Source organism: Pseudomonas sp. TTU2014-080ASC, assembly GCF_001446935.1.
Lineage (GTDB): Bacteria > Pseudomonadota > Gammaproteobacteria > Pseudomonadales > Pseudomonadaceae > Aquipseudomonas.
Window position 1 is genome coordinate 1 of sequence record NZ_LKKK01000001.1, and the last position, 57671, is coordinate 57671.

The window sequence follows — 57671 nt, forward strand, 5'->3', positions numbered from 1 at the left end:
TCCAGGAGCAAGCTCCCTTCATCCGCTCGACTTGCATGTGTTAGGCCTGCCGCCAGCGTTCAATCTGAGCCATGATCAAACTCTTCAGTTCAATACTGCTTGGGTTTTGAGAAAACCCTAAACTTGGCTCAGCAATCGCAAAAAACTCTCGAATTCACGAGTGTTACTTGTGATGCTGATAATCATTTGACTAACAGTCTTAACTCACAAGCACCCACACGAATTGCTTGATTCAGTTGTTAAAGAACAGTTGGTTAAGTCTTTCGTCTCAACCGAGGCGCGCATTCTACAGCAGCCTCTTTCTCTGTCAAGAGATTTGTGAAAATTTCTTTTCAACTTCAACCACTTGCGCTTTCGGTCGCTTTTCAGCATCTCGTCAGCGGGAGGCGAATTCTACAGCGTTTAAAAACCCTGTCAACCTGCCTTTTTCACCGCTTTCGATCTACCTGACCGAAGCCACCAACAGGATCAAACCACCACCCTGCCAGCCCGGCGCATTCTACTCAGCTTTCGCTGATTTGCAACCTCTAAATTAACTCAACTTATTGATTTATAGGCAATTTTTCTAGAGGCCCGCGCCGAGGAAGGTGCGCATTATAGGGAGAATAAAGGCAGAGTCAACTCATAATGTCGGTAGCTCGTTAATTCATGCCTTCACACTAATTAACTCACCTACTGACATGAAATATGGGCTATAGGCTGTTTCGGCGAATCATGGCCTTTTCATATATATGCTGTCGTGCAGAGATCATTGGGTCTGCGCTCGCTTTGATTCCATCCGGCAAGCGTGCAGGATTGAAGTTCAGCGCCTGCTGCGTCTCTAGCTGTCTGTCAGGCGGTAGCAATTCTTTCAATGTAAACACGCCAAGAACTACTGATTTGTTGCTTTGCGGCCATGCCACCGAGCCGTCAGCGATATTGTCCCCTGACTCTGCCAGTTGTGCGACCAGTCTGAGATGCAGGTCCCCTTTCGCTAAACGCTGAGCAAGCTCTATCTGTAAATGATCCACCTCCCAGTTGGCTACTTCATCTGCCTGGGCAGGCAACTCAGGTTGTTCAGGCTCAATGCGATAACGAACGGCCTGCTGTTGGCCCAGGTCGTTTTCAAACACAAATGCATTGACGCCATAGTAGGAAAGCCCGACATAGCTGTGTGGCACTGGCTTAGGTGCCTCAAGGAACGACTTAGCTTGCGGATGCCCAGCCAGGAACGCATCAAGAGCTGCAGAGTTTGGGGTCTCACCACCAGAAGCCGCTATTCCTTGCAAAAAAAACAGAAAGTCTTCCGGCGTCGAAACAGGGAATCCATTAAATGAATGGGCAACGATATCGCTCACCCCATTGGGCAATGTGAACCTTATTGCCAAGCCGTACGGGCTGGCCATCGGGTCACCATCTGCGGTAGCCGGCACTCCGCTGAAATTGGAGAAGCGCAAGAGGACCGGAATTGGCTCACCTTGCAAATGAGCCGCCCTACTGTGGCGCTTTGCCTCTGGCGTCGCTGTGAATACACCGCTCACCAACACACCTTTAGCATGGGCCACACGAAACCCTGGATGATTGCCGAACGTGGCATACAGCGCATCCAGCAGCGCGTCATACAACTGTTCTTGCGACATATGTGCATTCCCTGCAGATGGCTGCATGCCATCCGCAGCCTGTGCGGATGCAGCAGCCACAATCCATAGACTTGCCAGCCAGACGCTTGCTAGCCTCCCGGACCTGCTCATGATGATCAGGCCTTAAGGAACGGATAATCGGTGTAGCCTTTAGCATCGCCACCGTAGAAGCCGCTTGGATCCGCCTCAGTCAACGCTGCCCCCTGGGCAAAACGCTCCGGCAAGTCCGGGTTGGAGATGAACGGCTTACCAAATGCGATTGCATCGATCAGACCGGTATCAATCGTTTGCTGCGCAGTTTCCTGTGTATATCCACCACAGACAATGATGGTGCCGTTGAACTTGCTACGCAGTTGCTGGCGGAACTCCGTCGTGTAGGTAACTCCCGGCCATTCGGCGATGTGGATGTAAGCAATATTGCGCTTACTCAATTCCTCGGCCAAGTAGAGTGTTATCTCCCCGGCTTCGCTACTAAAGTCCATGTCATTAACAAACGGTGGGCACCAAGGTGAAAGACGGATACCAACTCGCTGCGGTCCGATTACTGCGGAAACCGCGTCCACCACTTCAAGCGCAAAACGTGCACGGTTAGCAATCGAGCCGCCATAACTATCTGTACGCTTGTTAGTGCTGGCTGACAGAAACTGCTCAATCAGATAGCCATTGGCACCGTGCAACTCAACCAGATCAAAACCTGCAGCATCGGCCCGACGTGCACCTTGGGCAAACTCTGTCACGACTGCGGCAATCTCCTCCTCAGTCAGCGCATGCGGCTCATCGCAGTCAACCATTCCCGGATTGCCCTGAGCATCGAAGGCAAATGTTTTTGCCTGGGCACGGATCGCAGAGGGTGCGACTGGCGGCTGGCCGGCTGGTAGTACGGAGTGATGTGCAATCCGACCGACATGCCATAGCTGAGCTGCAATCAACCCGCCTTTGGTGTGCACGGCGTCGGTAACCAGTTTCCACCCTGCCTCTTGCGCATCAGTAAAAATGCCGGGTGTAAAAGCATAACCTTTGGCACCAGCCGAAACAGGTACGCCCTCTGTGATAATCAGCCCGGCACTGGCGCGCTGCGAATAGTATTCCGCCGTCAGTGCTGTTGGTATGTCGCCGGGTTGCGCTGAGCGTGCGCGAGTCATGGGTGCCATAAACACGCGGTTATTGGCTTTGAACGAAGAAAGATTGAATGGCTGTAATAAAGCGTGCGAGTGACTCATAAAACCTCCGTGTGCCCGCTCTTAGGCGGGCAGTAAATCCATTAGCTCAGACGAAGCCCTGGGTTGAGTGCGATGTGTTTGTACTCAATGAAGTCATCCAGTGCGGCCACACCATTTAAGCGACCTTTACCTGACTGTTTAACACCACCCTCTTCGATCTCGTCATACACCACTGCCCAGTCGTTGATCCAGACAGTCCCTGCCTCCACCTCGCGTGCCACTCGAAGCGAACGATCGACATCGCGCGTCCAGATACTGGCGGCAAGACCATATTCACTATCGTTGGCCAGCGCGATAGCTTCAGCTTCAGTGTCAAAGATTTGTAGGGTCAGGACCGGGCCAAATGTTTCAGCCTGCACAATCGACATTTTCGGATCGCTAACTTGTAGCAGTGTTGGCCTGTAGAACGCACCTTTGGCCAATGGCCCTTCTGTCACCGGGCCGCCGCGTACCAGCACCTTCGCGCCGGCAGCAATAGCTTCTTCGACCACACGGTTTACCCGCTCAACGTTGGGCTTATCAATCAGCGGCCCCATATCACTGCTTGAATCAGAGGCCGGGCCGACTTTCACCGCCTCCAGGCGGGCAGATAAACGCTCGGCCACCACCTGTGCCACTTCACGCTGCACCAGCAGGCGTGACCCAGTCATGCAGAACTGACCGGCAAACACCGTCAGGGCTTTTTCCAACCGAGGAACCACCACATCGATATCCGCGTCGGCAAACACCACCATCGGCGTTTTACCGCCCAATTCCAGTCCGAAGCGCTTGAGATGCTGTGCTCCGGTGGCGGAGATTGCGCGGCCAGTGCCGGTACTGCCGGTGAAGCTGATGGTCGGCACCAGTGGTGACTCAATCAGGTAGCGTGATCCGGCTGAGCCATACTCGCTAAACATGTTGAACACGCCCTTGGGCAGCGACGGTGCTTCTGCAATGACGCGCGCCACCAGATTGGTGATCTGGGCGCTCTGCCCTGGCATTTTCACTACAGCGGTACAACCAGCTGCAAGTGCAGGAGCTAAGGAACGAATCATCAGCACAATTGGCGAATTCCACGGCACGATAATCCCCGCCACCCCCAAAGGCTGACGCAGCAGCAGGGAAATCTTACCTGGCTTTGGCTCTGCCGCTTTGCCGTATTCGGTGCGCGCCAGAGCTGCGTAGTAACGCAGCTTGGAAGGCACCATCCCGACCTCAAAGCCAGCCTCGGCTTTAACTTTGCCGTTTTCCAGGGAGAGGATCTCAATTAACGCCTGCGTGTTGCGCTCAAATGCGTCCGCCAGCTCCAATAAGACTTTCGAACGTAGCGAGGCGTCATCTTTCCAGGGAGTGGTTTCGAAAGCGTGTCTGGCCGCGTTAATTCCGCGCTCAGCTTCCGAACTGCCACCTTCAGCGTAGCGGCCAATGACATTGTAAGTAGCTGGATCAATCGACTCACGGTAGTTCCCGGAATCTACCCACTCTCCATCAATCCAATTCAGTGCAACTGTTGCATTCATGTATATGACTCCATGTCATCAGGCGTAATGAGTAGCAATTTTCTCAGCGACAGCAATAACGGTAATGTTGGTGGCCACTGAGGGCACATCAGGCAGGATTGAGGCATCGACAACACGCAATCCTTGCAGCCCGAGGACTCGTCCCTGTACATCGACTACAGCGTGTGGCTCACCTGGATTCCCCATGGGAGCTGTGGAAGTTGGATGATGATAGGTATCCAGCGTCGCTTTCGCGCTCGCCAGTAACTCCTCATCTGATGTCTGACCTTTACCCGGGTTCAGCTCGGAATCAATCAGCCCGCTCAGTGGCGCAGTTGCGCCGATCTTACGCGCCAGCCGAATGCCATCGAGCAAGCGCTCACGGTCCTTTTCCTCGCCAAGAAAGTTCAAGTCGATCTTCGGCGCACTGTAAGGATCACGGTCAGCCAACGTAACCTTGCCCCGTGACACAGGATGCGTCAGCGCTACGGCGAGAACAAAACCGACCTTGGTCGGGCTTTGATCATGGGGGAACAAGTGAGTAGCGGTGATATGGATATCCAGATCACCATTTTCAGCACTCTTACTGTGCGTCCAGATTTTTGCGCCGATCACCGGCGACTGCGCACCAATTTTTTCTGGCAGCGCCGCATAGGCGTTGTAATAGAACGGATGGTCCTGAAGGTTCTGCCCAACCGGCAGATCTACCACCAGCGGAATCTGCAAAGCGTTCAGATCAGCCTTTGGCCCAATACCGGAACGCAGCAGGATAGAGGCACTGCCATAAGTGCCAGCGGACAGGATGACTTCATCTGCCATGATTTTATCGCCGTTGGCCAGCTGCACGCCGATGGCGCGGCGGTTATTAACCAGCACCTTGTCGACCAATGAATCCGGTTTGATATCCAGGTTCGGGCGGGCGCGCACCGTGTCAGTCAAATAAGCGATACCTGTGTTTACACGGATACCTTTGACGATGTTCATCGGATACGGACCAACACCGTTGGCATCTTCACCATCAAAGTCAGCCACAACCTTGTAGCCGTTGCTAACAGTAGCGTCGATAAATGCACGCTGCATTGGAGTAACTTCGTCCCTCGATAGCTGATGCACCGGCAATGGCCCATTGTGGCCATGCAATTCACTCTTGCCACCGCTGTGGGTTTCGAGCTTTTTGAAGTACGGGAGAACCTCCTCGTAGCTCCAACCCGGTAGATTCCAGCGCTTGAAGTCGGTTGGACGCGAACGGATAGCCACCGCACCATTTATCGCTGAACTACCACCAATCACCTTGCCCCGAATGGCGCCGATGGGATGGTCAATGTAGCCAGCCTGCGACTTGTAGCCCCACTCAAACTCAGGGTTGAGGTTAGCACCAACCACATCACTGCTGGCCAAGATGTGCGGATAGCTTGCCGGTTTGAAGCTGTGCCCCGCCTCCAGCAACAGGACGCGGCGCTTGGAGTTTTCAGTCAGCCGACGGGCCAGAACAGCACCAGCCGAACCGCCGCCCACGACAATCACGTCATACGATGTGTGCTCCGAGCTATTTTGAGTCTGGCCTGATGTGGATTGCGCTGCTTGCGCCAACCGACTGCCTGCTGCCAGAGCGGCTACAGCTGTCACGCCACCTGCGAGGACTGAGCGACGCGTTGGGTGGCTGGAATCTCGGTCATTACTAGCCATATCTATCTCCCTATAGGCTGACTATGAAATGCGGTCAGTCGATAGGCTAGCTCGCAAGCACTAACTAATCAGTAATAAAAATCAGCAAGACTTTTTCGAAAAATCAGGAGCATTGACGAACTTAGGAAACGTCTGATAGCGCACTTCAGAACAACTGAAATCCCTAAAACGGCTAGCACAACGTGATGACGATGGCAGCTGTAGAGACCTGAATTGCATGCAATTAAACCGTTTCTCGCCATATAGAGAGAAAAGATCCGGGGAGCAAAGACAGCTTACCGTTCACACCAAAAGATTCGAATAGGCATTGTTTCAGCCCTTACTAAGCCTGCTGCAACGCGGAGCATGCACAACCAAAGACTATTGCTCCATATATTAAAAATATGAACGGATGCGGACTATTTTCGGAACGAAGCTGCGTCTGTGCTGTACGCCTTAACGAACTCTGCTGCAAAACGCTCTGCCAGCGCGACAATTGTCAAACTTGGATTGACCCCGACATTGGCAGCTATCGCGCTGCCATCTACAACATAAAGCCCCGGATAACCGAACACCTGATGATTTTTATCGATCACACCTGCCCCCGGCGTTTGCGCCATAACTGCCCCACCCAAGGGATGCGCCGTAACAGAAAGGCCACCCAGACTTTCCAAAAGCACGTTATGTGCAACCCCGCCACTGACTTCGGCGAATGCCCTGGCCGCCTGATTGGCTTGTGGCAAAAACGAAGGCGCACGCTGAGCTGCTGCTACACGAGACCTCAATGCGCGCCTACCGCCACGAAGCAGCGTACGCCCATAGGTAAATGCCAGTTGATTGTCGGCCTGCTGCATAACAGTCAGCACCGAGACACGGCGGTACCACTGCGAAGTACGCCACGCTTGAGTAGATCGCAGCGGGTGAAGTAGGAAATCCTTGAGAACGCGGGCCCGGCGCAGCCAGGGTTTATCGCCATCAATCAAAGGCCCCATGTACCAACGCATGAAGTTGTAACTCGGTGGGAATCGGTTTTGGGTGATATGAGTGTGCTGATCGGCATGAAAGTGCGTGGAGATGGTAGTCCCCGCCGTCACGTCGATAGATGGATCTCTCGCCAGAATGCTCACTACAGCTTCGCTGTTGGTGCGAACATGCTGCCCAAGCGCCGCAGAAAGTCCCGGCAAGGTACGGTAGTGATCACGGGAGGCAAACAGGATCTCCAGCGTCCCGGTCACACCGGCGGCCAGAATCACTTGGCGGGCCGTGAGCGCCGACTGTTTGCCCTTACGCCCAGGATGCTGGCGCAACACCCGATAACCGTCGTCTAGCGGTTCGATGTGAGTAACCTGCGATTCAGCTATCACATCGACACCTAGCGCCTCAGCCAGATACAGGTAGTTTTTATCCAGACTGTTTTTTGCCCCATGGGCGCAGCCGGTGATGCACTGCCCGCACTTGTTACAGCCCTTGCGCAGAGGCCCTCGCCCGGCAAAGAACGGATCGACCGGTTCGGTGCTGTCGCCGAAATAGATACCTTGCGGCACACCGCCAAAAGACTGCTCAGCCCCTAAACGCTCTGCAGTTTGCTGCAGCCAATGATCCTGAATACCCCGATGCGGGTTCTCATTCACACCCAGCATCTGCCTCGCGGTGGCGTAATACGGTGCAAGTTCGGCGGCCCAATCCGAGCTCAGCTCCTTCCAGGCCGGATCGTTATAAAAACCTGCGCCCGGCTCCAGCAGAACAGCGGCATATACCAAGCTGCCGCCGCCCACACCGATGCCACGCACTACGCCCAGATGCTGATAAACATCCTGCGCGAGGAAACCATAACGTCCCAGTGCAGGCATCCAAGTAAGCGCTTTGGCATCATGTGCTGCGCGGGCCATGTCCTGCGCGGTGACGCGCCTCCCCTGCTCTAGAACCGCCACACTCAGCCCCTGCTCAGCCAAGCGTAATGCGCTGACACTACCGCCAAAGCCCGAACCGACAATGATCACATCGTAATCAAAAGCCATACTTCAAGCCTCGCGCTGTAATACAAACGGCAGAGCGAGCCCGCGCAATATCGGCACATCGACAACCGTCATCGCCAACCAAGTGTTGTCATCCAGCATCCGTAGCTCATCTCGAATCCAGCGCCATGGCAGTGGTGCGTCGGCACCATAGATCAAGGCAACCCCCATTCGCCCGTCCACTGCCGACACGCTTTCCTGACAGCTCATGCGCAGCTTTTCCTCCACACCATGGCGGCGTTGCAGCACATTGGTCGCGGTATTTGCGTCAATAAAGCGTTTGCCCTGCCAGCCTGGCAGACCACCTAGTACCAGCCCCGGACCTGCGCTGGCCCGCAACCACCAAGGGCCGACAAAAGAAGCGCGGAAAAAACCCTGCCGAGCACCAGCCGGCACGGGCTCCAACTCGTTAAATACGGTCTTGATTTCGCCCAGGGACGCGCTAGTCAAACCTTCAAGTGTCATTGCCGAGCTCCATCGGGTTGAGGTCAATTGTCAAAGCCTTGGCGATCGGCACTGCCGACGCCCAATCCTGTTCGTTACCCAGCAAACCCACCACTAGGCGCAGCATGGCATTACGGGTCTGCTGCCAGCTGCTGGCATCCTGCGGGGTTTGCAGGTGGTAGCGATACACAAGAAATTCGATGCTGGTGATAAATACATCCACCAGCACTGCTGCCGGTCGTGGTCGACCAAGGGACTCGATCAATTGACACAGGCGCTGCGCGAGGACTGCCAGAGTCTGGGTGCGATGGCTGGATGCAGGCGAGTGAACATCATGCAACTCAGCGAACAGTGGTCTGAGCATCGGGCCCTGTTCGGCGCCCCAGTTGCGCCAGTAATCAAGGGCCGCCTCAAGCTTGCCTTGGACGCCATGAGCGGCATCTGTGACGCGGGTCATGCCTTCAACCAGCGCCTCGTTCAGCTCTCGCAGAACCTGATCGATCGCCTCATCGGCACTTGAAAAATATTTATAGAAGGTAGGCCGCGAGAGTCCTGCGGCCGCAACAATTAGCTCCACGCTCAGACCGTGATAGCCCCGCTGAATAAACACATCACGAGTGGCCGCAAGTATCTGTCGGCGCTTTACATCCTGCTGTTCAGCCCCATGTACAGGACGGCCTCGCGAGCGCTTGCCAGGTACTTTGGTGGTCATAGGCATGCCGCAATAAATAAGTTAACAGCACTGTAAAGCTATTATTTATCGAGGAACACACGTACCAACAAAATGCCATCGAGTAAGTCAGAAGAGGCTTCATAAATAAAAAGCGCGCGTAATACGCGCGCTTGGTAATGCAGGCCAATCGATCAGAGGATGTAATCCGTACTGATAAATACAGAATGCCGATTGGTGATGATTTCATTCAGCAATGCTTTACTCTGCGGCGTGCCGCGGCTGGCCACCAACGTCCTGATGGAGAACACACGCAGCGCATCGTGCACAGACAAAGTGCCCTCTGCCGAATTTTTGCGCCCGTTGAACGGATAACTGTCAGGCCCGCGCTGGCACTGAGCGTTGATGTTGATCCGGCCGACTTGATTGACAAATGCATCCACCAGACGACCAACTTCCGCTGGGTTATCGCCAAAAATACTGAGCTGCTGGCCATAGTCGGACTGTTGTACGTAATCGATCACTTCCTGCACATCGCGGTATGGCACTACCGGCACCAGCGGCCCGAACTGCTCTTCGTGATACAGACGCATATCCGCTGAAACCGGGCTCAGCAATGCCGGATAGAAGAAGCTGTGGCGGTGCTCGCCGCCACCTTCATTGACCACCTTCGCGCCTTTGCTTAGCGCATCCTCAAGCAACGCATTGAGGTAATCGACCTTGCCCGGCTCTGGCAACGGCGTCAGTGCTGCATTGGTATCCCAAGGCATGCCTGGCTTGAGCGAAGCCAGTTTGGCGCTGAACTTCTCGAGAAAGCTGCCCAATACATTTTCATGCACAAAGAGAATCTTCAGAGCTGTGCAGCGCTGACCATTGAATGACAGCGCACCGGTAATCGCCTCGTTGACAGCGTTATCCAGATCAACCTCCGGCAGCACAATACCGGGGTTCTTGGCATCCAACCCCAATGCTGCGCGTAGGCGATGCGGGCGTGGATGCAGACGCTTAAGATCACTGGCACCTTTGTGCGTACCGATAAAGGCGAACACATCGATCTTGCCACTGGCCATCAGCGCGCTCACCGTCTCCCGGCCACGGCCATAAATAACGTTGATAACGCCTGGCGGGAAACTGTCGCGGAAGGCTTCCAACAACGGGCGGATCAGCAACACGCCAAACTTGGCGGGTTTGAACACCACCGTATTACCCATGATCAAGGCCGGAATGAGCGTGGTAAAGGTCTCGTTAAGAGGATAGTTGTAGGGCCCCATGCACAGAGCAACGCCCAGCGGCACCCGGCGGATTTGGCCGATAGTGCCCTGCACCTGCTGAAAACGACTGGATTGACGATCCAGTTCTTTCAGCGACTCAATCGTGTCAACGATGTAATCGCAGGTTCTGTCGAACTCTTTCTCGGAATCTTTCAGGCTCTTGCCAATTTCCCACATCAGCAGGCGCACGACGGTATCGCGCTGCTCGCGCATTTTCGCCAGAAAGGTTTCGACATGCTGAATACGTTCAGCCACCCGCAAGTTTGGCCATAAGCCCTGACCGTGATCATAGGCATCGACCGCTGCATTGAGGGCTGCCATTGCAGCCTCAGCATCAAGCAGCGGTGTACTTCCCAGAATGACTTGCTCATCACCGGCATCGCCAGTCAGATACACCGGGCTGCGCACCGTAGCCAGAGGGCCGTCCCAGCGCAGCAACTCACCGTTGACCAGATACTCACGCTGTTCGACGGGCGAACCCACACGGAATGCTTCAGGGATTTCTTCCAGTCGCGGAAAAACCTTATCCAACTTACCTGTGCTCATCTAGTTACCTGCCTTGAACGTATCCATACCCGTCATGGTTGTGCGAACTCAGTCGAACAGACGTAAAGCCTCTTCGCTTGCAGAGCGGATTCGGGACCAATCACCGCTGCAAATCCACTCGCGGTTAATCATCCAGGTCCCGCCTACACACATGACATTTTTCAGCTCGGCGTAGTGCCTGAGGTTGTCTGGAGTAACCCCGCCTGTCGGGCAAAAGCGCACATTAGCAAAGGGCCCGCCCAGCGCTTTCAGGGCTGCAACACCGCCGCACAGCTCAGCCGGAAACAGTTTGAAACGCCGATAACCCAAGGCATAACCAATCATCACTTCAGACGCGGAGCTGACCCCGGGTAGCAACGGTAACGGACTGTAGACACCGGCACGCAGCAGTTCACTGGTACTCCCTGGCGTCACGATGAATTCAGCTCCGGCGGCCTCCGCCTCAGCCAGCATCCGCTCATCCAGAACTGTCCCAGCCCCCACACACAGTTCAGGTCGCTGCTCACGCAGGATGCGAATTGCACTCAGGCCAAACTCTGAACGCAGGGTAACTTCCAGGGTATCCAAGCCACCGGCCGCTAGGGCGTCCGCCAAGGGCAGGATGTCCTCTTCACGCTCAATGGTAATGACCGGCAGAATCTTGGCCCGACTGCACAGGGCATCGATCAGCTCAATTTTCGCGTCCATATTCGGCACTGCATCGCGCGCGCCACGGTGTTTAGCCACAGTATTCATATCGGTGCTCCTTGTGCTCATGGGCACCAGTAGAGATCGCAGGGAGAAGACAGAATGGCGCGTACCGGCATCCGTGCTGCGTCGGTATCGGCCAGGGCCTGGCGCAAGGTGTCGACTTTCGACTTGCCTTGCAGCAGCAGGAAGGTGGAACACGCACGCCCGAGAACTGCGTAAGTCAGTGTCAACCGCTGGCGGGGCACGCTTGGTGCGAGCATCGGCAGGCAGCGCATTGCTCCCGTTGCCGACAGCGCCTGCTGCAAATTGACTGAATCAGGGAACAGTGACGCGGTGTGGCCATCCTCGCCCATACCCAGCACCAGTACGCTGATTGGCTGAGGCAACGCGGCCAAGGCTGTTTCCGCCTGGATGGCAGCGCGCTCAACGCTGTCTGCAGCGTGATACAGGCCAATAAACCTCGCCTTGGCCGCCTCACCTTTAAGCAGATGGCTACGGACCAAGCCTTCGTTGCTATCCGCATGCGCCACAGGAACCCAGCGCTCATCGGCAAGGCTAACCACCACTCGCGACCAATCCAGCGGTTGCTGTGACAGGTGGTTAAAGAAGCTCAGTGGAGACTTGCCGCCCGATACCACCAGGCTGGCAATGCCCTGCTCAGCAATTGCGCCCTGCAGGACTTCCGCGACCTGTACCGCGAGTTGCTGCGCTTGCTTTTCCGCGTTGGGAAAGCTGTGCACCTGAACGTGTTCAGGAAATTTCAGGTCAGTAATCGCCATACCAGTCCTTACCATCTCGAGATATCAATCCAATCGAGGCTAACGGCCCCCACGTTCCTGCCGCATATGGCTTAGGCGCGGCCCCCTGACGCCGCCAACCGGCCATCAGTTGATCACACCACTGCCAGGCGTACTCGATTTCATCCTTGCGGACAAACAGGTTCTGATTGCCCTTCATAATTTCCAGCAACAAGCGCTCATAGGCATCCGGCACCCGCGAGTTGCCGTAGGTGTCCGAGAAATCCAGCTGCAACGGACAACTGCGTAACTGCATGCCTTTATCCAACCCCTGCTCTTTAGTCATGACATGCAGGGTGATGCCCTCATCAGGCTGCAAACGGATTACTAAGCGGTTGCTAATCAGAGGCCGCTGCTCAGGCGCAAAAATATGGTGAGCCGGGTCTTTGAAGTGAATGATGATGTGCGAAACCTTTTGCGGCATGCGTTTTCCGGTGCGCAGATAAAATGGCACTCCCGCCCAACGCCAGTTACGGATTTCTGCACGCAGCGCAACAAAGGTTTCCGTGTCACTTTTGCTGTTGCTGTTCTCTTCATCCAAATAGCCCGGTACCGGGCGACCATCAATGCTGCCTGACACATATTGGCCACGCACCAACTGCTGTCCGAGCTGCTCACCACTGATCGGTGCAAGCGCTTTAAGCACCTTTACTTTCTCATTGCGAATGCTGTCTGCAGACAAATCAGAAGGCGGATCCATCGCCACCAGACACAAAAGCTGGAGCAGATGGTTTTGCACCATATCTCGCAATTGCCCGGCTTGGTCAAAATAGCCCCAACGCCCTTCAATCCCGACCTTTTCTGCAACGGTGATCTCAACGTGAGAGATGTGGTTCTGATTCCACTGAGTCTCCAACAGGTTATTGGCAAAACGCAGGGCAATCAGGTTCTGCACTGTCTCTTTGCCCAGGTAGTGGTCGATCCGGTAAATCCGCTCTTCGGGAAAGTAGCGGGCTACCTCTTCGTTGACCGCGCGGGATGACTGCAAGTCATGGCCAATTGGCTTCTCCAGCACCACGCGAGTCCGTTCAGCCAAGCCCACAACCGCCAAGCCCGAACAGATGGAGGCATAAACTTTGGCAGGCGTTGCGAAGTAGGCGATCAGCGAATCGCTCTGTCCGATACGCTTCGCCAGCACTTGATAAGCCTGGGCATCCTGAAAATCCATGTACAGCCAGTCCAGCCGACTGAGGAAGCGATCAAGTACTGCCTGATCCAGTTCGTCACTGGGGACAAAATCGCGTAACGCCTCCATCACCAACGTCAGCGGTGGCTCTTCGGCAGCCATCTCACGCCCTAGCGCCAGCACCTGGGTCTGAGGCGGCAACAACCCGGCGCGGTCCAACTGGAACAGCGCCGGAAACAATTTACGTAACGCAAGATCACCAAAAGCACCAAACAAGGCGATCGTGCACGGCTCGATAGCTTCACTGCTCATTTGTAGGCTTCCATAACATCATCCACTATAAGTACACCCGGATTTGGCAATTTACAAGATTAATGTAGTAATAAAACTACATTTCACAGCAAGGTATTCAAATACAACGAAGCGTGCGGTAGTCGGCCACACAACAGCCTTGTACGATAGGGCCACTTTTCGCTTGCCTGGAGCACACATGAATCGCCTCAGCAACCTTCTTGAAGACATTCAAAACCGCGTCACCGAGCTCAATAAAGCCGAGCGCAAGGTTGCAGAAGTGATTCTGCAAGCCCCACAGCAAGCCACCCGCTACAGCATTGCCGCCCTCGCCCAGGCAGCCAAAGTCAGTGAGCCAACGGTCAACCGCTTCTGTCGCTCTTTTGGTGTCAGCGGTTACCCGGAATTGAAAATGCAGTTGGCGCAGAGCCTGGCCAGCGGCGCGGCTTATGTCAGCCGCGCTGTAGAAGCCACCGACTCGCCAGAGGCGTACACCCAAAAGATATTTGGCAGCACCATCAACTCGCTGGATAGCGCGCTCAAACAGCTTGACCCGCAACTGATCAGCCAGGCCGTCGACCTGATCATTCAGGCCCGGCAGATTCACTTCTTTGGCCTTGGCGCATCTGCCTCTGTGGCATTGGATGCTCAACACAAATTCTTCCGATTCAATCTGGCCGTGAGCGCTCATTCGGATGTTCTGATGCAGCGCATGCTGGCTTCCGTAGCTCACACAGGCGACCTGTTCGTGATCATTTCCTACACCGGTAGAACCCGCGAGCTGGTTGAGATTGCCCGCCAGGTCCGGCACAACGGTGCATCTGTGCTCGGCATGACAGCTGCCAACTCGCCGCTGGCACAAGCCTGCACCTTGAGCCTGAACATTCCGTTACCGGAGGACACCGACATTTATATGCCGATGACCTCTCGCATCGTCCAGCTCACGGTATTGGATGTCTTGGCCACTGGCGTTACGTTGCGTCGTGGTGCGGACTTTCAACCGCACCTGCGCAAGATCAAAGAAAGCCTAAACGCGACCCGCTACCCACTGGAGGACTAGGCCGCGTCAGACCTCACTCAGAACCTCGACTGAATCTTCAGCCCTGCCACCAGAGCGTTGTCCACCTCATCCACACCGCCGGGGCTTTTGATGTACTGCAAGTTGGGGCGCACAGTCAGCCAATTGGTCACGTGGATGCCGTAATACAGCTCAGCGTTGTACTCACTTCGCTGCAAAGGCACATAGCCCGGATTGTCGAAGTCGCTGATGCCTGTTTGCGTGTTTATTTGCTCGGCACGCTTTTTCACATCGTCATTGACATGAATGCGAGCCACCGCCAGACCAATGTCATCTTTAGGACGGGCATTGAACGCACCTTTGTATACCATCCCGACTTGCTGATAGTTGTCGATGCTGTTGGTCGCCTGATCATGCACCGTCAGGTTGGCGAACAGACTCAGACCACGACTGCTGTCACCGTCATGGGCAGTCACCTGCTGCTGAGCAACAACCCACCAGCCATGCTTGCTCGAGCGCGACTTGAAGGCGTCACCGGTGAGCCCCTGTGGCTGACCGTTCACATCATCATAGACATCATCGGCCTTAGCGCTGCTGTAGTAGTAACCCAGTCGATACTCACCAGGCAGACCATTGACCTTCGGTGACCAGACCATTTCCACTGGAATCAGCGCACCTTTTGTGCCACTACCGCTCAGCTTGAAGCCATTGCCGGTTTCAAGATTGGACGGGTTTTGTTCATAGGCACCAATCTGCACAAAAAACTCGGGGCTAATGTTGTATTTAACCCGCATCGCCCACTGACTGACAGGCCAGTTGTACCAGATGCCACCGGCCCAGTTACCGACTTGCGAGCCACAGAAGGCCAGGTTCTGGAAATCACAGGGGAAGCTGTTGAAGTCTTCTCCCTCACCGAACCGCCCCACTTTTACATCCAGCGTCCCATCGAAATATTTCTGTTTGACCCACATTTGAGTCAATCGCCAGGTTTGCCCGCGCCCCCAGACTTCCTGAGCAGCACTGAGCTGGCCCGTACGCGGATCGGCAATACGATCATTAGAGAGATTACGACCACTTCGCTCAGTAATGGCTAATTTGAATTCGGCATCCTGCCAACCGAAGATTTTCTGCAAGTCCAGGTGGACACCCAGACCAAACTGGTCGCTGTAGCGGGCGGTTTTGTCATCGTTATAGCCACCGTGAAGGTTTGCGGCCGCTTCACCCACATAATCCAGGGTAAAGTCGTACCCCTTCTCCAGTAACTCGGTTCGTAACCCACCCCAATCTCCTGTCATCCATTGCGACTCAGAAGAAAAGGCATCAGCAGCCAACGAGGTGCTGCTACAGGCCATGGCTAACAGACTGAGGGCACCAGCAGCCAATACTCGATCACGACATTCCATATCTTCACATCCTCTTATTGTCATTGTTTCGGTCAAAGATTCGGTTACGGCAAACCTTGTGTTCGTTATCCATTCACCTGCGCCGCCAAGGTGATGGACGCACTCTCATCTACCTGCGCACGTGTTTCAGCCATGAACAGCCGCTCTCCCGTCGCCGCGTTGAACAGCAGCAAGCGCGACGGATCGAACTGCAGATTGAGAATTTCACCCGCCGCAGGCACACGCTCCGGAGCCAGCCGGCAGCACACATGCGTGTTATTGAGGCTGACAAACGCAAGCGTGTCCGGCCCGGTAGGCTCCGTGACGGCGACTGCTGCAGGCAGCCCTGGTAGGGATGAATCATCCCCGGTACGAATCTGTTCAGGCCGCACACCCAGCAGCACACCATGCTCCTGCAGTCCCGCCTGCCACTGTCCTAAAGGCAACTCACAGCGCCCCTGCACCGACTCCACAACGCCCCACGCCTGCGCGCCTCGCTGCTGCACGGCTAACGGAATGAAATTCATCGGTGGGGAGCCAATAAAACTGGCTACAAAATGATTGGCCGGATCGTTATAGATCTGCTGCGGCGTCCCGAACTGCTGGATGATGCCGTCCTTCATGACTGCAACTTTGTCACCTAAGGTCATGGCCTCAATCTGGTCGTGGGTGACATACACCGTGGTGGTTTTTAGGCGCTGATGCATCAGCTTGATCTCAGTGCGCATTTCCACCCGCAGCTTGGCATCCAGGTTTGATAGTGGCTCATCGAACAAATAGATCTTCGGCCTTCGTGCCAACGCTCGCCCCATTGCTACCCGTTGCTGCTGACCACCCGAAAGCTGGGCAGGTTTACGCGTTAGCAGATGTTCGATCTGTAACAGCTTGGCGACGCGCTCTACCTCTGCATTGATGGTTTCGACAGGCAGCTTGCGGATTTTGAGACCGAAGGCGATGTTCTCTCTGACCGACATCGTCGGGTACAGCGCATAGGACTGAAACACCATGGCGATGTCCCGTTCCTTGGGTGACTGCTGACTGATATCCACACCATCGACCAGGATTGAACCGCCACTGATGGTTTCCAGCCCAGCGATGCAATTCATCAGGGTGGATTTACCGCAGCCAGATGGCCCGACCAATATCAGAAACTCGCCCGACTCAATCGACAGTTCAATCTGCCTGAGCGTATCAGCCAGACCTTGGCCATATGATTTGTGTACGTTTCGCAGTTCCAACGTTGCCATTGCCTTTCTCCACAGTTGTCCGCGTTATCTGCATGCTCAATGACGGGCTCAGCCTTTGACGGCTCCAGCCGTAAGCCCACGCAGGAAGTACTTGCCCGCGAACACATAAACCAACAACGTCGGCAGCCCGGCGATCATTGCGGCGGCCATATCGACGTTGTATTCCTTAACCCCGGTGCTGGTGTTGACCAGGTTATTGAGTGCGACTGTGATGGGCTGGGTCTCGCCGCTGGCGAACACCACCCCAAACAGGAAGTCGTTCCAGATTTGGGTGAACTGCCAGATCAGGCAGACCATGATGGTCGGCACCGACATCGGCAGCAGAATCCGCCCGAAGATGGTGAAGAAACCGGCACCATCCAGGCGCGCAGCACGCACCAGAGCATCCGGCACGCTCACATAGAAATTGCGGAAGAACAGTGTGGTAAAAGCCAGACCGTAGACCACATGCACCAACACCAGCCCCGCTGTGGTATTGGCCAAGCCCAAGTTGCCAAGGGTGAACGACGCGGGCAGCAAGACCACCTGAAACGGCAGAAAACACCCCAAGAGCAACATGCCAAAGAACAGCTGCGAACCCCTAAAGCGCCACATAGACAGTACATAACCATTGAGCGCACCCAGAGCAGTCGAAATCAGCACTGCCGGAATGGCGATCTTCACCGAGTTCCAGAAGTAGCCATCGACCACAGCCCAGGCCTTGACCCAACCGATCACGGTAAACACATCCGGCAGACTGAGGAGGTTACCGGTGCGGATTGCATCTGGGGTTTTAAAACTGGTCAGCAACATCACCAGCAACGGCACCAGATACACCGCACAAGCCAGCAGGAGCAGCGAGTAAATAACAATCCGATTAAGGGACTTAGTCATGGCGCTTGTTCCTCAGCTCCGAGTACAGATACGGCACAATCACCGCCAGCACCGCCCCCAGCATCAGCATGGCGCTGGCGGCTCCAAGCCCCATCTGGCCACGGGTAAAGGTGTGGGCGTACATAAACATCGCGGGGAGATCGGAGGCATAACCCGGCCCGCCAGCTGTCATCGCAGCGACCAGATCAAAGCTCTTGATAGCGATGTGCGCGAGGATCATCAAGGCACTGAAAAACACCGGGCGCAGGCTCGGCAGCACAATGCGCAGATAGATCGTTGCAGGGCTCGCACCGTCGACCTGTGCAGCGCGAATGATCGACTGATCCACCCCGCGCAGGCCTGCCAGAAACAACGCCATGACAAAACCTGAGGATTGCCACACAGCCGCGATGACCAGGGTATAAACCACACGATCAGGGTCGACGATCCAGTCAAAGCGGAAACCTTCCCAGCCCCAGTCACGCAGCAGTTTGTCCAAACCTAGCCCGGGATTGAGCAACCACTTCCAAGCCGTACCGGTGACGATCATCGATAACGCCATCGGGTACAAATAAATCGTACGGATAAAGCCCTCGCGGCGAATGCGCTGATCCAGCAACACCGCCAGCAGCACGCCAATCACCAAGCTGATTACGATGAACAAGCCACCGAACACCACAAGATTCTTGCTCGCCACCCACCAACGCTCGTTATTCCACAAGCGCTCGTACTGTAGTAGCCCGGCCCAGCTGTAGCTCGGCATAAATCTCGAGTTGGTGAAACTCAGGACAAACGTCCAGAGGATGTATCCATAAAACCCCACCAGCACCACCAGCATGCTCGGTGCCAGCACCAGCTTGGGCAGCCAGCGCTGGAGGACATCAAACGGAGAAGCTCTTACCGAAAGCGCACTCGAACCCATGGTTCACTCCCTGTCGCACAACCAAAATCCACGCACGCACCGCCCGGACCGGTGCCCAGCGGTCAACGTGGTATCTGGGAAATGAGGCGAATCTCCGCCTCTGCTAAGCGTCTACAGCCTGAGCGACCGACGTGGCTATTGAACGGCCTGAACTGCGGCGGCCAGCTGCTTCGCGGCCTTTTCTGCAGACATGTCAGGGCTGTTGAAGAAGTTGGTCACCACATCAAACACAGCCCCCTGCACATAGCTGGAAGCGGCCATATCGTGGGACAGGCTCGGCTGCAATCCGCCATTGCCCGCGGCCTGTTTAAAGTCGGCCATGGACTGCTGCGCACAGCTGTCGAAGCTGGCCATGCTCAAGTCCTGTCGCACGGGGATCGAACCTTTGTTCTGGTTAAAGAACTCCTGAAATTTCGGCTCCATTACCGTGCGCGCCAAGTCTTCCTGAGCCTGGCGGTTCGCCTCATTGCTCAGCTTGAACATGACCAGCGAATCCATGTTGTAGGCAAAGCTGCCCTGGGTGCCGGGGAACGGTACGCACGCGTAATCCTTACCAGCGATCTTGTTGGCGGCCGTCCATTCACTCTTGGCCCAGTCGCCCATGATCTGCATACCGGCTTTGCCATTGATCAGCAGGCCGGTGGCGACATTCCAGTCACGCCCGGCAGCATCCGCATCGATATAGCTGCGAAGTTTGCGCAGCGTGGTGAACGCCTCCACCATCTTCGGCCCGGACAAAGTGGCCTGATCCAACTCAACAAACGCCTTGTGGTAATCCTGCGGCCCCAGGATCGACAGGACGAAATTTTCGAATACCGTACCGTCCTGCCAAGGCTGACCACCGTGGGCAAACGGGATAAATCCGGCAGCCTTAAGCTTATCGGCGGCGGCAAACAGCTCGTCCAGCGTAGTCGGCACAGTAGCTCCAGCCTGCTGCATCACATCCGGGTTGATCCACAGCCAGTTAACCCGGTGCACGTTCAACGGGACCGCTACGTAGTGACCGTCATACTTGACCACATCAGCCAGTTCAGCAGGCAGGAGCTGATCCCACTTTCCCTCATTAGCAACATCAGTAAGGTTAGCGAGCAGACCAAGCTGACCCCATTCCTGGATGTTGGGGCCTTTAATCTGCGCGGCGGCGGGTGGATTACCAGAAACGGCGCGGGTTTTGAGCACAGTCATGGCTGCTTCGCCACCGCCACCGGCTACGGCGAAGTCTTTCCAGACGTGACCTTTTTCTTCAACGAGATTCTGCAGGGTTTCTGCTGAGCGCTTCTCGCCACCGGAGGTCCACCAATGCAAAACCTCAACCTCTCCCGCAGTTGCAGCGAGCGGCAGGACAGAAACGAAAGACATGACTAAAGCCAGGCGTGAAATAGTGTGCATAGCGCTACCTTTTTCTTGTTATACGGCTGCAAGCTCTGCTGCTTGCCTGGTTATTGAGTCTATCCAGATGATTTTCGTGCTAAGTAACAAAGGGACGCTGGATTGTCACAAGGCCGTTACAAAAACCATTAACGCCAGCGCGGCAGCCACAATGTAACGCGCAATCCCCCGTCACGCAGGTTCTGCAAGGTCACCTCACCGCCGTGGCTGTGGGCCAGACTGCGGGCAATACCAAGTCCTAGTCCATAACCCTGCTGGTGACCGGCCAGACGGAAATGCGGCTCAAATATCTGCTCCAGCTGCCGCTCGGGCACGCCAGGCCCTTCATCATCGACGTGCAGGACAAACGCATCGCTACTATCAGCCACCCGCAGGTGTGCACGATTTCCGTACTTCAGAGCGTTATCGAGCAGGTTTCCAATGCAGCGACGCAGAGCCAGCGCCTTGCCGGGATAGCTAGCCTGAGCCTGCCCTTCCAGCGTGACGCGCCCATCGGCCAGATACGGCTCGATCAGACCGTGTAGCAAATGATTGAGATTGATCTGCTCTATATTTTCGTGAATATCCGTGTCTTTCACACACTGCAATGCGCCTTTGACCAGCAGTTCTAGCTCGTCCAAATCACGATTGAATTTACCCCTGAGCTGTTCGTCATCCAGCAACTCGGCACGCAGTCGCAGACGCGTAATCGGCGTACGCAGATCATGGGAAATTGCACTGAAAAGCTGGCTGCGCTCACTCAAATAACGGCTAATGCGCTGGCGCATGCTGTTGAACGCCTTACCCACATCCATTACCTCGCGCCCGCCTTCTTCCGCAACTGGCTCGGCCACTGGGTCCAACGACCACTCCCTGGCAGCCTGAGCCAAGCGCTTCAATGGCTGGGTCTGCCAGCGCACCAGCAGGCCGATAAACAGCAATAGAAAACAGCTTGTGAGAGCAATAAACAGCACCTGGTGCTCAGTTACTTCCCCGCGGTCAATGTTGCTATACGGCTCGGGCAACAAGGAGGCCAGGTACAGCCATTCTTCAGGACCAATACGTATTTGCGTGACTAACACAGGCGGGTTTAGCGGCTCGAGCGTCAGGGAATAATTGGCCCAGGATTTCGGCAGCTCGTCCAATTTCAACGCGCCGTTAAACACCCGCAGATCATCCGGCCGGACAAACTGTACGGAAAACTCAAGATCATTACCGAGACGCTCCTTGAGCACCTGGGTGATGGTGTTCAGCACCACATCAGATCGCTCCGTAACCGGCAGCACCTGCATCGACAGTGGGCGGTTGTTTAGCGATACAAAAAAACGCGAGCCGCCCATGCTACGCAGTTGCTCAAGCACCATTGGCCGAAACCCCAACGGCAGCGAGCGGAAATAGCTGACACTGGCGGCAATCGAGTGCGCCATGCTACGGGCACTACCCTGCAAGCCCTCCATCTGAGTGGCTCGGAATTGTGAAACCCAGATCAGACTGGACAAGCCTTGCGCCAACAACACCGCCAATAGCGTCAGCAACAACATGCGCCCGAGCATAGAGCGCGGCACCGGTAGCCAGCGCCTAAATACCAACATGCCGTTGCCTTGTGACATTAACCGCCAGTAGATACCCTGCACCGCGAACGGTACGGATAAGCTGGGGTGATTTACCGGTATCGCGCAAGCGCTGACGCAGGCGGCTGACACCCATATCGACAATACGCTCAAGCGGCATGACATCACGGCCACGGGTGAGATTGGCGATCGTGTCCCGATCAAGAATCTGTTGCGGGTGATCCAAAAACAACTTCAGCAGGGCAAAGTCGGCACCAGACAAAATGACTTCGCCACCGTCACGGTGAAACAGGCGATGGCTCACCGTATTGAGCTGCCAGTCAGCAAATACCAGCACCTCGCCGACAGCGCTCTGTTCGGAAAAACCAGCGCGGCGCAACAGGGCTTTAATCCGCGCTTGCAGCTCGCGGGGGCTAAAGGGTTTGCCGATGTAATCATCGGCCCCTAACTCCAAACCGATGACCCGGTCCACCTCATCCGAGCTGGCGGTTAGCATGATCACAGGTACTTGGGCACAGCGCGGGTGCTCACGTACCCAACGGCACAAGCTGAAACCATCCTCATCCGGCAGCATGACATCTAGGATCGCCAGATCAGCGCCCTGCTCATCCATAACCGCACGAAAGCCACCACCGTCGGCCACCGCCAGCACGGTAAAACCTGCGCGACTTAAGTAGGTCTGCAGCAGGTCGCGAATATCTTCGTCATCATCAACCAGCAGAATGGTTTTACCGTTTGTCATCTCAGTTGCGATCCCTGCTCAGAGTCCCACTATCCTGCCGCTAGAGTTGCTCCAAGGCTACCCCCGCCCCTTCCAGCCCCGGATACTCCGCTGTCACCAGCCACACCGGAATGTCAGCAAAATAACGGCTCATGCAGCCCTTTTCAGCAAATGCACGGTTGAACCCGCTGTGCTGAAAAAACTCAGCAAAGCGCGGCACAACACCACCGACAAGGTACACACCGCCACGGCCGCCGACCGTTAAAACATTGTTACCGGCAACCCGTCCGAGCCATATGCAGAACTGCTCGAGGGCTTGTTCGGCGAGGGAGTTCCCACTGAGTGCGACTGAAGTCACCGCCGCCGGAGTCTTCAGCTCAGGCTCAACGCCACCAACAGCGCAGACTGCATTGTACAAATTAACCAACCCGGCACCGCTGAGCACATCCTCAGCCCGAACATGCCCGAGCAGTGCCTGCAGCTTCAGCCACAACTCCGCTTCGCTGGTGTTGGCTATCGGCAGATCCACATGCCCGCCCTCGCCTGGTAGCACCATCCAGCGGCCATCCGCCAATGGCTGCAAAGTGCTGACACCCAGCCCAGTACCTGGTCCGATTACCACTGCAGGCGCACCAGCCTCTGCCTTACCAGGGCGAATCTGAATGAGCTGATCGGGCTTAAGGTGAGTCATGCCCAGTGCCATCGCCGTGAAGTCATTCACCAACAGCAAGCGCTCAATTTTGAGCGAAGCACAGAAACTACTGCGTGATAGCTCCCAGTGGTTGTTGGTGAAGCGGAACTGATCTCCACTCACCGGACCGGCCACCGCCAGACAGACTGAGGCAATGTTGCCGGGCAACAGATTACGCCCCGACAAATACTGCAGCACAGCTTGCTCAGGGGTGGCAAAAGCTGCAGTTGAAAGCACCTGAACAGCGCTTAACTGGCCGTCCTGCCACAGCCCAAAACGCGCATTGGTCCCTCCAATATCTCCGACCAGTGAAAGACTCACTTCAAACGCTCCAGGCTGGCGGTAAAGGCACTGGCGCCCTGCTCTGCGGTGCTCATGGCGGCGCGCATAAAGGCAAACAACTCCCGACCACAGCCAACGGCCTGCCCGGAGGGACTAGGAGCCGCCGAACGGGATGCAAGTTCACTAGAATCCACCAACAATTGCAGCGTGCCAGTAGTGCCATCTACCCGAATCCGATCGCCTTCCTGCACTTTGGCCAGAGGCCCGCCGTCACTGGCCTCAGGGCACACATGGATCGCCGCCGGAATCTTCCCGGAAGCCCCGGACATTCGCCCGTCCGTCACCAGCGCCACTTTAAAGCCACGATCCTGCAGTACCGACAAATAAGGGGTCATCTTGTGCAGTTCTGGCATGCCATTAAAACGTGGCCCCTGAAAACGCATTACGGCGACAAAGTCGCACTCCAGCTCACCGGCCTTAAACGCATCAGCAAGCGCCTGCTGGTCATGGAAAACCTTAGCTGGGGCCTCAACCACCTGATGTTCGGGAGCCACAGCCGAAACCTTCATCACACCACGGCCAAGGTTACCGCTCATAAGACGCAGCCCGCCTTCTGTAGAAAACGGCTCTGATACCGGACGCAGAATGTTCGGATCAAGACTTGCAAGGCCGCCCTCTCGCCACACCAATTTGCCGTCCTCCAGGAAAGGCTCCTGGGTGTAACGGCGCAGCCCACGCCCCATTACCGTATTCACATCTTCGTGGAGCAAACCCGCATCCAGCAGTTCACGCACCATGTAGGCCACCCCACCTGCAGCATGGAAATGGTTCACGTCAGCCTTTCCATTGGGATATACCTTGGCCAGTGTCGGTACCACTTCGGACAAGTCCGCCATATCCTGCCAGGTCAGTTGAATACCGGAAGCCAGGGCAATAGCAGGCATGTGCAGGGTGTGGTTGGTCGATCCTCCAGTGGCATGCAGGGCAACAATGGAATTGATCAGCACACGCTCATCCAGCAACTCACCCAGCGGCATAAATTCGCCGCCCTGCTTGGTCAGTCGAACCACCTGGCGCGCGGCCTCTTGGGTTAGCGCATCGCGCAGCGGGGTATTGGGATTGACGAACGACGAGCCTGGCAGGTGCAGACCCATCATTTCCATCAGCATCTGATTGGTATTGGCCGTGCCGTAAAAGGTGCAGGTACCCGGCGCGTGATAGGCCTTCATTTCTGACTCAAGCAGCTCATCGCGACTGGCCTTGCCCTCGGAATAACGCTCGCGTACATCGGCCTTTTCCTTATTGGAAATCCCCGATGGCATTGGACCAGCTGGAATAAACAGTGACGGTAAGTGGCCAAAGCGCAAAGCGCCCATCAGCAAGCCTGGGATGATTTTGTCGCAGACGCCGAGAAATACAGCGGCATCAAACATGTTGTGTGACAGCGCCACCGCCGTCGACATAGCGATCACTTCGCGGCTGGCCAGACCAATCTCCATGCCCGGCTCGCCCTGCGTCACGCCATCACACATTGCGGGTACGCCACCGGCCACTTGGCCAACGGAACCGATATCGCGCAAAGCCTGGCGAATCTGCTCCGGGTAGGTTTCGTAGGGCTGATGGGCGGACAGCATATCGTTGTACGCGGTGACAATGGCGACGTTGGCTGAGTCCATCAGACGCAAGCGCTGCTTGTCGCTGCCGCCACAGCCTGCCACACCGTGAGCAAAGTTGGCACACTGCAACTTGCCCCGCGCCGGTCCCTCACTGGCGGCAGCCCGTATCATCCTGAGGTAAGCCGAACGCGTCTCCCTACTGCGTTCAATCAACCGCTCAGTAACCTCTAAAATCCGTGGGTGCATGATGGGCTCCTGCCAGATGTAGTAATTACGCAAACATTTTACAAAATAATCGCCAAAATAAAAGAATTCAGCGTCAACTTGTAGTATTTATTACAATCAAAGACCAAATCCCAGACAGCTATTGGCGCCTCATCCTAGACCGCCGCCTGCACAACCGCTTGCAGAAAATGACACAAACTCGGTTCGCAGCGCCTTAACTGTTAAGATTCCCTGCTTGTTCAAGGCGTCGAGCCTTTTCACCTGAGAGAAATGCCGTGGAACTGTTCAAAGAATTCATGTTTGAGGCCGCACACCGGCTGCCTCACGTACCAGCCGGTCACAAATGCGGGCGTTTGCACGGCCACTCCTTCAAGGTAGCCATCTATATTGAGGGTGAGGTCGATCCGTATACAGGCTGGATTCGCGACTTTTCCGAGATCAAGGCCATCTTCAAGCCGATCTATGAGCAACTCGACCACAACTACCTGAATGAAATCCCAGGGTTGGAAAACCCCACCAGCGAAGTGCTCGCCAAGTGGATTTGGCAACAACTCAAACCCTTGCTGCCGGAGTTGTCCCGCGTGCGCATTCATGAAACCTGCACCAGCGGCTGCGAATATCGCGGCGACTAAGAGCTTTTACGGCCTGCGCAGCCCTTAACTGCGCAGGCCTTGCATCAAAGCCCGTAATCTTTCAGAGCCTGCAGGAACTGCTCTTCATCCAACACCTTTAAGCCAAGCTCATTGGCCTTGACCAATTTCGAACCCGCTCCCGGCCCTGCTACTACACAGCTAGTCTTGGCCGAAACGGAACCTGCCACCTTGGCACCGAGGCTTTCCAGCTTATCCTTGGCCACATCACGACTCATCGCCTCCAGCGTGCCGGTCAACACCCAAGTCTGCCCCGCAAGCGGCAAGCCTTGCACAACCTTCTTCTCACTCTGCCAGTGCATGCCAAAGTCACGCAATTGCGCTTCTATGGCCTGCGCCTTCTGCAGATTGTCATCCGTGGAAAAGAACTCACGTACGGCGTTGGCCTGTTTTTCCGGCAATGTCTGACGCATATCCAGCCAATCAGCGCTAGCAAGCGCCTCAAGACTCTGGAAGCGCTCTGCGAGCTTTTGCGCGCCGCTAGGACCCACAAAAGGAATATTGAGCTTATCCAGCAGCCCAGCCAAAGTTGTACAGGCGCTGAACTCAGCCCCCAACTCGGCCTCATCTTGTAACTCCAGACCGCATTCACCTAGCAGGCTCGCGATGACCTGCTGGTTATGGTCATCTTCAAAGAAGCTGTGAATTTCGTGAGCCACTTCCAGCCCGATATCCGGCAGGTAGGTCAGGACTTCCGGCAAAGCCTGCTGAATACGCTGCAGCGAGCCCAGTGAGCGCGCCAAAACCTTCGCGGTTTCTTCACCCACATCTGGTATACCCAGCGCATAAATGAAACGGGCCAACGCAGGTTTCTTGCTACTCTGAATGGCTTGCAGGAGCTTATTGCTGGAGACCTCGGCAAAGCCTTCCAGGCCGATAATCTGCGCGTACTGCAGCCGGTACAGATCGGCCGGAGAGGTAATTAGCTGCTCATCCACCAACTGCTCGATAGTTTTATCGCCCAAACCTTCAATATCCATGGCGCGACGCGAGACAAAGTGGATGATCGCCTGCTTGAGCTGCGCTTGACAGCTGAGACGACCGACACAGCGATACACTGCGCCCTCGCTGACGGTCTCCTTACCCTTGCTACGCTTAACCAACTGCGTGCGCTCAACATGGGAGCCGCACACCGGACACTGCTCAGGAATATGCACCACACGGGCATCATCCGGACGCCTGTCTAACACTACTTGCACCACCTGAGGAATCACATCACCTGCGCGACGGATGATGACGGTATCGCCGATCATCAGGCCCAAGCGCTCAACTTCATCCATGTTATGCAGCGTGGCATTGGAAACAGTGACACCGGCGACCTTGACGGGCTTCAAGCGTGCAACTGGCGTGACAGCCCCGGTGCGACCAACCTGGAACTCAACATCAAGCAGCTCGGTCATTTCCTCCATCGCAGGAAACTTGTGAGCGATCGCCCAGCGCGGCTCACGGGCACGGAAACCCAACTCTCGCTGGTACGCCAGACTGTTGACCTTGAACACTACACCGTCGATTTCATACGCCAACGACGCACGACGCTCGCCAATATCCCGGTAGTAGGCCAGACACTCGTCAGCCCCCTTCGCCAACTTCAGCTCACGACTGATGGGCATGCCCCACTGCTTCAACGCTTCGAGAATGCCGACATGTGTCACAGGCAGATCGCCCTCCACCATGCCGATACCGTAGCAGCAAAACTCCAAAGGTCGGCTCGCGGTAATTTTTGAATCCAGCTGGCGCAAGCTGCCAGCCGCCGCATTGCGCGGGTTGGCAAAGGTCTTCCCACCCAGCTCCAACTGCCGCGCGTTGAGCGCCTCAAACCCGGCCTTGGCCATAAAGACCTCGCCGCGGACTTCCAATACCGCAGGCCAGCCCTCGCCTTGGAGCTTCAGCGGTATATTACGGATCGTACGCACGTTGGCACTGATATCCTCGCCCGTGCTGCCATCACCACGGGTTGCGCCGCGCACCAACAAGCCATCCTGGTACAGCAGGCTTACGGCCAGACCATCCAGCTTAGGCTCACAGCTATACTCCACCTCTGCTCCACCACCAAAGAGATCACCTGGCGGCAGATCCAGCCCATCCCGCACACGGCGGTCAAAGTCTAGGAAATCCGACTCTTCAAAGGCGTTACCAAGACTCAGCATCGGGACTTCATGTTTGACCTGACCGAATGCACTGAGCGCCATGCTGCCCACCCGCTGGGTCGGTGAATCAGGCGCAATAAGGTCAGGAAACTTAGCCTCCAGCGCCTTCAGCTCGTGGTAGAGGCGGTCATACTCCGCGTCCGGGATGCTGGGCTCGTCGAGCACGTGGTATCGGTAGTTGTGCTCGTTCAGTTCGCTGCGCAGTTGCAGAATGCGCTGTTCAGCTACAGAAGCGTCGGTCATTACAGTTCTCTCAAACGAAAAGAGCAGCCTTGGCTGCTCTTTTTTATTACAGGTCTATCAACGTTTAGTAGTGAGCTGCTTGCGCTCGTATTCCACGATGCGCTGGCGGTAATGTTCGATGGTCTGGGCCGTCAACACACTACGCTGGTCATCCTTAAGCTCACCGTTGAGCTCATGGGCCAGTTTACGGGCAGCGGCAACCATCACATCAAATGCCTGCTTGGGATGACGCGGTCCGGGTAATCCCAAGAAGAAGCTGACAGCACGTGTACTGAAACCTTCGATATCATCCAAGTCAAATGTGCCCGGCTTGAGCGCATTAGCCATGGAAAACAGCACTTCTCCATTACCGGCCATGCTTTCATGACGATGGAAGATATCCATCTCACCAAAACGCAGACCGCTTTCCAAAATATTCTGCAGCAGTGCCGGGCCTTTGAATCCAGCCTCATCGCGCGCAACCACATTGATCACTAGGACTTCTTCAACCGGCGGCAGCTCTTTGCTCTCCTCTTTTTTTGAGGACTTGGAGTCGGAGGCCGACTTAGCTGGTTTTTCATCATCAACCGGGTTGAGCAAGGTCGGGACCGGTTCATCCAGATCAAGATTCAAATCACCCTGCTGCGGTTCACCACCACGACGACGATTGAGCTCGCGAGCACTCAGCGATGGCAAGTCCTCTTCATCCAGAACCGGCTCCTTATTGCGATCCACCACACGTGGTGGGCTTAAGAGATTCGGGTCGTCTTCATCCGGTAAATTGGCGAAACTACGATCAAGTTTGAACTTGAGCTTCCCTTTACCGCCCCGCATACGGCGCCAGCCGTCAAAAAGAATGCCTGCAATTACAATGATGCCGATGACAATTAGCCACTCGCGCAGACCAAATTCCATGAAATATCCTGACCCCTGAAAAATGAAAATGAAGTGAAAAAGGGTTTGAAACGTATTTTGCTAATTCTTTTACCTGACGCCAACCCTGTGGATCGACAATTAATGCCAAAACAAAACAGTCGGCCCAATAATAGTGCACATAAAACTAGCACGACGACGGCAAACTTTACACCGCTTGTCACATTATGCCTCAACCAGCGCTAGCGCCTCCTCTACATCAACCGCCACAAGGCGTGAGCAACCCGGCTCGTGCATGGTAACGCCCATCAGTTGATCCGCCATTTCCATGGCGATCTTGTTGTGGGTGATATAAATGAACTGAACACTCTCTGACATTTCTTTAACCAACTTGGCGTAACGCCCGACGTTGGCATCATCAAGCGGGGCATCCACTTCATCCAGCATACAAAATGGTGCGGGATTAAGTTTGAAGATGGCAAAAACCAGCGCCAACGCCGTAAGCGCCTTCTCCCCCCCTGAAAGCAGATGAATTGTACTGTTCTTCTTGCCAGGCGGCCGCGCCATAATGGTTACGCCCGTGTCTAACAAATCCTCTCCGGTCAGCTCCAGATAAGCATTACCACCGCCGAATACTTTCGGGAACAGCGCCTGCAATCCGCCATTGATCTGATCAAAGGTCTCTTTGAAACGGTTGCGCGTTTCCTTATCAATCTTGCGAATGACGTTTTCGAGGGTCTCCAGCGCATCTTCAAGGTCAGCATTCTGCGCATCCAGATAGCGCTTTCGCTCAGATTGCTGCTGATACTCATCAATGGCCGCCAGGTTGATCGGGCCAAGACGCTGAATCCTGGCCGCCAGACGCTCAAGCTCCTCCTCCCAGGCTACCTCAGACGCTTCCGCCGGCAGGGTTTCGAGTACACCATGCAGGTCGTAGTTGTCTTCCTGCAGTTGCTCATGCAAGGTTTTGCGCCGAACCGTCAGCGATTGCCATTCCATGCGCTGCTGCTCAAGCTGCGTGCGCAACATCTGCGCCTGCTGCTCAGCCTGTGTGCGGCGCTTCTCGGCTTCACGCAGTTCGCGGTCTGCATCCTCCATCGCAACACGGGCCAGGCGCAGCTCATCGTCGACAGCCATGCGTTTCTCAAGCTGCTCTTCCAGCTTCAGGCGTAGCTCCTCAAGCGGTGCTTCCCCTTCTTCAAGGTTGAGACTGAGCTGCTCACGCCGCTCATGCAGGCGCTCGGCCTGTAACTTAAGACGCTCAAGCGCCTGCGCAGTGGAATCATGCTGAGCCTTGAGAGAACCCAAGCGCACAGCTAACTGATGGGCGTGGTCCTTGTGCTGACGAGCCTCTTGCCGCAACCGGTCGAGACCTTCACGAATCTGATCGCGACGGGCCAGCAGCTCTTCTCGCTGTTCGTTATCTGCCGCCATGCCGTCCAGAGCGTCTTGGAGTACCAGTCGGGACTCGCCGAGTTGCTCGACTTCCAGCTCACGCTGTTCGGCCAGCTCCTGTAACTCGTGGTCAAGCCGCGTGCGGCGTAGCATCAGCTGCTCCACCTTGGCTTGCCCAGCGGAAAGCTGCGCTTTCAGCTCAGCCACACGCCGCGCCTGATCCTGTGCCTGACGGCGTAGCTGCTCACGCTGCTCTTCAACCTCATGCTGCTGATCGCGCAGTTGTAGCAAACGCTCATCGAGCACGGCCAGATTGGCTTCACGCTCCTCGCATTCAAGCCCCAGCCGCTCGATTTCCTGACCACGCGCCAGCACACCGCTCTCTGCCTCGCTGGCGCGACGCACCCGCAAGAAGTTCCGGCCAACCCAGTAGCCATCGCGACTGACCAGGCTTTCACCATCAGCCAGCGAAGCCCGAGCCTGCAGCGCTGCATCAAGACTCTCGACAGGTTTCACTCGCCCGAGCCAAGGCGCCAGATCAGCGGCAGCCTCGACCTTATCCATCAAACTGCCAGCAATCCGCACGCCACTGCCCGCCGTACAGGCAAGACGCAGCTCACCCTGCTCAAACCGGCTGAAATCGAGGCCATTGAAGTCATCCAACACAACTGCTTGAAGATCGGCACCCAGAACAGTCTCAACGGCCAGCTCCCAACCGCTTTCCACGCGCAAGCCTTCTGCCAGTCTCGACCGTGCCGCCAAGCCTTGGTCTTGCAGCCATTGGCCAGCCCCCTTGCCAGGATCCAGAGCTGCTTGTTGCAACGCCTCCAAGGATGCCAGACGACCGCTCAGACGTTGCAGATCGCCCTGGGCCTGCTGTTGCGACTGCGTACTCGACTGGAGGTCAGCGCGAATTTGCTCAATACGCTCAGCGAACTGCTGATCTTCAATTTGCAGTTCTTCGAGGGCGATCTCACCCGCAGCGATCTGCTCACCGAGCTCAATGATCGCGGCATCTTCCGGGTCAGCAGCAAGTTGCTGCAGCTCGTCACTTAGGCGGCGCTGGCGCTCGCTCAGACGCTCCAGACTTTGCTCAAGCTGAGCGATGCGAGACTGCTGAACTTCTGCCTGGCGACGCGGCTCCGCGCTGCGCTGATTGAAGCTGTCCCACTGCTCCTGCCATCCCTGCATGGCACCTTCGGATTCTTCCAATGCCGCAGCCGACTCTTCAGCAGCGGCATTGCTCAGTTCAAGCTCTGGCTCCAGCATGGCAAGCTCTTCACCCAGCGTTGCCAACAACGTGGTGTCGTGCCCCAGATGCGACTCAGTTTCCTGCCGGGCTCGCTCTGCTTCACGCAGGTCATCCTGTAGCTGGCGCAGTCGCTGCTGACCATGCTGGATGCTCTGCTCAATACGAGCGATATCTGCGCCAACTGAGTAAAAGCGTCCCTGCACCAGATTGAAGCGCTCACTCAGCTCATGATGGCCATCGCGTAAGCGCTCGATGCTGGCATCTGCGCTGCGTTGCTCAGCGACCAAGGCCTCAAAACTGACCTCTTGGTTGCCGATAATAGCTTCGCGCTGTCCGACCTGCTCGTTAAGAGCCTGCCAGCGCAACGCAGTCAGCTGAGCCTTGAGCTGACGCTCTTCGGCTTTAAATTCCTGGTACTTCTCGGCAGCCTGCGCCTGACGATGCAAACGCTCCAGCTGGCGCTCCAGCTCTTCGCGCAGGTCAGTCAGTCGCGCCAGGTTTTCTTGGGTGCGGCGAATACGGCTTTCGGTTTCACGCCGACGTTCCTTATATTTGGAAATACCTGCCGCCTCTTCGATGAAGTTGCGCAAGTCTTCCGGCTTGGCCTCGATGAGCTTGGAAATCATCCCCTGCTCAATAATCGAATAACTACGCGGGCCAAGGCCTGTACCCAAAAAGATATCGGTAATATCGCGGCGGCGGCACTTGGTGCCATTTAGGAAGTAAGTATTCTGGCCATCGCGTGTCACGCGACGGCGAATGGAAATTTCGTTATAGCCCGCATACTCGCCCGTAAGCGTGGCATCCGAGTTGTCGAATACCAGCTCAATTGAGGCTTGCGTTACGGGCTTACGGGTGTTGGATCCGTTGAAGATGACATCGGTCATCGACTCGCCGCGCAGATTTTTCGCCGAACTTTCGCCCATAACCCAGCGAACGGCATCGATAATGTTCGATTTGCCGCAGCCATTTGGACCAACAACCGCCGCCATGTTACTGGGGAAAGTTACTGTTGTAGGGTCAACGAAAGATTTGAAACCGGCCAGCTTAATGCACTTGAGCCGCATGTACCGCCTTCCTTAGGAATCCTCCAGGGCTGCCAAAACCAGCTGGCAATTATGTTCAGCATAACTCAGGAGCAACTGGCGAATGGCCTGTTTATCACGGCTAACCATCGCCTGCAGCAGGGAGTCGAATGTAGCAAAAAACTTATGCATCTCGCCTTTACGTTTTTCCAGCGACAGATAATAAGTTCGCGTTACAGCCGGCACCAGATCTTCAATAATCTGTTGCAGATATGGATTGCGAGCAAATGGGAACGTCGCACGCAGTATATTGAAACTGCCACTAATAAAGTCCCTGATATCGTCCCTTTCAAGCGCAGAGCGTAATTGTGCCTTGTGCATCTCAAAAGGTTTCAGTTCGGCTTCGCTTTCCCAGTTATCGACCACTGCTGAAGCGAGCAGTATGTAAAGCTCAACGCCGATCGCGTACAGGCTTCTTACTTTCTCAGGAGTCAGTTCAGCAACATGTGCGCCACGGCGCGGCAGGATCACAACCAGATGTCTGCGCTCCAGAATCAGGAGAGCTTCACGAACCGAGCCACGACTGACATCAAGAGCCTGGGTTACTTTCTGCTCTTGAATCCTCTCCTTGGCTTTTAACTCTCCATAAATAATGCGTTCAGCGATGTGGCTTGCGATTTGTTCGGCGAGACTGTCCGGTGCCTTAAACATACGGATATTCCTCAGGCCTGTGCGCCTGACTAAAAGAGATAAACGGGAGGGGGCATACATCCTGGATAAGCCACCGCAATCCTTGGCGAAAGCTTGGTAATGCAGAAGCCCAGTGTAACACAGGGCATTTAAAGGCCATAGGTCACGAGCTCATGCAGACAGTGATGCACCGCCCCCAACCTGACCTATCAATAAGCTCAAAACCAAGGACGACCCATAACTCACAGCCATGCGCTCAAAAAATCTGGTACATAGCCTATAAAGGCTGATACCCAAACCACCTTCAAGTTGGTCGCCTATGAACTGGGATACTTGGTGCTTATTCAGCGGTGCCGCGCTGATAGTAATTCTGATACCCGGCCCACTATCACTGCTGATGGTTAGCAATAGCCTGAACTATGGTCTGAGGCGCTCCATACCCGCATTCGCTGGTGGCGTCAGTGCATCTATTGGCCTGCTTACAGCCTCAGCACTCGGCCTAGGCGCACTTTTAGCGGCCTCCGAACAGCTGTTTAGTCTGTTAAAAGTATTGGGGGCACTTTATCTGTTCTACTTGGGATGGCAGAGCTGGGTAGCCGCAAAAGCGCAACGCCACCCCACTGCCGACCAGACCCCGCTCAACCCGAGCGCCAGCAGCCTGTTCGCCAAAGCATTTGCGCTAGGAGCCAGCAACCCAAAGGATCTCCTCTTTTTTGCAGCATTTCTTCCACAATTTATTAACCCCGGCACTCCAATTCATCTGCAACTGATGACAATGATTGCGACTTGGGCCGTGCTGGACCTGTGCTGCAAACTGTTCTACGGCGTGGGTGCACAGAAACTGGCCAAACACCTGCGCTCAGAACGTGGCCATGTATGGTTCAACCGCATCAGCGCAGGCCTTTTCGGCGGAGCCGGTGCCCTATCCTTACTCAGCAGCCGCTCAATCTGACAACCCTGCAGCGGCTAAGCTCAGGAACTCGGAAGACTCTACTGCGTAGAGCAGATGCCGCGATAGCGGGCTGTTTGACGGAAAATCAGGATGATCAAAACGCGCACGAAAGCGCATACCCAGGCGCTTCATGACAGCTTCAGATCGGCTATTGCGCTCAGCAGTAAATGCTACAACCTCGGTTAGGCCGAGATCTTCAATTGCAAACGCAAGACAAGCACGCGCAGCCTCTGAGGCATAACCCAAGCCCCAAAAACTACGCCGCAGACGCCAGCCAATTTCAGTACAAGGGGAAAAGGAAAATTTGACAGGCTGATGATGCAAGCCGGGGAACCCGACAAAACGGCCCGATTGGCGCTCTTGCAAAGCCCAGAAAACCCACCCCTGAGCCGCTATAAAACCTTGGCAGCGCTGGGCAAGTGCATCACTCTATTCACGCGTCAGGCATGCGGAAAAATAGCGCATCACCTCAGGGTCTGCATTCAACTCAGCAAATCCATCAAGATCGGCTTGCTGCCATGGCCTGATAATCAGGCGCGGTGTTTTCAGCTCCATAGAAGCCTCTGACAGTTTGACGCCCAGACTGCCGCTAGCCTTTTTCTGACGACACCGTACTCAACTCAAATGGACTGCTGCTGCGCCGATGGTTGCGATCCTCGCGCGGCGTTGCACCAAAGAAGTTACGGTAAGCACTGGAGAAATGTGGTCCGGATGAAAAGCCACACGATAGCCCGATCTGAATGATCGACTTACTGGTCTGCATCAGCAACTGGCGCGCTTTGTTGAGGCGCAACTCCAAGTAGTACTGACTGGGTACGCGATTAAGGTATTGCTTGAAAATACGCTCCAACTGACGACGGGAAACGCAGACATGCTGGGCAATCTCGTCAGTGGTAAGCGGCTCTTCAATATTGGCCTCCATGAGCAAGACAGCCTGGGTCAGCTTAGGATGGCTTGAGCCCAAACGGTTCTGCAGCGGAATGCGCTGACGCTCACCGCCTTCGCGGATGCGCTCTACCACTAACTCTTCTGAGACAGCACCAGCCAGCTCCGAACCATAATCCCGAGCCAGAATAGCCAGCAACAGGTCAAGTACGGCGAGGCCACCGCACGCGGTCAGACGATCACGATCCCAGTCAAACAGGTGGTTAGTGGCAATCACCTTGGGGAAGCGCTCGCTGAAATCATCCTGCCAGCGCCAATGCACAGCAGCACGATAACCATCCAGCAAGCCCATTTGCGCCATTGGATAGACCCCGGCAGAAATACCAGCCAGCACACACCCCGACCGCACCAACTGCTTAAGCGCCGAACTCAGGGCAGCAGGCATTTGAGTTGGTGCTTCGTCGGCCAGCAGAAACAGCCTCTCCAAGCCTTCAAGTTTTCCAGCCCAATGCTCACCCGGTAGAACCCAAGCGCCTGGCTCGGTCGTTTCAACCTGCAGAAAACGCAGCTCATAGACGACCTCAGGATGCACCCGATGCGCCACCTGCAAAGCTTCTTCAGCTAGCGCCAAGGTCAGCGGACGGGTTCCCGGCCAAATCAGAAAGCCAACACGATGTACATTCATGCTGGCAGTCTAGGTGTTGGGGGCCAAATGGGCATTGCTTCAATCCTTAAAGCCAGGACGAGGATTACTTCAAACTGCCAGACAGGAACTGCTGAAGACGCTCAGAGCTGGGGTTAGCCAACACCTCTCGCGGGCAGCCGGTCTCTTCAACCAAACCTTTATGCAGGAACACCAACTGGTTAGATACCTCACGGGCAAAGCCCATTTCGTGAGTCACCACCACCATCGTACGACCTTCCTGAGCGAGATCCTGCATTACTTTGAGGACTTCACCCACCAACTCAGGATCCAGTGCTGAAGTTGGCTCGTCAAACAGCATGACCTCAGGCTCCATAGCCAGCGCACGAGCAATCGCCACCCGCTGCTGCTCGCCACCGCTCATATGGGCCGGATATGCATGCTTGCGATGCGCCACCCCAACTTTACTCAGGTAATACTCAGCTTTTTCCACGGCTTCGCGCTTATTCATGCCCAGCACCTGAACGGGCGCTTCGATGACGTTATCCAGCACATTCATGTGCGACCACAGGTTGAAGTGCTGAAACACCATCGACAGACGCGAGCGCATCTTTTGCAGCTGCTTGTCATCTGCAGCGCGCAGCGAGCCGTCCTTGCTAGGACGCAGTTTCAGCTCTTCGTTATTAAGCAGAATGCGGCCACTGTGGGGCTGCTCCAGCAAATTGATGCAGCGAAGGAAGGTGCTTTTGCCCGACCCGCTTGAGCCAATGATGCTGATGACATCTCCGGCCTTGGCAGCCAGAGACACGCCCTTCAATACCTCATGATCGCCGTAGCGCTTGTGCAGATCCTGTACTTCGAGTTTGTACATGGGGCTTTACTCTGTTGAATCAGTCGCCCGGCAGACGACTTGGACAAAAATGTTCGGTCGTAACCGGCCTCAGGATTTACGTGGCGCTAAATAGGACAGCCAACGGCGCTCGGCAAGCTTAAACAGCCTGACCAAAATAAAGGTCAATACCAGATAAAACAGGCCAGCCGTGATAAACGCCTCAAATGGCAGGTAATACTGAGAGCTCACCGTTCGCGCCGCTCCAGTGATATCGATCAGGGTGACGATCGACGCCAAGCTGGTGCTATGCAGCATCATGATCACTTCATTGCTGTACTGCGGCAGCGCCCTACGCAGCGCCGATGGCAGCAAAATGCGCCTATACAACTTGCCACGCGACATGCCCATCGCCTTGGCGGCCTCAATCTCACCGTGCGGCGTGACCTTCAGACTGCCAGCCAGAATTTCGGCCGTGTAGGCACTGGTGTTGATTGCAAACGCTAGGCACGCGCAAAAGGTCGCACTGGAGAAATACGGCCACAGGCTGCTTTCGCGCACCCAATCAAACTGGGCAAGTCCGTAATAGATCAGAAACAACTGCACCAACATCGGAGTGCCACGAATCACATAGGTGTAGAGCCAGGCGGGAAAGTTCACCCACGCCGACTTCGACACCCGCATCAGTGCCAGCGGGACCGCAGCCGCTAAGCCTAAGGCCAAGGAAATCACCAACAGCTTCAGGGTAACGACCAGACCTTCAAAATAAAGCGGTAGGTTTTCCCAGATCACATTCACATCAAAAATCATCGCTGCGCCCTCTCTTACAGCTCAGCGGCTTTGATGCCGACCGAATAGCGTTTTTCCAGGTAACGCAGGGCCAGCAGGGACACACTGGTAATCACCAGATACAAGCCTGCCACTGCCAGGTAAAACGTGAATGGCTCACGGGTAGCGTCCGCTGCACTTTTGGCCTTGAACATCATGTCTTGCAAGCCAACCACCGAAATAAGCGCAGTAGCCTTGGCCAACACCAGCCAGTTATTGGTAAACCCCGGGATCGCGAAGCGGATCATCTGCGGAACCAGAATCCGGAAAAATACCTGACGGTTACTCAAGCCATAGGCCAGACCTGCTTCAGCCTGACCCTTAGGGATCGCCATAAAGGCTCCACGGAACGTCTCTGACAGGTATGCCCCGAAGATAAAGCCCATCGTGAATACACCGGCAACAAACGGATTAATGTCGATGTAATCGTCATAACCAACCATGGGGGCCAAGCGATTCACCATATCCTGACCTCCATAGAAGATCAGCAGGATCAAAACCAGATCAGGGATACCGCGAATGACGGTGGAGTATGTCTCACCCAGAATAGACAGCCACTTCACCGGAGACAGCCGGCAAGCCGCCCCCAGCAGCCCGAGAACAATCGCAACCGCCATCGACGTCAGCGCAAGCGCCAGAGTGACCCAAGCCCCTTCAAGGATGGTTAAGCCGTAGCCGTTAAGCATGCACCGCCTACCTCATACAAACGCAGAGCGCCTGAAACAGAATGAAAAAAGTGGCGCAAACCCTTAATCACGGTTTACGCCACTTTCTAAAACCTCAGAGAGCTGGACGTATCAGTTGCCGTATACGTCAAAGCCGAAGTATTTGTCCTGTACTTCCTTGTACTTACCATTGGCACGGATCGCCAGAATGGCCGCACTGATCTTCTCAGCGAGCACTTTGTCACCTTTACGCACAGCAATGCCCTGACCTTCACCAAAGTACTTCACATCCGTGAAATCCGGCCCCACAAAGGCGAAGCCCTTACCAGCGTCAGTCTTCAGGAAGCCATCCTCGATGTTCACCGAGTCAGCCAGCGTTGCATCCAGACGCCCAGCAGTGAGATCCAGGAAAACCTCATTCTGCGAGGTGTAACGGACAATTTCAGCACCATCTTTGGCCAAAACATCAGTGGCGTAACGGTCGTAAACGGAAGAACGCTGCACACCGATCTTTTTACCTTTCAGATCAGTTTTCACATCATTCAGCACCGCACCCTCTTTCATCGCCAGCTTGGCGGGCGTGGCGTAGTACTTGCCGGTGAAATCAACTGAACGCTTGCGGTCTTCAGTGATGGACATCGAAGACAGCACAGCGTCGAACTTACGGACTTTCAGCGCCGGGATGAGGCCATCGAACTCCTGCTCGATCCATTTGCACTCAACCTTCATTTCCTCGCACAGCGCTACACCGATGTCGTAATCAAAACCACTGATCTTTCCATCCGGAGTTTTAAACGCAAACGGCGGATAGGCCGCCTCAATACCGATGCGCAGAGGCTTGGCTTCATCTGCAATAACCAGCGGAGACAGCATAGACAGCGCCAGCGCGCCGAGCAGTGCAATCTTCTTCATTAATTAACTCCTTGGATGGGCTCGCCTACCCGCATGAGCAGGATGGATGACCGATAACCATGCATGAATTGTAGTGGGGCGCCAGCCTGAATGCGCACAGCGCAAGCGGCATCAGACGAGTGAGCGGCATTCTATCTACGACGACAAAGTCGATATTTCTCGAATGCGACAAGTAATTACAAAAGCCCAAGAGGCCCAAGGCAGGCATATTGACACAGAATGCCGAACATGCTTGAGAGATTTTTATCAAACCTAGCGTAAAAGCAATATACGCGCCAAGCCCAAGAAACCACTAATTTCAGGGCTGCTCGGGCCAACGCCACCCAATGCGGCATACACAATGAGTAAATTCTGCACCTGAATGTGTCACAACGACCCAATCTGGTTCGCGCAATGAAAACGCCCCGCACAGCTTATGGCCATGCAGGGCGTTCATACTATCGAGCAGCCGGATCAGGCAACACTCATCTCACGGTGTGTATCAATCAAATGTTGCACCACACCAGGATCAGCCAGCGTGGAGATATCACCCAGGCTGTCGTACTCAGCCGTTGCAATCTTGCGCAGGATTCGGCGCATAATTTTGCCCGAGCGGGTTTTCGGCAGCCCCGGCGCCCACTGAATCACATCAGGCGTGGCAATTGGACCAATCTCCCTGCGTACCCAGTTTCTCAGCTCCATACGCAGCTGCTCTGAAGCTTCCTCGCCACCATTGAGGGTGACGTAGACATAGATGCCCTGCCCTTTAATGTCATGCGGAACACCCACAACAGCAGCCTCGGCCACTTTCGGGTGAGCCACCATCGCACTCTCAATCTCGGCGGTGCCCATACGGTGACCGGAGACGTTGAGCACGTCATCAACACGGCCGGTGATCCAGTAGTAGCCGTCTTCGTCACGACGCGCGCCGTCACCAGTGAAGTACATACCCTTAAAGGTCTTAAAGTAGGTATCCACGAAGCGGTCGTGATCGCCGTACAACGTACGCGCCTGTCCCGGCCAGGAATCGATGATGACCAGATTGCCTTCGGTGGCACCGTCCAGCAGATTACCCAGATTGTCGACCAGCGCAGGCTGAACACCAAAGAACGGACGGGTTGCCGAACCCGGTTTAAGCGCAGTTGCGCCAGGCAACGGACTGATCAGAATGCCGCCGGTCTCGGTCTGCCACCACGTATCAACAATCGGGCAGCGCTCCTGACCTACAGTCTTGTAGTACCAACTCCACGCTTCCGGGTTAATCGGCTCGCCCACCGAACCTAGCAGACGCAAGCTGGAACCATCAGCACCCTGAACTGCAGCCGAACCCTCTGCCATCATTGCGCGGATTGCAGTCGGTGCGGTGTAGAGGATGTTCACCTTGTGCTTGTCGATAATCTTCGATACGCGGGTGATGTCCGGATAGTTAGGAATACCTTCAAACAGCAGCGTCGTCGCACCGTTCGCCAGCGGGCCGTAAACAATATAGCTGTGGCCCGTGACCCAACCCACATCCGCGGTGCACCAATAAACCTCGCCCGGGCGGTAATCAAACACACGCTCATGGGTCATCGATGCATACACCAGATAACCACCAGTGGTGTGCAGAACACCTTTCGGCTTGCCGGTCGAACCCGAGGTATAAAGGATGAACAGCGCCTCTTCTGCACCCATTTCTTTCGGCGCACAGTGATTGGAGGCAACTGCCATCAGGTCTTCAAACCAGATATCACGGTGCTGATTCCACTTGATGTTGCCGCCGGTGCGCTTGCAGACAATCACCTTCTGCACGCTGTGGGTCTCAGGATTGGTCAAAGCATCGTCGACGTTGGCTTTCAGCGGGGTTTTCTTGCCACCACGCACGCCTTCATCTGCGGTAATGACCACCTTGGATTTGCAGTCGATGATCCGCCCGGCAAGCGCCTCAGGCGAGAAGCCTCCAAACACCACCGAGTGAATGGCACCGATACGTGCACAAGCCAGCATGGCGACGACCGCTTGCGGAATCATCGGCATGTAGATGGTGACCACATCACCACGGTGCACATCCTGGCCGCGCAATGCGTTGGCAAACTTGCAGACTTGCTCGTGCAGCTGACGGTATGTGATTTCCTGATGCTCGGAAGGGTCGTCACCTTCCCAGATAATTGCTACCTGGTCGCCACGCTCTTCAAGATGACGGTCCAAGCAGTTGTAAGAAACGTTCAGGGTGCCGTCAGCAAACCATTTGATATCGACGTGGTGATCATCAAAAGATGTTTGCTTGACCTTAGTGAAGGGCTTGATCCAGTCGATCCGCTTGGCCTGCTCACGCCAGAAACCATCCGGGTTGATAATCGACTGCTGATACATAGCTTTATAGGTCGCCTCATCAGTCAGCGACGCAGCAGCCACCTCAGGGCGCACGGGATACAAGGACGCAGCACTCATTGAAAATACCTCGGTGGGCAGTTGTTGTTCTGACTGTAATTGTGGAGTCAGAGCCCTATCCACGGGCATTCGACCATGGTCTTAGCGCGCTGCGACGATAGTCTAAGCAGATTTGTCAGACAAAAAAATGGCGACCTAAAGGTCGCCACAGGAGATCCATTCCGGGGTAGGACTGGACAAATGTTCACCCACAGATCACGCAGACACTGGGAGCTCCGCAAGTCTGGAGAAGACGCCTCAACACGCCAATTCAACGAAGGTCGTACAACTACTCACTGCGCCAAACGCTGAGCACTCAACAACCAGGGTTCCAGGCGACTTCCCCAGGCAATACTGGCGGTAAAGGCTCTTTCGCCCTGCTGCCCGCTCACCCAAGCGTCATCAGTGAAGATGTGACGGTAGTTTCGTGGAACAGATATTCGCTGAACAACTGGCCTGGCATAGGCGTAATAACTGCATTCCTGTTCACCGTTATATGAGGCAGCAACTCCCAGCCTGAACTGCGCCCCAATCACCGCATAACGCGATGTATCAGAATACTGTGCTCGCAGCGCCTGGCGATCCAATCCCAAATCAACAGCAAACAGACGGCTAGCTACATTGAGCTCATGCGAAAGGGCTTTGTCAGCCTCTTTGAGCGCCTTCTGCAGCGCTTCCGATTGGGGCTTAGCTCTCAATTGGGCAGCAGCCTGTCGTTGGACAGCACGCGCTTCGTCCAAGCTCCGTCGATACGCCATCCCGTTCATTTCCAACACCAGAAACCCCGTTCTGACCTGCCGCCGCTGGCTATCCATTAGTTCACAACCACCTTGCCCCGGATCAACCGCAAATCCTAAGTCCGGCAAGTGCTCAGCCGGAATACGCGACTCCTGCGCACTCTGCCCAAACCAACGGTAACCGAGCCACAGATTAACCGTGCGGGTAGATAGACCCGCCTGGCTTCTCAGGGAAGATCCCAACTCCCTGTTTGACAAGGTCAGTACACTGTCGGCGGGCTGCTCTCGATTACTGTAAGCCCCAACCAAGACCGCAGCATTAACCCCCACTACGAGCGCCAACCCCATCAGTAGCGCATTACGACTACGACGCGCCATCACACACCTCCATTGCGAAAGCCGTTGCGATAGCGCAGGCGGCGCAACACCAACAAAACCGCCACTGCGAATGCCCCCACCATGAGGAAGAACAGGTAGCTGGGCAGATAATCCCAGAACCAATCCACCATCTTCATAAACAGGAACAACACGAAATAACCCACACTGAGGTTGATCACCTCTGGCCAGTCACGGCGAATGCCCAGGTAAATCAAGACAACAGCCAAGGCAAATCCAATAAATTGGTACAGCACCTCGACCGTATCGGCAGACAACGGCAGAACGCTGCCCTGCCCCCAATACGACAAGCACAGCACTGGAATCAGAACCCCTAGCATGCCAATGGCTCTGTAGACTTCGGCGAAGCCATCAAACTGGCGCTGCCGCAACACAAATGACAGGGCAAAAATCACAACACCTGGCAGCATGAAACTCTCAGGCAGCTCTGCTAAATCATCCCATGCCACCCCGCCAAGTGTAGCCAGCCAAGATGCGGCAAAAATCCCTGCGCAACCCACCCCCAAAATCAGCAATAACCGCGAATTACAGCCATACGCAAGCAAAAGCCCGTACGCCGCCCATGGCAAAAACGCCTCAGCAGAAGGCTCGATATTGAAAATGTCCCCCAGCAAAACCAGATTCAGGACAAAACTGGTAAACGCCACCAACGCCGCCAACTTGCTGAAATAGCCCGTCCCATCCAGACGCTGCAACACAAAGGTCAGGCAGCAGGTCGCCAAACTCGTCGCAACCAGCACAACCACTTGCGTGGTTGGCGTAAAGTCAGCCCAAAACTGCTGAAACAGGAAGAACACACTCGCCGCCAAGGCCAAGGCCCCGAGCAATGAAGCGATACGCATACCCAAAGAAAGCTGGCGCGTCTGCCGATCACGGTCGATATCAAACGCTTCCAGATAACGGTTGAGCAATTGCTCCTGATAACGATGCAGATTGCTGCGCTGCTGGTCCGATAAATGCAGCACACCCTCACCTTCAAGCCGGCCTAATTCACGGTTGAAAATACCTATTTCATCTGCGCGTTTTTGTGCATCGCTGCGGCTAACAGTCGCCATATCGATCCTTGTAGCGGTCCATTTGTTGGTTGAATGTACTTCACTATGACGAATGAACGTAAATTCCAGACACGCCACTAGCATGTTCTTCACACGCCCAGACATGGCCCCATTCCCAGCAAACCGAACCCACCCTAAATTTCCGGGTAGTCTTTAACGCAACCGTTTGCCTGCATGAGCCCTAGACAGACTCATCGACCGTTCGTACAAATGCCCGTGCAATGTATTGACCGTCATAGGCATTCTGAAACGTGCCACGCACAACCAATTACGCCAAATCAATCGCCATGGTCACCTCAGCCCAGCAACGCCTGCTTTATCATCCCCCATGGAACTGGCAACAGTTTCACGACCATTACGCCCTACGCGCCTTGCCTGGGGTTGAGCACCTGGCCGAGCGTGCCTATAGCCGAAGTGTCCAGCTAAATGGTGTCAGCGGCTGGTTTCGAGTTGAGGCACTTAGCGATCAACCCGCCATTCAATTAACAGTCAGCTCCAGCCTGCATGAGTCCTGGTCAGATCTGATCCCCCGTGTGCGGCGTATGTTTGATCTGGATTGCCAGCCGACAGTTATTGCACAGCACCTCTCCCGCGACCCTTTGCTGAGCCAACTGGTCGCCCGTCACCCCGGCCTGCGCTTGCCCACTGCTTGGGATCCGTTTGAACAAGCTGTGCGGGCAATCGTTGGGCAGCAAGTGACGGTCAAAGCCGCCGTCACCATCACCAACCGTTTGATCGCACGGCTTGGTCGCGACTTGATCGCAACTGAGGCACCCCATTTGCTGCGCCTCTTTCCCAGCGCCGTAGCCATTGCAGATGCGGATTTAACTGGAATCGGTATGCCTACACGTCGCGTGAATTGCCTGCAGCACTTCGCCACACAGGTGGCGTCCGGCGTCCTGACTTTAGATGTCCGACAAGGCCATACGGCCTTTGTTGAAAAGCTATGCTGCCTACCGGGAATTGGCCCGTGGACAGCTGAATACATTGCCCTGCGCGCATTTGGCGAGGCCGATGCGTTCCCAGCCAGTGACTTAGGTCTGCTTAAGGCACCGATTTGGGGAGCATCCGGCATCAGCGCCAAACAGCTACAGGCCCGGGCAGAAGACTGGCGCCCCTGGCGGGCCTATGCGGCGGCATATTTGTGGCAGGACTATTCGGCAAACTAAGTCCTGCCGTTCCTTTACAACTTGACCGTGCCCTTGGGGCCCAGCAGTGCCCAGATAATCAGGCCAACCACTGGCAGCAGCACGATCAAGATGATCCACAACACCTTAATCCCGACTTCGGCATTGCTTTTGATGACGCTGATGATCGCCCAGATATCCAGCGCCAAAATCACCAAGCCCAACAGCCCGCTAAATGTAGAGCCCATACGTGTCACTCCTGTTTAAAAGGTTTACCTCTTCAGGATAGACACTCTGTTGAGTAATGCTGAACGCCTGTCAGAACTGATCAAAGCGGAAAAAGCGCCCGGCGAAATCCCCTTCTACCACCTCAAATGCAGGCACCTGCTCCGTCTCAAACAGGCGTGCCAGAGCGAAACGCGGGTTTTCGCCGCCATCCAGCCAGAAAGGAGTATTGGCAGGCACCACTACTAAACCCTGCTTCTCCAGCACCACACCGTAAATATACTCACCCAGGTTGAGCATCAACTGGCAGCGCCCAGCCAGCGCATACACCACCTGTCTCGCTGCACAGCGTTGTTCGACACGCAAGCTATCGGCCAGCGGACTGCCCTCAGCACGCTCATCACACACACTCAGCACCTGAGCGCTGGCCATACCATGGGCTGCCTGCAGCTGCTCAAGCTGCGCCTGACTGGACGCTAGCAGAGCCTCTTCCGGCTCACCGGGGCTCACCCGTTTCTGTACTGGAACTTCGGCAAATGTGATGCCAGCCGCAGCGAGCGTGCTGGTAATGTCTTCCACATGGGTCAGCAGCTTGTTTGGCACCTGCGGGGTGGATTGGTGAAAAACGATCAGGCTGCTCATATCAAATACTCTTCAAAAAATGGAATTTGGATCAGGCAGCGTCAACCCGCTGATTACCCACATAGCGGACGGTAATCACTGCGGCCGCCACTGCAAACACGCTGGCGATGCTGAAGGTCCAGGCAGCGCCCAGCCCATGCCAGCTATAACCGGAGTACAAAGCCCCCAGTGCTCCACCAACACCCGCCAGCGCAGCGTACAACGCTTGCCCCTGCCCTTGCAGGCGCTCAGGAAAACTGCGCTGAACAAAATGCATGGCCGCCGCGTGAAAACTGCCAAAGGTGGCTGCGTGCATCACCTGCGCGAACAACAGCACAGTCACATGATCAGCCAGATTGCCCAGCAACAGCCAGCGCACTGCGGTAATCAAAAAGCTCGCTGTCAGCACCGTGCTCAACGAAAACCGAGCAAGAATTCGCGCCATAAAGATAAACATCACAATCTCAGCCATCACTCCCAGCGCCCAAAGCTGACCAATGGTACTGCGGGCATAGCCGAGGCTCTCCAGATGCAGGCTGAGGAAGGTGTAATACGGCCCATTACTCAGTTGCATCAACCCAGCGCAAAGATAGAACGCTCGAATCTGCGGCTGCCACAGCAACTTGAGAAATCCACCATGGTGCCCGCTACTGCGTGCCTGCGCTTGCACCCTGGGTACCCACAAGCTGGCCAGCACAATGCCGGCCATAATCAGCACCAGTGCCCACGGATAAGCATCCAAGCTGACCTGCTCAAAGAGCCAGCCGAGGCCTGCCACTGCGACGATAAAACCAATGCTGCCCCACAGCCGAATCTGGCTGTAACGCTCAGCCTTATCGCGCAAATGAGCAAAGGTAATCACCTCAAACTGCGGCAATACGGCGTGCCAGAAGAACGCATGCAGGGCCATGATCAGCGCCAGCCAGGCATAACTCTGGCTGAAGAATATCCCGGCGAAACTCAGTAACGTGCAGATCGCACCAAAACGCACAATCGCCAGGCGCCGCCCGGTGTAATCCCCCAACCAACCCCAGATATTCGGCGCAAAACAGCGCATCAACATGGGAATGGCCACCAGCTCGCCAATGCGCGCAGCGGAAAAACCCAGATGATCGAAATACAGCGACAGAAACGGCGCTGTAGCTCCAAGCAGGGAGAAATAGAAGAAGTAGAAACCGGAGAGACGCCAATAAGGCAGTTCAGTTTTCATGTCAGAGGCTCAACGGCCATCCGCAGCCCAAACAGGAAAGGCCGGGACTTGCCCGGCCTGGATTACAGATCAAAGTTGCGGCAAAACCGGGGTGCTCACCCGTACATCAGCGTTCTGCGCGCGGTGGCGCAGCTGGTGATCCATCAGTACGATGGCCATCATCGCCTCAGCAATAGGTGTGGCACGAATGCCAACACATGGATCGTGGCGACCTTTGGTGATCAGATCCTGTGGGTTGCCATTGATATCAATGGTTCGGCCCGGAGTGGTGATGCTGGAAGTCGGCTTCAACGCCAGATGGGCAACAATCGGCTGGCCACTGGAAATGCCGCCGAGGATGCCGCCCGCGTTGTTGGACAGGAAACCTTCAGGGGTCAGCTCATCACGGTGCTCAGTGCCACGCTGGGCCACTGACGCGAAACCTGCACCGATCTCTACACCTTTAACCGCGTTGATGCTCATCAGGGCGTGGGCCAGCTCTGCGTCCAAACGGTCGAAAATCGGCTCGCCCAAACCGGGTTTGACGCCTTCAGCGACGACTGTGATCTTCGCCCCGACCGAGTCCTGATCGCGACGCAGTTGGTCCATGTAGGCTTCCAGCTCCGGCACCTTGTCCGGGTCCGGGCAGAAGAAGGCATTCTGCTCAACGCTGTCCCAGGTTTTGAACGGAATCTCGATCGGCCCGAGTTGGCTCATATAACCGCGTACCACAATGCCCTGAGTGGCCAGGTACTTCTTGGCAATCGCACCGGCGGCCACACGCATGGCGGTTTCACGAGCCGAACTGCGGCCACCGCCACGGTAATCACGGATACCGTATTTGTGGTGATAGGTGTAATCCGCATGGGCTGGGCGGAAGGAATCTTTGATCGCGGAGTAGTCTTTAGACTTCTGGTCGGTGTTGCGGATCAGCAAACCGATGGAGCAGCCGGTGGTTTTGCCTTCAAAAACGCCGGAGAGAATCTCAACCAGGTCATCTTCCTGACGCTGGGTGGTGTGGCGACTAGTACCCGGCTTGCGGCGATCCAGATCACGCTGCATGTCTTCAATGCTCAGCTCCAGCCCCGGCGGGCAGCCATCAACAATGGCGACCAGCGCCGGGCCATGGCTTTCGCCAGCGGTGGTGACAGTAAACAGCTTGCCGTAGGTATTGCCGGACATGTGCAAAACGCTCCGCGAAAATCAGCCCAGAGCCCGCGCGCAGGACGCGGCACTCCACTAAAGTATAGCGTGCGAGTATAACCGCGGTGCCGATTCAGTTCACGCCGAACCTTAGGCCGAGTTGTGCATCCAAGTAACTCCTCCCGGTAGTCATTCACTATGTTGCGAGCACTTCTCTTGTCTCTCCTCCTCGGCAGCGCTCTGGCTCAGGCCAGTCCTCAGACCAGCACCCAACTGCCCATGCGCCTGCAAACCGAACAGGGCACCTTGTTCGGCACCCTGTTAAAGCCCGCTGGCGAACCGCCACATACCGTCGCCCTGCTCATCGCAGGCAGCGGTCCGACTGATCGCGATGGCAATAACCCCGAAGGTGGCATGAACGACAGCCTCAAACGTCTGGCGCAAAGCTTGGCCAAACAAGGCATTGCCAGCCTGCGCTATGACAAACGTGGCGTTGCCGCCAGCCGCGCCGCTACACCCAACGAGCAAGACCTGAGCGTGGAGGCCTACGTCAATGATGCGATTGCCTGGGGCCACCTACTCAGGCAGGACCCGGACTTCAGCAACTTGGTGTTAATCGGCCACAGCGAAGGCGCGCTGATTGCCAGCCTGGCAGCCCCAGAAGCGCAAGCCTCAGCCGTGGTCTCTCTGGCCGGGACTGGGCGACCGATTGATCAAGTACTGCGCGAGCAAATTGCCACCCGCCTGCCGCCCGCATTACGTGCGCAGAGCAACACCATTCTTGACCAGCTACTTGCAGGCCAGACCACCGAGCAAATCCCTGAGCAGTTGCAAGTGCTATTCAGACCCAGCGTGCAACCCTATCTGATCTCCCTGCTGCGCCAGAATCCGGCAGAAGCCTTTGCCCGCCTACGCATTCCTGCCCTGATTGTGCAAGGCAGTCACGATATTCAGGTCAGTATTGAAGATGCCCTGGCTCTCAGCGCTGCAAAGCCTGACGCCGAGCAGATATTGGTTTCCGGTATGAACCATGTCCTGCGCATCACCAAGGCCGATCTGCAGTCGCAAATTGCCAGTTACAACAATCCAAAACTACCGCTGGCAGCGGGTTTGGGTGAAACTATCGGGCAATTTATTAAGCGCAATAGCAATGAGCCACCCTCTAGTTAGTACCAAAATGGCCGATAAGCGCAGAAACCAGGCGATCAATCAGTAAGATCGCGTATAGGACAGCCGTTTATGACCGACACAACCGCGCCAGAAGCAGACGCTTCTGCTGAAAATCAAGAATTCGAAGAGGCGCATCCTTGGGCTGAGTTGCCACCTGAGGAGTTTCGCCTACTGCGTTTGGCTCCACTGCCAGTAGACAAAGTCACCGGCCCGCGCCCGCTGCGCTTTATCCAATTGGGCCGCGTTGAGCGAAGTGACAAGTTCGACAGCCTTCTGCGTCTGACCCTGCACCTGCCTGACCAGCACGTACATAAAGAACAGAATGTTGTGGAAGTCTGGGCCAATCATGAGGAAAAGATCATCCGTTTCGGCCCCGACAAAGGCCTATCTACCGTGCCTGAAAACCGTGGCCTTGGCCGTTTTATGCTGGCCCAGTGCGCAGCGTGGGCACGTCGAAACTACGCCCACTACCAAGTAGCACCAATAGTCCTGCCCAGTAAGGATGCCTTCAGTGAAGACGCTCGCACCCGCCGCGACCATGCCCTGATGGCACAAGGATTTACCATTGAGTACCCGGACCCGTTGCAGATGAAGGCCCAATGCACAGCCCAACGGGTAAGTTCACTGCATCCCGACTGGAATAAAGAGAAGGTACAGATCCTGAGCCTAGTCGATGCGGCCAGCATGCTTGAGCAAGCCGACCACAACCTACATGAGCAAGACAATAAAATCCGCAAGCTGGAAGAGCGCATTGCCACATACAAACGTGAAGACGGCGGCCTGCGCTTCACCATCGCTTGTCTGGTGGTTTTCAGCGTCTTCCAGGCATCCTTATTAATCTGGATCGCAACTAACTGAATACCTCAGCTATTGAAGCGCTGCTCCAGCTGGCGCTTCACCGCTGGCCACTCTTCGTCGGTAATGCTGAACATAACCGTGTCATCCAAACGGCCATCGGCCAGACGACGATGATTACGCAACACCCCTTCACGGCGTGCACCAAGCTTCTCAATCGCCCGCTGTGAACGCACATTACTGGCGGCGGTTTTCAGTTGCACACGAACCATGTTCCAGCCTTCGAAAGCGTGCCTGAGCATCAGATATTTGAGCATGCTGTTGAGGCCCGTACCGTGCTGCTTCTGATCCAGCCATGTCCAACCGATTTCGGCACTGGGCAAACTGTTGTTGAAGTCGGCAAAGCGCGTCGTACCAACGATTTCATTACCAAGGCGCACCACAAACACAATCGCAAGACCATCCCGCTGATTCGCAAGTGCCTCGCGGTACCAGTCCAGGCGGAGCGTCCCGCTCATGTAGCGGTGTTCCTGGCGATTGCTTTCCGCCAACGTGACCAGCGCCGGAATATCGGCTTCGGCCAGCGGCTCAATCCGTAGCGCTCCACGCTGAAGGGTGACCAGTTGTGGCTTAAACATGATGTTGCCTCGGCGCTTAACAAAATGAATACGTATGTGAATGCGGGTGTCTGCTAGTAGGCTTTTGTGCAAAGATATTGCACAAAAGTTCAGCTATGGACCTGAAGTACGATGCTTGTATCCCTATTCGAGTGGTTCATGATCAACCCTGCCCGTTTTATGGTGGCAATCTCAGTTTGTTTCAGCTTCATCATCATCAAGGCCGAGTATGAAGGACGCCGCTCAGGTGGTTCAGGCTGGCTGGTCTTGTTCAGAATGGTAGTGGGCAGCATCTTCATGCTCTTAACTGCTGTAGTTGCAGCATTTTTTGGCGGAATTGGTGCCTTCTTTGGCTATCTTTTTCTGCAGCTAATGGTCTGCATCGTAATTCCTGCTCTTGTTGTTGAAGCCATCTGACGCCTGCTCAGCGGAAGCAGACTCGACCTTAGTCGCCCCATCAATAGGCACACTGAGAAACGTCTTCGCCTGAATTTGCAGTATTCTCACTGCCTTTCAGGCGTCAAACTGGTTGTTAAACCGTCGTTCTCTTCAGGAGTGTGCATGACCCTCTCCAGCGGGCTGATTGCCGTTGTTGCCCTGCTCTACATGGCAGTGTTGTTTGCCATCGCCTTCTATGGCGATCGCCGGGCCAAACCCTTGCCGCCCAAACTGCGCGCTTGGGTCTACAGCTTATCGCTTGCGGTGTACTGCACCAGCTGGACCTTTTTCGGCTCGGTTGGCCAGGCTGCGGAGCAAGTCTGGCAGTTCCTACCGATCTACCTTGGGCCAATCATCATTATGGTTTTTGCACCTTGGGTGCTGAAAAAAATGGTGATGATCAGCAAACAGGAAAACATCACCTCAATCGCCGACTTTATTGCCGCGCGCTATGGAAAATCGCAGACCCTTGCCGTTGTGGTGGCGCTGGTCTGCCTGGTTGGTGTCCTGCCTTACATTGCCTTGCAGCTCAAAGGCATTGTGCTCGGTGTCAACCTGCTGATTGGTGAAGACGCCCAGGTGATCGGCACCAACGCTCAGGACACCGCGCTAGTGGTTTCGCTGATCCTAGCGCTTTTCACCATCTTGTTCGGCACGCGTAACCTGGATGTGACCGAACACCATCGCGGCATGGTATTGGCGGTAGCCTTTGAGTCACTGGTCAAGCTGCTGGCCTTTCTCGCCGTAGGTGCCTTTGTGACCTACGGCATGTACGACGGCTTTGATGACCTGATCAAGCAGGCCAAAGCCACCAATGAATTGCAGGGGTACTGGCAGGAAAGCGTGAATTGGCCAGCCATGTTGGTACAGACCGGACTGGCCATGATCGCCATTGTCTGCCTGCCCCGGCAATTTCACGTTACGGTAGTTGAAAACACTGAGCCAAAAGACCTTAACCTCGCCCGCTGGGTGTTCCCGGCTTACCTAATTCTGGCTGCACTGTTTGTGCTGCCCATCGCCCTGGCCGGAAAAATGCTGTTCCACAGCGGCATCAGCCCAGACTCGTTCGTAATCAGCCTGCCCCTGGCCCAGTCACACCCAACCCTGGCGCTATTGGCCTTTATCGGCGGTGCTTCAGCCGCAACCGGCATGGTGATTGTTGCCTCGGTGGCGCTCTCGACCATGATCTCCAACGACATGCTGCTGCCATGGTTGCTGCGCCGCCAGAACACCGAACGACCTTTTGAGGCCTTCCGCCATTGGATGCTCACCGCTCGCCGGGTCAGCATTGTGCTGATTCTGCTACTGGCCTACGTCTGTTACCGCCTGCTTGGTTCCAACGCCAGCCTCGCCACCATCGGCCAGGTCTCTTTTGCCGCCATCGGCCAGCTGGCACCGGCCATGTTCGGCGCCTTAGTGTGGAAACAGGCCAACCGTCAGGGCGTATTTGCCGGTCTGGGCCTGGGCGCGCTGATATGGCTGTACACCCTGGTCATGCCACTGGTTGCCAGTAGCGTCGGCCTGCCGCTAGACGTTTTGCCTGGCTTGCCAACCCTGCTCTACTCGCCCATCGGCGTTGATGTTGACCCACAAACACGCGGCGTTGTGCTGTCACTGGCGGGCAACTTCATCCTGTTTGCCTGGGTATCCTCATTCTCCCGTACACGGGTGACGGACCACTGGCAGGCTGGTCGCTTTATCGGCAATGACCTCGGCAGCCGCTCAAGTAACCGCAACCTACTGGCCGTTCAGGTCAGTGACCTGCTTCTGCTGGCCAGTCGTTTTGTCGGCGAGGAACGGGCCCAGCAGAGTTTTGTCCGCTATGCCCGGCGTCAGGGCAAACCCTTTGATCCCAACCAACCATCAACCAGTGACTGGGTGGCCCATACCGAACGACTGCTGGCTGGTGTACTGGGCGCATCCTCAACCCGCGCCGTGGTTAAAGCCGCGATCGAAGGCCGTGAAATGCACGTCGAAGATGTGGTGCGCATCGTCGACGAAGCCTCGGAAGTGCTGCAGTTCAACCGCGCCCTGCTGCAAGGGGCGATTGAAAACATCACCCAAGGCATCAGCGTGGTAGACCAGTCCCTGCATCTGGTGGCTTGGAACCGCCGCTATATCGAATTGTTCGAGTACCCCGAAGGCCTGATTTATGTCGGCCGACCGATTGGCGACATCATCCGCTTCAACGCTGAACGAGGCCTGCTTGGTGCCGGCGATATTGATGCCCACGTCAACAAACGTCTGTACTGGATGCGCCAGGGAACAGCACACACATCCGAGCGGCTGTTCCCCAATGGTAGGGTGATCGAGCTGATTGGAAATCCCATGCCCGGCGGTGGCTTCGTGATGAGTTTCACTGACATCACCGAATTCCGCGAAGCAGAACGAGCCCTTAAAGAGGCCAATGAAAGCCTGGAGCAACGGGTACTCGAGCGCACTCAGGAGCTGTCACTTCTGAACCTGGCGCTGATCGATGCCAAGGGCAATGCGGAGAACGCTAACCAGTCCAAGACCCGTTTTCTTGCGGCTGTCAGTCATGATCTGATGCAGCCCCTGAACGCCGCCCGCCTGTTCTCCGCCGCCCTGTCCCACCACGAACAGGAACTCCCCAAGGACACTCGGGAGCTGGTCCGCCATCTGGACAGCTCCCTGCGCTCGGCTGAAGACCTGATCAGCGACCTGCTGGATATTTCCCGGCTGGAGAATGGTCGCATTACCCCGCAGCGCCAGGCGTTTGCGCTGAACAATCTGTTCGACACCCTTGGTGCCGAATTTAAGGTACTGGCCGCTGAGCAAGGCGTGGTTTTCCGTCTGCGCGGCAGTCGACAACTGATCAACAGTGACATCAAACTGCTACGACGGATTCTGCAGAACTTCCTGACCAACGCCTTCCGATATGCCAAAGGTCACGTCCTGCTAGGTGTGCGTCGCAGCGGCAACAGCTTGCGCCTGGAAGTGTGGGATCGAGGCCCAGGAATCCCGGAAGAAAAGCGCAAAGTGATCTTTGAAGAGTTCAAGCGTTTGGACAGCCACCAGACCAGGGCCGAAAAAGGCCTTGGACTGGGCCTGGCCATTGCTGACGGCCTTTGCCGGGTGCTCGACCACCGCTTAGAAGTACGTTCGTGGCTGGGTAAAGGCAGCGTATTCAGCGTGACAGTGCCAGTAGCCGCCGTGACTGAAACTCCCCGTCAGGAGCCTCGCCGAGCAAAAGAAGCTGGAACTCAAGCACTCGCCGGCACCCGCGTGCTCTGCATCGACAACGAGGACACCATCCTGACTGGCATGGACAGCTTACTCTCGCGCTGGGGATGCCAAGTGTGGACAGCGCGTAACCGCCTGGAATGCGAGCACCTGCTGAGCGAGGACATGCGTCCGCAAGTGGTGCTGGTGGACTATCACCTGGACGACGGCGATACCGGCACGAACCTGATGAACTGGGTGCGCGAACACCTTGAGGAAAACGTACCTGGCGTGGTCATCAGCGCAGATGGCCGCCCGGAACTGATTGCCGAAGTGCGTGCGGCCGGGCTTGAGTTCCTGCCCAAACCGGTCAAGCCTGCCGCCTTACGCGCCTTGCTCAACCGTTTTCTCAGCCTGCGATGATCAGCCGTTCAGACGCTCACGGAAGAGCGCCTGATGCTCACGGCACTGTTTGGCACCGAGCAGAAATACGCCGTGACCACCACGGCTGAATTCCAGCCAAGTGAAATCTACTTCCGGGTACAAAGCTTCGACATGAACCTGGCTATTGCCCACCTCAACGATTAATACGCCCTGCTCATTGAGATGATCGGCCGCCTCAGCCAGCATGCGTCGCACCAGATCCAGGCCATCATCACCACAAGCCAGCCCCAGCTCGGGCTCGTGCTGGTACTCAGGCGGCATGTCGGCAAAGTCCTCTGCATCCACATAAGGCGGGTTAGACACAATCAGATCGAAGCGCTGCCCTGGCAGACCGGCAAATCCATCGCCCTGCACGGTATAAACACGCTCGCCCAGCTCGTGCCGTTCGATATTCTGGTTGGCCACTTCCAGCGCATCGAAGGACAGATCGCCCAGCACCACTTCAGCCTCCGGGAACTCGTACGCACAGGCAATACCGATGCAACCCGAGCCGGTGCACAAATCGAGAATCCGCGTCGGTTCTTTAGGCAGCCACGGGGCGAAGTGCTGGTCGATCAGCTCAGCAATCGGCGAGCGCGGGATAAGCACGCGCTCATCTACGATAAACGGCAGCCCACAGAACCAAGCCTCACCAAGCAGATAAGCCGCCGGTACACGCTCCTCAATACGCAGTCGCAACAACTCGCGCAGATTGACCTGTTCGTCATCTTCAAGACGGCAGTCGAGGTAGCTGTCAGCGATTTCATACGGCAGATGCAGCGCCCCCAGAACTAGCTGGCGAGCCTCATCCCAGGCGTTGTCAGTGCCGTGCCCAAAGAACAAGCCCGCGCCGTGAAACTGTGTCACGGCCCAACGAATGTAATCGCGCACTGTCCGCAGCCGGGTGGTCAAGGCGTTAGGGATGTCGGTCACAATTACTCTCCGCAGATAAAAACCCGGCATTGTAGCCCATTCTGCTTTCTGGCGAGCCAGTTGGCCACGGTTCGAGAAAAACCGATACCTGCACAATATCAATTCGTAAAGGTTCACATAAACCCGGCTGCGGGCGAGAATAGCCTACTCGTCCAGTCTGGAGTTTATGACATGACCATTCCACAGACGCTGCTTGCTTTGACAGGTCGCACCCACGCCCCTGCCAACCTGCGCAATGCGACCCTGATCGTGATTGACGCACAGGAGGAATACCGCAGCGGCGTGTTGAAATTACCAGGTCTGGATGCTGCCCTGGCTGAGATCACCCAACTGCTCAAGGCCGCGCGCACACTGGGCCGCCCTATAGTCCACGTCAAGCACATGGGCATCCCTGATGGCTTGCTCGACCCGCGCGGACCACGCGGTTATCACCTACCTGAAGCTGCTCCGTTGGCTGGCGAGACAATCATTGAAAAACGCTTGCCCAATGCGTTTTCCGGCACCCAGCTGCACGACACCTTGCAGGCCATCGGAAATCTGGACCTGATTGTCTGCGGTTTTATGACCCACTCCAGCATCAGCACCACAGTTCGGGCCACTAAGGACTTCGGCTATCGCTGCACCGTCGTAGACGCAGCCTGTGCTACCCGCGACCTACCAACACCTGACGGACAGATCATCAGCGCCGCAGATATGCACCGCACCGAAATCGTTGCCCTGGCCGATAATTTCGCCGCCGTTGTCCCTGACGCCCGCTCGCTGATCTGAGTTAATAAACAGCAACACCGTTCAACAGAGCAGGTTGAACCTGCTCTGCTTCCTCAGGTCTCACCGCTGAGACTATAAAAGAGGAAGCGCAATGAAGCTCTCCGATGATTTTGATCCGCGCTGCTTGCGCTCACGCAAACCGGGAACCTGGCGCTCACGTTTGGGAACCGCTGTGGCAATCCTGTTCATCCTGCTTTCCATCATTCTGCTTGCGACCGGTTCCACCAGCCTGGTCAGCCAGCCTGCTGAACTGACCGAACTTAACGATAACCCGGCCGCCGCACGCATCATGGTCTTTACCGGAGTAATGTCCTTACTCATCGGCGTCTTTATCTGGCGCCTGTGCCGCCGTCGCCTGCGCCGTGACAACAGTCTGAGTCTTTCGCCCCACCTGATGAAACGCCGCGACTGAGGCCAATAATGGATCGTCCGCGAATGCAGCATTTCCCCCTGATCCTTGGGTAAACTAGCGGGATTCGTGGAGGCACCGATGCAAGACGACGATTTTTCCCTGTTCAGAGCCGAGCTGCGCGGCGTAAAACCCATCAAACATGACCGCGCAGACACCGGCAAACCCAAGCCCAACAAGGCGCAGCTGACCACATTGCGGCAGGCGGCCACTGCCAGTGTCAAAACCATCAAAGTTGACGGGCTGTCTGATCAGTTCGTAATTGATGTCGACCCGGAAGACGTCTTGTACTGGGCGGGTAACGGCGTGCAGGAAGGCCAGATGCGCAAACTCAAGCTGGGCCAGATCCCCTTTGAAGG

49 protein-coding genes, 1 rRNA gene and 1 pseudogene (1 of these 51 running past the window's edge) are annotated in these 57671 nt (G+C 55.7%); 11 read left to right on the forward strand and 40 right to left on the reverse strand.

The annotated features are described in order from the left end of the window. The 12 genes from AO726_RS00005 to zwf form a co-directional block, all read right to left on the reverse strand. Window positions 1-91, reverse strand: a 16S ribosomal RNA gene (locus tag AO726_RS00005); the annotation flags it as partial. A gap of 601 nt (window positions 92-692) precedes the next feature. Next, complete coding sequence (locus AO726_RS00010; protein ID WP_058066014.1) at window positions 693-1619, reverse strand: catalase family peroxidase; 927 nt, start codon at window positions 1617-1619, stop codon at window positions 693-695. A 116-nt stretch (window positions 1620-1735) separates the two neighbouring features. Beyond that, window positions 1736-2839, reverse strand: coding sequence for an alkene reductase (locus AO726_RS00015; protein WP_058066015.1), 1104 nt, complete (start codon window positions 2837-2839; stop codon window positions 1736-1738). 41 nt (window positions 2840-2880) lie between these two features. Next, a complete protein-coding gene (locus AO726_RS00020; RefSeq protein ID WP_058066016.1) occupies window positions 2881-4338 on the reverse strand; it encodes an aldehyde dehydrogenase family protein in 1458 nt (485 codons plus the stop codon). An 18-nt stretch (window positions 4339-4356) separates the two neighbouring features. Beyond that, window positions 4357-6003: a GMC family oxidoreductase gene (locus AO726_RS00025; RefSeq protein ID WP_058066017.1), complete on the reverse strand. Its 1647-nt coding sequence runs from the start codon at window positions 6001-6003 to the stop codon at window positions 4357-4359. 398 nt (window positions 6004-6401) lie between these two features. Beyond that, a complete protein-coding gene (locus tag AO726_RS00030; protein WP_058066018.1) occupies window positions 6402-8000 on the reverse strand; it encodes an FAD-dependent oxidoreductase in 1599 nt (532 codons plus the stop codon). 3 nt (window positions 8001-8003) lie between these two features. Continuing rightward, window positions 8004-8462, reverse strand: a complete 459-nt coding sequence (locus AO726_RS00035; RefSeq protein ID WP_058066019.1) for a hypothetical protein — start codon at window positions 8460-8462, stop codon at window positions 8004-8006. Next, the gene (locus AO726_RS00040; protein WP_058066020.1) at window positions 8452-9153 is read right to left on the reverse strand and encodes a TetR/AcrR family transcriptional regulator; all 702 of its coding nucleotides are present in this window, start codon (window positions 9151-9153) and stop codon (window positions 8452-8454) included. The genes AO726_RS00035 and AO726_RS00040 overlap by 11 nt, the downstream gene beginning before the upstream one ends. 152 nt (window positions 9154-9305) lie before the next feature. Beyond that, on the reverse strand, window positions 9306-10928 hold the full coding sequence (locus AO726_RS00045) for an NADP-dependent glyceraldehyde-3-phosphate dehydrogenase (RefSeq protein WP_058066021.1): 1623 nt from the start codon (window positions 10926-10928) through the stop codon (window positions 9306-9308). 48 nt (window positions 10929-10976) lie between these two features. Next, window positions 10977-11663: a bifunctional 4-hydroxy-2-oxoglutarate aldolase/2-dehydro-3-deoxy-phosphogluconate aldolase gene (locus AO726_RS00050; RefSeq protein WP_152987209.1), complete on the reverse strand. Its 687-nt coding sequence runs from the start codon at window positions 11661-11663 to the stop codon at window positions 10977-10979. A 17-nt stretch (window positions 11664-11680) separates the two neighbouring features. Then, entirely contained in the window at window positions 11681-12397 is a 717-nt protein-coding gene (pgl, locus tag AO726_RS00055; protein WP_058066022.1) for a 6-phosphogluconolactonase, read from the reverse strand. After that, window positions 12384-13853, reverse strand: coding sequence for a glucose-6-phosphate dehydrogenase (zwf, locus tag AO726_RS00060; protein ID WP_058066023.1), 1470 nt, complete (start codon window positions 13851-13853; stop codon window positions 12384-12386). Before zwf ends, pgl begins: the two co-directional genes overlap by 14 nt. 178 nt (window positions 13854-14031) lie before the next feature. Between zwf and AO726_RS00065 the strand changes: the two genes are divergently transcribed. Further along, window positions 14032-14892, forward strand: a complete 861-nt coding sequence (locus AO726_RS00065) for a MurR/RpiR family transcriptional regulator (protein WP_058066024.1) — start codon at window positions 14032-14034, stop codon at window positions 14890-14892. 17 nt (window positions 14893-14909) lie between these two features. Here the strand turns inward: AO726_RS00065 and AO726_RS00070 are convergent, their stop codons facing one another. The 9 genes from AO726_RS00070 to edd form a co-directional block, all read right to left on the reverse strand. Continuing rightward, window positions 14910-16202 (reverse strand): carbohydrate porin, encoded by a 1293-nt coding sequence (locus tag AO726_RS00070; protein WP_446737405.1) that lies wholly within the window; start codon window positions 16200-16202, stop codon window positions 14910-14912. Between the two features lie 116 nt (window positions 16203-16318). Beyond that, window positions 16319-17479, reverse strand: a complete 1161-nt coding sequence (locus AO726_RS00075; RefSeq protein ID WP_058066026.1) for an ABC transporter ATP-binding protein — start codon at window positions 17477-17479, stop codon at window positions 16319-16321. A gap of 48 nt (window positions 17480-17527) precedes the next feature. Next, entirely contained in the window at window positions 17528-18352 is an 825-nt protein-coding gene (locus tag AO726_RS00080) for a carbohydrate ABC transporter permease (RefSeq protein WP_058066027.1), read from the reverse strand. Continuing rightward, complete coding sequence (locus tag AO726_RS00085; RefSeq protein ID WP_058066028.1) at window positions 18345-19253, reverse strand: carbohydrate ABC transporter permease; 909 nt, start codon at window positions 19251-19253, stop codon at window positions 18345-18347. Before AO726_RS00085 ends, AO726_RS00080 begins: the two co-directional genes overlap by 8 nt. A 135-nt stretch (window positions 19254-19388) precedes the next feature. After that, entirely contained in the window at window positions 19389-20642 is a 1254-nt protein-coding gene (locus AO726_RS00090; protein WP_058066029.1) for an ABC transporter substrate-binding protein, read from the reverse strand. Window positions 20643-20770: 128 nt separating this feature from the next. After that, window positions 20771-22213 carry an ATP-binding protein gene (locus tag AO726_RS00095; RefSeq protein ID WP_152987210.1) on the reverse strand — a complete coding sequence of 481 codons (1443 nt, stop codon included), beginning with the start codon at window positions 22211-22213 and terminating at the stop codon, window positions 20771-20773. Next, a complete protein-coding gene (locus AO726_RS00100; protein ID WP_058066031.1) occupies window positions 22200-22934 on the reverse strand; it encodes a response regulator in 735 nt (244 codons plus the stop codon). Before AO726_RS00100 ends, AO726_RS00095 begins: the two co-directional genes overlap by 14 nt. A 40-nt stretch (window positions 22935-22974) precedes the next feature. Continuing rightward, window positions 22975-23925 (reverse strand): glucokinase, encoded by a 951-nt coding sequence (locus AO726_RS00105; RefSeq protein ID WP_058066032.1) that lies wholly within the window; start codon window positions 23923-23925, stop codon window positions 22975-22977. Further along, window positions 23922-25748, reverse strand: coding sequence for a phosphogluconate dehydratase (gene edd / locus AO726_RS00110; RefSeq protein ID WP_058066033.1), 1827 nt, complete (start codon window positions 25746-25748; stop codon window positions 23922-23924). The genes AO726_RS00105 and edd overlap by 4 nt, the downstream gene beginning before the upstream one ends. A 254-nt stretch (window positions 25749-26002) precedes the next feature. Between edd and queD the strand changes: the two genes are divergently transcribed. Next, the gene (queD, locus tag AO726_RS00115) at window positions 26003-26359 is read left to right on the forward strand and encodes a 6-carboxytetrahydropterin synthase QueD (protein WP_082629012.1); all 357 of its coding nucleotides are present in this window, start codon (window positions 26003-26005) and stop codon (window positions 26357-26359) included. A 44-nt stretch (window positions 26360-26403) separates the two neighbouring features. On the opposite strand, the gene ligA is transcribed toward queD, so the two are convergent. The 4 genes from ligA to AO726_RS00135 form a co-directional block, all read right to left on the reverse strand. Continuing rightward, window positions 26404-28767 (reverse strand): NAD-dependent DNA ligase LigA, encoded by a 2364-nt coding sequence (gene ligA / locus AO726_RS00120; protein WP_058066034.1) that lies wholly within the window; start codon window positions 28765-28767, stop codon window positions 26404-26406. 57 nt (window positions 28768-28824) lie between these two features. Next, a complete protein-coding gene (gene zipA, locus AO726_RS00125) occupies window positions 28825-29661 on the reverse strand; it encodes a cell division protein ZipA (protein ID WP_058066035.1) in 837 nt (278 codons plus the stop codon). 183 nt (window positions 29662-29844) lie between these two features. Continuing rightward, window positions 29845-33333 (reverse strand): chromosome segregation protein SMC, encoded by a 3489-nt coding sequence (gene smc / locus AO726_RS00130; protein WP_058066036.1) that lies wholly within the window; start codon window positions 33331-33333, stop codon window positions 29845-29847. Between the two features lie 12 nt (window positions 33334-33345). After that, complete coding sequence (locus tag AO726_RS00135) at window positions 33346-34002, reverse strand: GntR family transcriptional regulator (protein WP_058066037.1); 657 nt, start codon at window positions 34000-34002, stop codon at window positions 33346-33348. 298 nt (window positions 34003-34300) lie between these two features. Here AO726_RS00135 and AO726_RS00140 point away from each other — a divergent pair, with 298 nt between their 5' ends. Then, on the forward strand, window positions 34301-34933 hold the full coding sequence (locus tag AO726_RS00140) for a LysE family translocator (RefSeq protein WP_058066038.1): 633 nt from the start codon (window positions 34301-34303) through the stop codon (window positions 34931-34933). Here AO726_RS00140 and AO726_RS00145 read toward each other — a convergent pair. The 9 genes and pseudogenes from AO726_RS00145 to AO726_RS00185 form a co-directional block, all read right to left on the reverse strand. After that, window positions 34925-35488 (reverse strand): annotated as a pseudogene (locus tag AO726_RS00145) (GNAT family N-acetyltransferase). The gene AO726_RS00140 and the pseudogene AO726_RS00145 sit on opposite strands and share 9 nt — an antisense overlap. Before the next feature lie 34 nt (window positions 35489-35522). After that, window positions 35523-36503 carry a GlxA family transcriptional regulator gene (locus AO726_RS00150; protein ID WP_058066039.1) on the reverse strand — a complete coding sequence of 327 codons (981 nt, stop codon included), beginning with the start codon at window positions 36501-36503 and terminating at the stop codon, window positions 35523-35525. 64 nt (window positions 36504-36567) lie between these two features. Beyond that, window positions 36568-37332 carry an ABC transporter ATP-binding protein gene (locus AO726_RS00155; RefSeq protein ID WP_058066040.1) on the reverse strand — a complete coding sequence of 255 codons (765 nt, stop codon included), beginning with the start codon at window positions 37330-37332 and terminating at the stop codon, window positions 36568-36570. Between the two features lie 69 nt (window positions 37333-37401). Beyond that, on the reverse strand, window positions 37402-38100 hold the full coding sequence (locus tag AO726_RS00160; protein WP_058066041.1) for an ABC transporter permease: 699 nt from the start codon (window positions 38098-38100) through the stop codon (window positions 37402-37404). A gap of 14 nt (window positions 38101-38114) precedes the next feature. Then, the gene (locus tag AO726_RS00165; RefSeq protein ID WP_058066042.1) at window positions 38115-38804 is read right to left on the reverse strand and encodes an ABC transporter permease; all 690 of its coding nucleotides are present in this window, start codon (window positions 38802-38804) and stop codon (window positions 38115-38117) included. A 111-nt stretch (window positions 38805-38915) separates the two neighbouring features. Continuing rightward, window positions 38916-39695, reverse strand: a complete 780-nt coding sequence (locus AO726_RS00170; RefSeq protein ID WP_058066043.1) for an ABC transporter substrate-binding protein — start codon at window positions 39693-39695, stop codon at window positions 38916-38918. A gap of 453 nt (window positions 39696-40148) precedes the next feature. Next, window positions 40149-42104 (reverse strand): acetate--CoA ligase, encoded by a 1956-nt coding sequence (gene acs / locus AO726_RS00175; RefSeq protein ID WP_058066044.1) that lies wholly within the window; start codon window positions 42102-42104, stop codon window positions 40149-40151. A gap of 272 nt (window positions 42105-42376) precedes the next feature. Beyond that, window positions 42377-43198 carry a DUF4824 family protein gene (locus AO726_RS00180; protein ID WP_058066045.1) on the reverse strand — a complete coding sequence of 274 codons (822 nt, stop codon included), beginning with the start codon at window positions 43196-43198 and terminating at the stop codon, window positions 42377-42379. Continuing rightward, window positions 43198-44271: a DUF2157 domain-containing protein gene (locus AO726_RS00185; protein ID WP_058066046.1), complete on the reverse strand. Its 1074-nt coding sequence runs from the start codon at window positions 44269-44271 to the stop codon at window positions 43198-43200. The genes AO726_RS00180 and AO726_RS00185 overlap by 1 nt, the downstream gene beginning before the upstream one ends. 287 nt (window positions 44272-44558) lie before the next feature. On the opposite strand from AO726_RS00185, the gene AO726_RS00190 reads away from it, so the two are divergent. Further along, complete coding sequence (locus tag AO726_RS00190) at window positions 44559-45440, forward strand: DNA-3-methyladenine glycosylase family protein (protein ID WP_058066047.1); 882 nt, start codon at window positions 44559-44561, stop codon at window positions 45438-45440. Between the two features lie 14 nt (window positions 45441-45454). On the opposite strand, the gene AO726_RS00195 is transcribed toward AO726_RS00190, so the two are convergent. The 4 genes from AO726_RS00195 to aroC form a co-directional block, all read right to left on the reverse strand. Continuing rightward, window positions 45455-45646, reverse strand: coding sequence for a PLDc N-terminal domain-containing protein (locus AO726_RS00195; protein ID WP_058066048.1), 192 nt, complete (start codon window positions 45644-45646; stop codon window positions 45455-45457). 70 nt (window positions 45647-45716) lie between these two features. Then, window positions 45717-46265 (reverse strand): hypothetical protein, encoded by a 549-nt coding sequence (locus AO726_RS00200; RefSeq protein WP_058066049.1) that lies wholly within the window; start codon window positions 46263-46265, stop codon window positions 45717-45719. 31 nt (window positions 46266-46296) lie between these two features. After that, window positions 46297-47454, reverse strand: a complete 1158-nt coding sequence (locus AO726_RS00205) for an MFS transporter (protein WP_058066050.1) — start codon at window positions 47452-47454, stop codon at window positions 46297-46299. A 69-nt stretch (window positions 47455-47523) separates the two neighbouring features. Further along, complete coding sequence (gene aroC / locus AO726_RS00210) at window positions 47524-48615, reverse strand: chorismate synthase (RefSeq protein WP_058066051.1); 1092 nt, start codon at window positions 48613-48615, stop codon at window positions 47524-47526. Between the two features lie 159 nt (window positions 48616-48774). On the opposite strand from aroC, the gene AO726_RS00215 reads away from it, so the two are divergent. Then, the gene (locus AO726_RS00215; protein WP_058066052.1) at window positions 48775-49746 is read left to right on the forward strand and encodes an alpha/beta hydrolase; all 972 of its coding nucleotides are present in this window, start codon (window positions 48775-48777) and stop codon (window positions 49744-49746) included. Window positions 49747-49815: 69 nt separating this feature from the next. Further along, window positions 49816-50604 (forward strand): hypothetical protein, encoded by a 789-nt coding sequence (locus AO726_RS00220; protein ID WP_058066053.1) that lies wholly within the window; start codon window positions 49816-49818, stop codon window positions 50602-50604. Window positions 50605-50609: 5 nt separating this feature from the next. On the opposite strand, the gene AO726_RS00225 is transcribed toward AO726_RS00220, so the two are convergent. Beyond that, on the reverse strand, window positions 50610-51179 hold the full coding sequence (locus tag AO726_RS00225) for a GNAT family N-acetyltransferase (protein WP_058066054.1): 570 nt from the start codon (window positions 51177-51179) through the stop codon (window positions 50610-50612). Window positions 51180-51317: 138 nt separating this feature from the next. On the opposite strand from AO726_RS00225, the gene AO726_RS00230 reads away from it, so the two are divergent. Both AO726_RS00230 and AO726_RS00235 read left to right on the forward strand, forming a co-directional pair. Next, entirely contained in the window at window positions 51318-51575 is a 258-nt protein-coding gene (locus tag AO726_RS00230) for a hypothetical protein (RefSeq protein ID WP_206542493.1), read from the forward strand. Window positions 51576-51719: 144 nt separating this feature from the next. Beyond that, on the forward strand, window positions 51720-55202 hold the full coding sequence (locus tag AO726_RS00235) for a hybrid sensor histidine kinase/response regulator (protein WP_058066056.1): 3483 nt from the start codon (window positions 51720-51722) through the stop codon (window positions 55200-55202). Here the strand turns inward: AO726_RS00235 and prmB are convergent, their stop codons facing one another. Next, window positions 55203-56114, reverse strand: coding sequence for a 50S ribosomal protein L3 N(5)-glutamine methyltransferase (prmB, locus tag AO726_RS00240; RefSeq protein ID WP_241492054.1), 912 nt, complete (start codon window positions 56112-56114; stop codon window positions 55203-55205). Between the two features lie 192 nt (window positions 56115-56306). On the opposite strand from prmB, the gene AO726_RS00245 reads away from it, so the two are divergent. The 3 genes from AO726_RS00245 to AO726_RS00255 all read left to right on the forward strand — a co-directional run. Then, window positions 56307-56903: a cysteine hydrolase family protein gene (locus tag AO726_RS00245; protein ID WP_058066058.1), complete on the forward strand. Its 597-nt coding sequence runs from the start codon at window positions 56307-56309 to the stop codon at window positions 56901-56903. A gap of 91 nt (window positions 56904-56994) precedes the next feature. Continuing rightward, a complete protein-coding gene (locus tag AO726_RS00250) occupies window positions 56995-57315 on the forward strand; it encodes a hypothetical protein (RefSeq protein ID WP_058066059.1) in 321 nt (106 codons plus the stop codon). A 78-nt stretch (window positions 57316-57393) separates the two neighbouring features. Further along, window positions 57394-57671 carry the 5' portion of a Smr/MutS family protein gene (locus tag AO726_RS00255; protein ID WP_058066060.1) on the forward strand. The gene runs 280 nt beyond the window's last position, so the window shows 278 of its 558 coding nt (coding positions 1-278); it begins with the start codon at window positions 57394-57396; its stop codon lies beyond the right edge, outside the window.

Excerpts from the sequence above, each read along its gene's own strand:
- AO726_RS00085 (WP_058066028.1), bottom strand. The coding sequence starts at position 19,253 with ATGGGTTCGAGTGCGCTTTCGGTAAGAGCTTCTCCGTTTGATGTCCTC.
- AO726_RS00030 (WP_058066018.1), bottom strand. The coding sequence starts at position 8,000 with ATGGCTTTTGATTACGATGTGATCATTGTCGGTTCGGGCTTTGGCGGT.
- AO726_RS00025 (WP_058066017.1), bottom strand. The coding sequence starts at position 6,003 with ATGGCTAGTAATGACCGAGATTCCAGCCACCCAACGCGTCGCTCAGTC.
- zwf (WP_058066023.1), bottom strand. The coding sequence starts at position 13,853 with ATGAGCAGTGAAGCTATCGAGCCGTGCACGATCGCCTTGTTTGGTGCT.
- AO726_RS00140 (WP_058066038.1), top strand. The coding sequence starts at position 34,301 with ATGAACTGGGATACTTGGTGCTTATTCAGCGGTGCCGCGCTGATAGTA.
- zipA (WP_058066035.1), bottom strand. The coding sequence starts at position 29,661 with ATGGAATTTGGTCTGCGCGAGTGGCTAATTGTCATCGGCATCATTGTA.
- AO726_RS00165 (WP_058066042.1), bottom strand. The coding sequence starts at position 38,804 with ATGCTTAACGGCTACGGCTTAACCATCCTTGAAGGGGCTTGGGTCACT.
- AO726_RS00020 (WP_058066016.1), bottom strand. The coding sequence starts at position 4,338 with ATGAATGCAACAGTTGCACTGAATTGGATTGATGGAGAGTGGGTAGAT.
- AO726_RS00185 (WP_058066046.1), bottom strand. The coding sequence starts at position 44,271 with ATGGCGACTGTTAGCCGCAGCGATGCACAAAAACGCGCAGATGAAATA.
- AO726_RS00100 (WP_058066031.1), bottom strand. The coding sequence starts at position 22,934 with ATGACAAACGGTAAAACCATTCTGCTGGTTGATGATGACGAAGATATT.
- AO726_RS00070 (WP_446737405.1), bottom strand. The coding sequence starts at position 16,202 with ATGGCCTGTAGCAGCACCTCGTTGGCTGCTGATGCCTTTTCTTCTGAG.
- AO726_RS00065 (WP_058066024.1), top strand. The coding sequence starts at position 14,032 with ATGAATCGCCTCAGCAACCTTCTTGAAGACATTCAAAACCGCGTCACC.
- AO726_RS00170 (WP_058066043.1), bottom strand. The coding sequence starts at position 39,695 with ATGAAGAAGATTGCACTGCTCGGCGCGCTGGCGCTGTCTATGCTGTCT.
- AO726_RS00010 (WP_058066014.1), bottom strand. The coding sequence starts at position 1,619 with ATGTCGCAAGAACAGTTGTATGACGCGCTGCTGGATGCGCTGTATGCC.
- AO726_RS00190 (WP_058066047.1), top strand. The coding sequence starts at position 44,559 with ATGGTCACCTCAGCCCAGCAACGCCTGCTTTATCATCCCCCATGGAAC.
- aroC (WP_058066051.1), bottom strand. The coding sequence starts at position 48,615 with ATGTCCGGCAATACCTACGGCAAGCTGTTTACTGTCACCACCGCTGGC.
- AO726_RS00080 (WP_058066027.1), bottom strand. The coding sequence starts at position 18,352 with ATGACTAAGTCCCTTAATCGGATTGTTATTTACTCGCTGCTCCTGCTG.
- AO726_RS00090 (WP_058066029.1), bottom strand. The coding sequence starts at position 20,642 with ATGCACACTATTTCACGCCTGGCTTTAGTCATGTCTTTCGTTTCTGTC.
- AO726_RS00040 (WP_058066020.1), bottom strand. The coding sequence starts at position 9,153 with ATGACCACCAAAGTACCTGGCAAGCGCTCGCGAGGCCGTCCTGTACAT.
- AO726_RS00045 (WP_058066021.1), bottom strand. The coding sequence starts at position 10,928 with ATGAGCACAGGTAAGTTGGATAAGGTTTTTCCGCGACTGGAAGAAATC.
- AO726_RS00135 (WP_058066037.1), bottom strand. The coding sequence starts at position 34,002 with ATGTTTAAGGCACCGGACAGTCTCGCCGAACAAATCGCAAGCCACATC.
- AO726_RS00235 (WP_058066056.1), top strand. The coding sequence starts at position 51,720 with ATGACCCTCTCCAGCGGGCTGATTGCCGTTGTTGCCCTGCTCTACATG.
- AO726_RS00035 (WP_058066019.1), bottom strand. The coding sequence starts at position 8,462 with ATGACACTTGAAGGTTTGACTAGCGCGTCCCTGGGCGAAATCAAGACC.
- AO726_RS00180 (WP_058066045.1), bottom strand. The coding sequence starts at position 43,198 with ATGGCGCGTCGTAGTCGTAATGCGCTACTGATGGGGTTGGCGCTCGTA.
- AO726_RS00015 (WP_058066015.1), bottom strand. The coding sequence starts at position 2,839 with ATGAGTCACTCGCACGCTTTATTACAGCCATTCAATCTTTCTTCGTTC.
- AO726_RS00155 (WP_058066040.1), bottom strand. The coding sequence starts at position 37,332 with ATGTACAAACTCGAAGTACAGGATCTGCACAAGCGCTACGGCGATCAT.
- AO726_RS00160 (WP_058066041.1), bottom strand. The coding sequence starts at position 38,100 with ATGATTTTTGATGTGAATGTGATCTGGGAAAACCTACCGCTTTATTTT.
- AO726_RS00245 (WP_058066058.1), top strand. The coding sequence starts at position 56,307 with ATGACCATTCCACAGACGCTGCTTGCTTTGACAGGTCGCACCCACGCC.
- ligA (WP_058066034.1), bottom strand. The coding sequence starts at position 28,767 with ATGACCGACGCTTCTGTAGCTGAACAGCGCATTCTGCAACTGCGCAGC.
- AO726_RS00250 (WP_058066059.1), top strand. The coding sequence starts at position 56,995 with ATGAAGCTCTCCGATGATTTTGATCCGCGCTGCTTGCGCTCACGCAAA.
- AO726_RS00050 (WP_152987209.1), bottom strand. The coding sequence starts at position 11,663 with ATGAATACTGTGGCTAAACACCGTGGCGCGCGCGATGCAGTGCCGAAT.
- AO726_RS00150 (WP_058066039.1), bottom strand. The coding sequence starts at position 36,503 with ATGAATGTACATCGTGTTGGCTTTCTGATTTGGCCGGGAACCCGTCCG.
- AO726_RS00200 (WP_058066049.1), bottom strand. The coding sequence starts at position 46,265 with ATGAGCAGCCTGATCGTTTTTCACCAATCCACCCCGCAGGTGCCAAAC.
- AO726_RS00220 (WP_058066053.1), top strand. The coding sequence starts at position 49,816 with ATGACCGACACAACCGCGCCAGAAGCAGACGCTTCTGCTGAAAATCAA.
- edd (WP_058066033.1), bottom strand. The coding sequence starts at position 25,748 with ATGCACCCACGGATTTTAGAGGTTACTGAGCGGTTGATTGAACGCAGT.
- smc (WP_058066036.1), bottom strand. The coding sequence starts at position 33,333 with ATGCGGCTCAAGTGCATTAAGCTGGCCGGTTTCAAATCTTTCGTTGAC.
- pgl (WP_058066022.1), bottom strand. The coding sequence starts at position 12,397 with ATGGCGATTACTGACCTGAAATTTCCTGAACACGTTCAGGTGCACAGC.
- AO726_RS00230 (WP_206542493.1), top strand. The coding sequence starts at position 51,318 with ATGATCAACCCTGCCCGTTTTATGGTGGCAATCTCAGTTTGTTTCAGC.
- AO726_RS00215 (WP_058066052.1), top strand. The coding sequence starts at position 48,775 with ATGTTGCGAGCACTTCTCTTGTCTCTCCTCCTCGGCAGCGCTCTGGCT.
- AO726_RS00225 (WP_058066054.1), bottom strand. The coding sequence starts at position 51,179 with ATGTTTAAGCCACAACTGGTCACCCTTCAGCGTGGAGCGCTACGGATT.
- AO726_RS00095 (WP_152987210.1), bottom strand. The coding sequence starts at position 22,213 with ATGTTGGTATTTAGGCGCTGGCTACCGGTGCCGCGCTCTATGCTCGGG.
- acs (WP_058066044.1), bottom strand. The coding sequence starts at position 42,104 with ATGAGTGCTGCGTCCTTGTATCCCGTGCGCCCTGAGGTGGCTGCTGCG.
- AO726_RS00195 (WP_058066048.1), bottom strand. The coding sequence starts at position 45,646 with ATGGGCTCTACATTTAGCGGGCTGTTGGGCTTGGTGATTTTGGCGCTG.
- AO726_RS00205 (WP_058066050.1), bottom strand. The coding sequence starts at position 47,454 with ATGAAAACTGAACTGCCTTATTGGCGTCTCTCCGGTTTCTACTTCTTC.
- AO726_RS00075 (WP_058066026.1), bottom strand. The coding sequence starts at position 17,479 with ATGGCAACGTTGGAACTGCGAAACGTACACAAATCATATGGCCAAGGT.